52 protein-coding genes (1 of these 52 running past the window's edge) are annotated in these 57,671 nt (G+C 63.6%); 17 read left to right on the forward strand and 35 right to left on the reverse strand.

Annotation, left to right across the window (positions count from 1 at the left end):
* Positions 1–2: 2 nt before the first annotated feature.
* Genes asnB through RX330_RS13010 form a run of 6 tightly spaced genes read left to right on the forward strand, consistent with a single transcriptional unit; the run spans position 3 to position 6,545 of the window.
* Positions 3–1,841 carry an asparagine synthase (glutamine-hydrolyzing) gene (gene asnB, locus RX330_RS12985; RefSeq protein WP_317243237.1) on the forward strand — a complete coding sequence of 613 codons (1,839 nt, stop codon included), beginning with the start codon at positions 3–5 and terminating at the stop codon, positions 1,839–1,841.
* A gap of 3 nt (positions 1,842–1,844) precedes the next feature.
* A complete protein-coding gene (locus tag RX330_RS12990) occupies positions 1,845–2,933 on the forward strand; it encodes a glycosyltransferase (RefSeq protein ID WP_317243238.1) in 1,089 nt (362 codons plus the stop codon).
* 43 nt (positions 2,934–2,976) lie between these two features.
* Complete coding sequence (locus tag RX330_RS12995) at positions 2,977–3,582, forward strand: acyltransferase (RefSeq protein ID WP_317243239.1); 606 nt, start codon at positions 2,977–2,979, stop codon at positions 3,580–3,582.
* Positions 3,572–4,423: a class I SAM-dependent methyltransferase gene (locus RX330_RS13000; RefSeq protein ID WP_317243240.1), complete on the forward strand. Its 852-nt coding sequence runs from the start codon at positions 3,572–3,574 to the stop codon at positions 4,421–4,423. Before RX330_RS12995 ends, RX330_RS13000 begins: the two co-directional genes overlap by 11 nt.
* Before the next feature lie 3 nt (positions 4,424–4,426).
* Positions 4,427–5,359 carry an NAD-dependent epimerase/dehydratase family protein gene (locus RX330_RS13005; protein WP_317243241.1) on the forward strand — a complete coding sequence of 311 codons (933 nt, stop codon included), beginning with the start codon at positions 4,427–4,429 and terminating at the stop codon, positions 5,357–5,359.
* The gene (locus tag RX330_RS13010) at positions 5,352–6,545 is read left to right on the forward strand and encodes a glycosyltransferase family 4 protein (RefSeq protein WP_317243242.1); all 1,194 of its coding nucleotides are present in this window, start codon (positions 5,352–5,354) and stop codon (positions 6,543–6,545) included. The genes RX330_RS13005 and RX330_RS13010 overlap by 8 nt, the downstream gene beginning before the upstream one ends.
* A 13-nt stretch (positions 6,546–6,558) precedes the next feature.
* Here RX330_RS13010 and RX330_RS13015 read toward each other — a convergent pair whose 3' ends face one another.
* A complete protein-coding gene (locus RX330_RS13015) occupies positions 6,559–7,863 on the reverse strand; it encodes a hypothetical protein (protein ID WP_317243243.1) in 1,305 nt (434 codons plus the stop codon).
* A 39-nt stretch (positions 7,864–7,902) separates the two neighbouring features.
* The gene (locus RX330_RS13020; protein ID WP_212091161.1) at positions 7,903–8,865 is read right to left on the reverse strand and encodes a UDP-glucuronic acid decarboxylase family protein; all 963 of its coding nucleotides are present in this window, start codon (positions 8,863–8,865) and stop codon (positions 7,903–7,905) included.
* A 218-nt stretch (positions 8,866–9,083) separates the two neighbouring features.
* On the opposite strand from RX330_RS13020, the gene rfbF reads away from it, so the two are divergent.
* Together rfbF and rfbG are read left to right on the forward strand one after the other, a co-directional pair.
* Positions 9,084–9,854, forward strand: coding sequence for a glucose-1-phosphate cytidylyltransferase (rfbF, locus tag RX330_RS13025; protein WP_212091164.1), 771 nt, complete (start codon positions 9,084–9,086; stop codon positions 9,852–9,854).
* Positions 9,851–10,915, forward strand: a complete 1,065-nt coding sequence (gene rfbG / locus RX330_RS13030) for a CDP-glucose 4,6-dehydratase (protein WP_317243246.1) — start codon at positions 9,851–9,853, stop codon at positions 10,913–10,915. The genes rfbF and rfbG overlap by 4 nt, the downstream gene beginning before the upstream one ends.
* Here rfbG and RX330_RS13035 read toward each other — a convergent pair whose 3' ends face one another.
* Both RX330_RS13035 and RX330_RS13040 read right to left on the reverse strand, forming a co-directional pair.
* Positions 10,916–11,800 carry a phosphotransferase gene (locus tag RX330_RS13035; protein ID WP_317243247.1) on the reverse strand — a complete coding sequence of 295 codons (885 nt, stop codon included), beginning with the start codon at positions 11,798–11,800 and terminating at the stop codon, positions 10,916–10,918.
* Entirely contained in the window at positions 11,790–12,743 is a 954-nt protein-coding gene (locus tag RX330_RS13040) for a sulfotransferase family protein (RefSeq protein ID WP_317243248.1), read from the reverse strand. Before RX330_RS13040 ends, RX330_RS13035 begins: the two co-directional genes overlap by 11 nt.
* 167 nt (positions 12,744–12,910) lie before the next feature.
* Here RX330_RS13040 and RX330_RS13045 point away from each other — a divergent pair, with 167 nt between their 5' ends.
* Genes RX330_RS13045 through RX330_RS13055 form a run of 3 tightly spaced genes read left to right on the forward strand, consistent with a single transcriptional unit; the run spans position 12,911 to position 15,544 of the window.
* Positions 12,911–13,828: an NAD-dependent epimerase/dehydratase family protein gene (locus tag RX330_RS13045; RefSeq protein WP_317243249.1), complete on the forward strand. Its 918-nt coding sequence runs from the start codon at positions 12,911–12,913 to the stop codon at positions 13,826–13,828.
* Positions 13,806–14,624 carry a transketolase gene (locus RX330_RS13050; protein ID WP_317243250.1) on the forward strand — a complete coding sequence of 273 codons (819 nt, stop codon included), beginning with the start codon at positions 13,806–13,808 and terminating at the stop codon, positions 14,622–14,624. The genes RX330_RS13045 and RX330_RS13050 overlap by 23 nt, the downstream gene beginning before the upstream one ends.
* Positions 14,621–15,544, forward strand: coding sequence for a transketolase family protein (locus RX330_RS13055; protein ID WP_317243251.1), 924 nt, complete (start codon positions 14,621–14,623; stop codon positions 15,542–15,544). The genes RX330_RS13050 and RX330_RS13055 overlap by 4 nt, the downstream gene beginning before the upstream one ends.
* Positions 15,545–15,557: 13 nt before the next feature.
* Here the strand turns inward: RX330_RS13055 and RX330_RS13060 are convergent, their stop codons facing one another.
* The 12 genes from RX330_RS13060 to RX330_RS13115 form a co-directional block, all read right to left on the reverse strand.
* The gene (locus RX330_RS13060) at positions 15,558–16,520 is read right to left on the reverse strand and encodes a glycosyltransferase family 2 protein (protein ID WP_317243252.1); all 963 of its coding nucleotides are present in this window, start codon (positions 16,518–16,520) and stop codon (positions 15,558–15,560) included.
* Positions 16,521–16,548: 28 nt separating this feature from the next.
* Positions 16,549–18,027, reverse strand: coding sequence for a DUF6056 family protein (locus RX330_RS13065; protein WP_317243253.1), 1,479 nt, complete (start codon positions 18,025–18,027; stop codon positions 16,549–16,551).
* 106 nt (positions 18,028–18,133) lie between these two features.
* On the reverse strand, positions 18,134–18,883 hold the full coding sequence (locus tag RX330_RS13070; protein ID WP_317243254.1) for a glycosyltransferase family 2 protein: 750 nt from the start codon (positions 18,881–18,883) through the stop codon (positions 18,134–18,136).
* A gap of 11 nt (positions 18,884–18,894) precedes the next feature.
* The gene (locus RX330_RS13075) at positions 18,895–20,298 is read right to left on the reverse strand and encodes a capsule biosynthesis protein (protein ID WP_317243255.1); all 1,404 of its coding nucleotides are present in this window, start codon (positions 20,296–20,298) and stop codon (positions 18,895–18,897) included.
* A 4-nt stretch (positions 20,299–20,302) separates the two neighbouring features.
* On the reverse strand, positions 20,303–21,691 hold the full coding sequence (locus RX330_RS13080) for a surface carbohydrate biosynthesis protein (RefSeq protein WP_317243256.1): 1,389 nt from the start codon (positions 21,689–21,691) through the stop codon (positions 20,303–20,305).
* 25 nt (positions 21,692–21,716) lie between these two features.
* On the reverse strand, positions 21,717–22,649 hold the full coding sequence (locus RX330_RS13085; protein ID WP_317243257.1) for a hypothetical protein: 933 nt from the start codon (positions 22,647–22,649) through the stop codon (positions 21,717–21,719).
* Positions 22,646–23,536 (reverse strand): class I SAM-dependent methyltransferase, encoded by an 891-nt coding sequence (locus RX330_RS13090; protein WP_317243258.1) that lies wholly within the window; start codon positions 23,534–23,536, stop codon positions 22,646–22,648. The genes RX330_RS13085 and RX330_RS13090 overlap by 4 nt, the downstream gene beginning before the upstream one ends.
* Positions 23,537–25,060 carry a lipopolysaccharide biosynthesis protein gene (locus RX330_RS13095; protein WP_317243259.1) on the reverse strand — a complete coding sequence of 508 codons (1,524 nt, stop codon included), beginning with the start codon at positions 25,058–25,060 and terminating at the stop codon, positions 23,537–23,539.
* A gap of 10 nt (positions 25,061–25,070) precedes the next feature.
* Complete coding sequence (locus tag RX330_RS13100) at positions 25,071–25,892, reverse strand: SDR family oxidoreductase (protein WP_317243260.1); 822 nt, start codon at positions 25,890–25,892, stop codon at positions 25,071–25,073.
* Between the two features lie 13 nt (positions 25,893–25,905).
* Complete coding sequence (locus RX330_RS13105) at positions 25,906–26,607, reverse strand: acylneuraminate cytidylyltransferase family protein (RefSeq protein ID WP_317243261.1); 702 nt, start codon at positions 26,605–26,607, stop codon at positions 25,906–25,908.
* Positions 26,604–27,512 carry a Gfo/Idh/MocA family protein gene (locus RX330_RS13110; RefSeq protein WP_212091213.1) on the reverse strand — a complete coding sequence of 303 codons (909 nt, stop codon included), beginning with the start codon at positions 27,510–27,512 and terminating at the stop codon, positions 26,604–26,606. The genes RX330_RS13105 and RX330_RS13110 overlap by 4 nt, the downstream gene beginning before the upstream one ends.
* Positions 27,509–28,558: a nucleotidyltransferase family protein gene (locus tag RX330_RS13115; protein ID WP_212091216.1), complete on the reverse strand. Its 1,050-nt coding sequence runs from the start codon at positions 28,556–28,558 to the stop codon at positions 27,509–27,511. The genes RX330_RS13110 and RX330_RS13115 overlap by 4 nt, the downstream gene beginning before the upstream one ends.
* Before the next feature lie 196 nt (positions 28,559–28,754).
* Between RX330_RS13115 and RX330_RS13120 the strand changes: the two genes are divergently transcribed.
* Complete coding sequence (locus tag RX330_RS13120) at positions 28,755–29,366, forward strand: acetyltransferase (RefSeq protein ID WP_317243262.1); 612 nt, start codon at positions 28,755–28,757, stop codon at positions 29,364–29,366.
* On the opposite strand, the gene neuB is transcribed toward RX330_RS13120, so the two are convergent.
* From neuB to RX330_RS13155, 7 genes are all read right to left on the reverse strand, one after another.
* On the reverse strand, positions 29,363–30,433 hold the full coding sequence (neuB, locus tag RX330_RS13125; RefSeq protein ID WP_317243263.1) for an N-acetylneuraminate synthase: 1,071 nt from the start codon (positions 30,431–30,433) through the stop codon (positions 29,363–29,365). The genes RX330_RS13120 and neuB overlap by 4 nt on opposite strands.
* Entirely contained in the window at positions 30,430–31,608 is a 1,179-nt protein-coding gene (gene neuC / locus RX330_RS13130; protein WP_317243264.1) for a UDP-N-acetylglucosamine 2-epimerase, read from the reverse strand. Before neuC ends, neuB begins: the two co-directional genes overlap by 4 nt.
* The gene (locus RX330_RS13135) at positions 31,601–32,812 is read right to left on the reverse strand and encodes a LegC family aminotransferase (protein WP_317243265.1); all 1,212 of its coding nucleotides are present in this window, start codon (positions 32,810–32,812) and stop codon (positions 31,601–31,603) included. Before RX330_RS13135 ends, neuC begins: the two co-directional genes overlap by 8 nt.
* Positions 32,805–33,824, reverse strand: coding sequence for an NAD-dependent 4,6-dehydratase LegB (locus RX330_RS13140; RefSeq protein ID WP_317243266.1), 1,020 nt, complete (start codon positions 33,822–33,824; stop codon positions 32,805–32,807). The genes RX330_RS13135 and RX330_RS13140 overlap by 8 nt, the downstream gene beginning before the upstream one ends.
* A gap of 138 nt (positions 33,825–33,962) precedes the next feature.
* Entirely contained in the window at positions 33,963–35,165 is a 1,203-nt protein-coding gene (locus RX330_RS13145; RefSeq protein ID WP_317243267.1) for an HAD-IIIA family hydrolase, read from the reverse strand.
* A gap of 84 nt (positions 35,166–35,249) precedes the next feature.
* A complete protein-coding gene (locus tag RX330_RS13150) occupies positions 35,250–37,757 on the reverse strand; it encodes a hypothetical protein (RefSeq protein ID WP_317243268.1) in 2,508 nt (835 codons plus the stop codon).
* Between the two features lie 51 nt (positions 37,758–37,808).
* Positions 37,809–38,693 (reverse strand): class I SAM-dependent methyltransferase, encoded by an 885-nt coding sequence (locus RX330_RS13155; protein WP_317243269.1) that lies wholly within the window; start codon positions 38,691–38,693, stop codon positions 37,809–37,811.
* Between the two features lie 478 nt (positions 38,694–39,171).
* Here RX330_RS13155 and RX330_RS13160 point away from each other — a divergent pair, with 478 nt between their 5' ends.
* The 3 genes from RX330_RS13160 (at position 39,172) to RX330_RS13170 (ending at position 42,067) form a co-directional block, all read left to right on the forward strand.
* Complete coding sequence (locus RX330_RS13160; RefSeq protein WP_249153587.1) at positions 39,172–39,912, forward strand: hypothetical protein; 741 nt, start codon at positions 39,172–39,174, stop codon at positions 39,910–39,912.
* 58 nt (positions 39,913–39,970) lie between these two features.
* Positions 39,971–40,846 (forward strand): hypothetical protein, encoded by an 876-nt coding sequence (locus RX330_RS13165; RefSeq protein WP_317243270.1) that lies wholly within the window; start codon positions 39,971–39,973, stop codon positions 40,844–40,846.
* An 81-nt stretch (positions 40,847–40,927) separates the two neighbouring features.
* A complete protein-coding gene (locus tag RX330_RS13170; protein WP_317243271.1) occupies positions 40,928–42,067 on the forward strand; it encodes a hypothetical protein in 1,140 nt (379 codons plus the stop codon).
* Between the two features lie 77 nt (positions 42,068–42,144).
* Here RX330_RS13170 and RX330_RS13175 read toward each other — a convergent pair whose 3' ends face one another.
* Genes RX330_RS13175 through RX330_RS13205 form a run of 7 tightly spaced genes read right to left on the reverse strand, consistent with a single transcriptional unit; the run spans position 42,145 to position 49,364 of the window.
* Positions 42,145–42,984: an SDR family oxidoreductase gene (locus RX330_RS13175; protein ID WP_317243272.1), complete on the reverse strand. Its 840-nt coding sequence runs from the start codon at positions 42,982–42,984 to the stop codon at positions 42,145–42,147.
* 13 nt (positions 42,985–42,997) lie between these two features.
* Positions 42,998–43,759 carry an SDR family NAD(P)-dependent oxidoreductase gene (locus RX330_RS13180; RefSeq protein WP_317243273.1) on the reverse strand — a complete coding sequence of 254 codons (762 nt, stop codon included), beginning with the start codon at positions 43,757–43,759 and terminating at the stop codon, positions 42,998–43,000.
* A complete protein-coding gene (locus RX330_RS13185) occupies positions 43,756–44,604 on the reverse strand; it encodes a sugar phosphate isomerase/epimerase family protein (protein WP_317243274.1) in 849 nt (282 codons plus the stop codon). The genes RX330_RS13180 and RX330_RS13185 overlap by 4 nt, the downstream gene beginning before the upstream one ends.
* Positions 44,601–45,365 (reverse strand): SDR family oxidoreductase, encoded by a 765-nt coding sequence (locus RX330_RS13190; RefSeq protein ID WP_317243275.1) that lies wholly within the window; start codon positions 45,363–45,365, stop codon positions 44,601–44,603. The genes RX330_RS13185 and RX330_RS13190 overlap by 4 nt, the downstream gene beginning before the upstream one ends.
* A complete protein-coding gene (locus RX330_RS13195) occupies positions 45,358–46,047 on the reverse strand; it encodes an acylneuraminate cytidylyltransferase family protein (RefSeq protein WP_317243276.1) in 690 nt (229 codons plus the stop codon). Before RX330_RS13195 ends, RX330_RS13190 begins: the two co-directional genes overlap by 8 nt.
* Positions 46,047–47,966, reverse strand: coding sequence for an N-acetylneuraminate synthase family protein (locus tag RX330_RS13200; protein WP_317243277.1), 1,920 nt, complete (start codon positions 47,964–47,966; stop codon positions 46,047–46,049). The genes RX330_RS13195 and RX330_RS13200 overlap by 1 nt, the downstream gene beginning before the upstream one ends.
* 21 nt (positions 47,967–47,987) lie before the next feature.
* The gene (locus RX330_RS13205; protein ID WP_212091308.1) at positions 47,988–49,364 is read right to left on the reverse strand and encodes a CBS domain-containing protein; all 1,377 of its coding nucleotides are present in this window, start codon (positions 49,362–49,364) and stop codon (positions 47,988–47,990) included.
* Between the two features lie 275 nt (positions 49,365–49,639).
* Here RX330_RS13205 and RX330_RS13210 point away from each other — a divergent pair, with 275 nt between their 5' ends.
* A complete protein-coding gene (locus tag RX330_RS13210) occupies positions 49,640–51,199 on the forward strand; it encodes a carbamoyltransferase (protein WP_249153599.1) in 1,560 nt (519 codons plus the stop codon).
* A 2-nt stretch (positions 51,200–51,201) separates the two neighbouring features.
* Here RX330_RS13210 and RX330_RS13215 read toward each other — a convergent pair whose 3' ends face one another.
* Complete coding sequence (locus RX330_RS13215) at positions 51,202–52,425, reverse strand: phenylacetate--CoA ligase family protein (protein ID WP_212091315.1); 1,224 nt, start codon at positions 52,423–52,425, stop codon at positions 51,202–51,204.
* Between the two features lie 86 nt (positions 52,426–52,511).
* Between RX330_RS13215 and RX330_RS13220 the strand changes: the two genes are divergently transcribed.
* The gene (locus tag RX330_RS13220; RefSeq protein ID WP_212091317.1) at positions 52,512–53,666 is read left to right on the forward strand and encodes an AGE family epimerase/isomerase; all 1,155 of its coding nucleotides are present in this window, start codon (positions 52,512–52,514) and stop codon (positions 53,664–53,666) included.
* Here the strand turns inward: RX330_RS13220 and RX330_RS13225 are convergent.
* From RX330_RS13225 to RX330_RS13240, 4 genes are all read right to left on the reverse strand, one after another.
* Positions 53,663–54,502, reverse strand: a complete 840-nt coding sequence (locus RX330_RS13225) for an ABC transporter ATP-binding protein (RefSeq protein ID WP_212091320.1) — start codon at positions 54,500–54,502, stop codon at positions 53,663–53,665. The genes RX330_RS13220 and RX330_RS13225 overlap by 4 nt on opposite strands.
* 117 nt (positions 54,503–54,619) lie before the next feature.
* Positions 54,620–55,903 (reverse strand): ABC transporter substrate-binding protein, encoded by a 1,284-nt coding sequence (locus RX330_RS13230; RefSeq protein WP_317243278.1) that lies wholly within the window; start codon positions 55,901–55,903, stop codon positions 54,620–54,622.
* 44 nt (positions 55,904–55,947) lie between these two features.
* On the reverse strand, positions 55,948–57,021 hold the full coding sequence (locus RX330_RS13235; protein ID WP_212091326.1) for a branched-chain amino acid ABC transporter permease: 1,074 nt from the start codon (positions 57,019–57,021) through the stop codon (positions 55,948–55,950).
* Positions 57,022–57,024: 3 nt separating this feature from the next.
* Positions 57,025–57,671: the 3' portion of a branched-chain amino acid ABC transporter permease gene (locus tag RX330_RS13240; RefSeq protein WP_317243279.1), read on the reverse strand. The gene runs 247 nt beyond the window's last position; 647 of the gene's 894 nt are visible here — the last part of the coding sequence; its start codon lies off the right edge, out of view; the stop codon is at positions 57,025–57,027.

Below are 57,671 nucleotides of genomic sequence, written 5' to 3' on the forward strand. Positions count from 1 at the left end.
ACATGTGCGGAATCGCGGGCATCGTAAATCTGGGCGGCAATGCGGTGGAGCGGGCTGACATCTCGCGGCTGACGGGCCTGATCGCGCATCGTGGTCCGTTCGGCGAGGGGACCTGGTTCAGCGCAGACCGAAGCCTCGCATTCGGCCACCGCCGGCTGGCGATCATCGATCCCGGCGAGGGCGGATATCAGCCGATGCTGTCTGCGGACGGCCGCCATGTGATCGTGTTCAATGGCGAAATCTACAATTTTCTCGAGCTGCGCCGCGAACTCGAGGGGCAGGGCGCGGTGTTCCGCAGCCAGTCCGATACCGAAGTGATCTTGGCGGCCTGGCAGGCCTGGCGGGAAGACATGCTGTCCCGCTTCAACGGCATGTGGGCTCTGGCGATCTTCGACACGGGCACGCGCGAATTGTTTCTTGCGCGCGATCGCTTCGGCATCAAGCCGCTGCTCTACGCGGCGTCGCCGAAGCGATTCATCTTCGCGTCCGAGCAGCGGGCGCTGGTGCGGAGCGGGCTGATCGATGCATCCGTTGACACGGAAGTGGCGCGCCGGCTGCTGCTCGACCCCTTCGGGATCGAAGGAAGCGAGCGAACCCTGTTTCGCCAGGTTCGCCGCCTGCAGGGCGGCCATTGCATGTGGCTGCGCCAGGGCAAGGTCAGTGTCAGGCGCTGGTGGCGGACGGTGGATCATCTGCCGACCGTGCCTGCCACCGAAGCCGAACGCGCCGCGCGCTTTCGCGAGCTGTTCCAGGACGCCGTGGCACTGCGCATGCGCAGCGATGTGCCGATCGGGACCTGCCTGTCTGGAGGTTTCGATTCATCGGCGGTGATCTGCACCATGGCGGCGCACGAGAAGGCGGGCATGGGGCCGCGCGACAGCGCCGCATGGCGTCATGCCTTTGTCGCGACGTTTCCCGGCGCCTCGAACGACGAGCGGCCGATGGCAGAGGAGGCCGCCGCCTGGGCTGAAGTTGCGCCGACCTTCCTCGAAATCGGGCAGGCCGATGCACTTGCAGACCTGGATCGGATTCTCGACGATCTCGATGACGTCTATATCGGGCTGCCCAGCGCCGTGTGGTTGATCTATCGGCAGCTGAGGCGGCAGAACGTGACGGTGTCGCTGGACGGCCACGGCGCGGACGAGTTGATGGGCGCCTATTTGCAGCAAGGACAGGCGCGTGCATTCCGAATCCGGAACGCAGCCGAAGACCTCGCCTCGCGCTCGGCGCTGACCCGGCGCGGCGTGGATGTCCTGCGTGCGTTCGGCCTCAGGCGCCAGGGGGTGTACTTTCTGCGCGGCGGTCTGCGCGATCTTCCCGCTCAACTCCCGCTGACGGCGGAGGACGACGTGCTGCCGCGCGAATGGGGCGGCTTGAACAAGCGCCTCTACCGCATGTTTCACAGCACGGTGCTTCCCACCATCCTGCGCAACTTCGATCGTCTCTCGATGGCTCACGGCGTCGAAGTCCGCATGCCCTTCATGGACTGGCGCCTGGTGACGTACACGATGGCGCTTCCCGAAAGCAGCAAGTTCGCAGATGGCTACACCAAGGCGGTCGCCCGGCGGGCAATGGCCAATTTGATGCCGGAATCGATCCGGACCGCGCGCCGCAAGGTCGGCTTTAATTCACCGATGCCCGAATGGCTGAACGGACCTTTGGCCGGATGGACGGCGGACCTGCTCGACCGCGAGGTGCCGGCCTTTGCCGAAATGGTGGATGAAACGGCCTTGCGCAGAGCGGTGAGCCGCTTGACGGCGTCGAAAACTTGGGACTGGGAGACGGTCGGTCGGATCTGGCCGTATTTGAACATGAAATGGATGTTGGCGAGGTACGCCTGAGCGATGCGCCTGTTCCAGAATAGCGCCCTCTACCCGTCCTATCTGCTGCAGCTGAACCAGCTCGCGGCGAATACCCATAGCTTCGCGGAGCGGCGGGATGTGTTCTTGCATGACCGTTTCGGCGCGGCGCATTTCCTCAAGCCGGTGCTCGATGCATCGCCGGAAGCCTTCTTCACCAACGGAGACGACGAGATCCTGCAGCGCCGCTGGGCGCGCGAGCAGGGCATGTCGGGCGAGCCGACCCTCGAGGCCATCCTGCTTGCGCAGATCGAGCATCACGCCACCGAGGTGTTCTACAACCTCGATCCGGTGCGTTATCCGAGCGCCTTCGTCGCCAAGCTGCCGGGCTGTGTCAAGACGGCGTTGTGCTGGCGTGCGGCGCCGTCAGGAAATGCCGATTTCACGGCGTATGGCGCCGTGCTGGGAAACTTTCCGTCGATCCTCGACATTTGGCGCGGCAAGGGATGCCGGGCCGAATTGTTCTTTCCGGCACATGATCCCGTGATGGACGAATATGGCCACGGCGAACGCCCGATCGACGTCGTCTTCGTCGGCGGCTACTCGCGGCACCATCGGGCGCGCGCCCGGACGCTGGAGCAGGTCGCGCAGCTCGCGGCCAGTCGCAACATCGTGCTATGTCTCGATGCCTCGCGTCTGACCAGGCTCGCCGAGACCGCGCTCGGACGATTGCTCCCGCTGCGCGAGCACCGGCGCCCCGATGCCATCGCCGCCATTGCGAAGCCTCCCGTGTTTGGGAGGAGCCTCTACGAACTGATCGGGTCGTCGAAGATCGTGCTCAACGGCGCGATCGACATGGCTGGCACTGATCGCGGCAATATGCGTTGCTTCGAGGCGATGGGTTGCGGCGGGCTGCTCGTCTCCGACGCCGGAGGGTATCCGGACGGTATGGAGGAGGGGCGCACCATCGAGACCTACGATACCCCGGAGCAGGCCGTCGAGGTCATTTCTCGAAGCTTGCAGGACTGGCCGAGGTCGGCGGAGATCGCCGCCCTTGGCCGGGCCCGCGTCCGGGACGTCTACCGCAAGGACGTGCAATGGAAGCAGTTCGGCGATCTCGTCGGACGGATTTAGCCGTGCTAGAGCGTCCCGGGCGACGCGATTTTCAGTGGATTGCATGAACCTCAACTTCCTGATTCAGCGGTTCACCGGCCGCAATGTCGACTACATGGTCCAGCGGATGGTTGGACGTGCGACGTGCCGTCTCGGTGCCGGCGCTGTGCTCGGCGCCGACGCCAGGATGAGGAATATCTACGGCGACACCGACAAGATCGACATTGGCGCGCAGAGCCGAATTTTCGGCGAACTCATGACCTTCGCCCATGGTGGGCAGATCAGGATCGGCGAATGGTGTTATGTCGGCGAGGGGACGCGGATCTGGTCCGCCGCCTCCATCGAGATTGGAAACCGGGTTCTGATCTCCCATTCGGCGAATGTATTCGACAGTCTGACTCATCCGATCGGGGCGGCCGCGCGACACGAACAGGTCCGACAGATATTCACGAGCGGTCATCCGCGTGAGCTTTCGCTCGACGAAGCCCCGGTTCGGATCTGCGATGATGCCTGGGTTGGCGCGGGTGCGATGGTGCTACGCGGCGTAACGGTTGGCGAGGGGGCAGTGGTAGCGGCCGGCGCGGTCGTCACCAAGGACGTGCCGGCCTTCTCGATCGTGGCCGGAAACCCGGCGGTGCTGGTCAGGGAGCTCCGGCCCGATGAGCGGTAACGGGAAGTTCACGACTTGGGAGGAAGCCGTGGTCTGGCTGCGCAATCAGCCGGATCAGGGCCAGCTCGTGCGTGACGCCTTCTACGATGATCCGCTGGCCGCGGCTGCCGAGCGCTATTTTCGAAGCTCCGAGTGGCAGGCGATTGCGGCGCTGCTGTCCGGCCGCTCCGGCACGGCGCTCGACGTCGGTGCCGGTCGCGGCATTGCGAGCTACGCGCTGGCTCGCAGCGGATTTGAGGTAACTGCCCTCGAGCCCGATGGCAGCGCGATCGTCGGTGCGGCGGCGATCCGCGATCTGGCGGCCGAGACAAAGCTGCCGATCCACGTGGTCGAGGAATTCTCGGAGCGCCTGCCGTTCGCGGACGAAACATTCGATCTCGTATTTGCGCGCGCGGTGCTGCATCATATGCGCGACCTCGACGGCGCCTGCCGCGAGATGTTTCGTGTGCTTCGCCCCGGCGGGATGCTGATCGCCGCGCGGGAGCATGTGATCAGCAAGGAAAGCGATCTTCAGCAGTTCCTCGATCAGCACCCGCTGCATCGCCTTTACGGCGGCGAGCATGCCTACCTGCTCAACCGTTATACCGGCGCGCTGAAATCGGCCGGCTTTGCGGCTGTCGAGACGCTGGCTCCGCTGCAAAGTCCCATCAATCTGTTTCCCTACACAATGGAGACGCTGCGATCCGCGGTTGTCGAAAGGCTGACGTTGAAGATTCCAGCCGGTCCGCTGTGGCGCGCGGCCTTTGCTTCGCAGCGCGTCTTCGTATCGCTGCTTTCGCTGGCCAAGAGCTTTGACCGTCGGCCTGGCCGGCTCTATTCGTTCGTTTGTCACAAGGTTTAGATCATGTCCGCGTGGGTCACCGGTGCGAACGGGTTCATCGGCCGTCATCTCGTTCGCGAGCTGGCAGGCGCCGGGCGTGCAGTTCATGGCCTTGGTCACGGCGCGCTCGATGCAGCCGATGCGCGCGCCCTCGGCTTGCAGACGTGGATCAATGGCGAGGTTGACGCGGCCAACCTGAGCGCGCTCGCCGCTGCGCGCGGGTTGCCGTCGCAGGTCTTCCATCTAGCGGGTGGATCGTCGGTCGGGCCGTCGATCGCGCGCCCGTTCGAGGACTTTTCGCGGACGGTGACGAGCACGGCACGCCTGCTCGAATGGCTTCGAAGCTCTGCACCGGCGTGCCGTCTGGTGGTCGCGTCGAGCGCGGCGGTCTACGGTTCGGAGCATGCCGGTCCGATTCCCGAAAGCGCCGCACTCGCGCCGATGTCGCCCTATGGTCATCACAAGCTGATGATGGAGCAGCTGTGCCGGAGCTATGCGCAGAGTTTCGGCATTCGCTGCACCGTCGTGCGGTTGTTCTCGGTCTACGGTCCGAACCTTCGCAAGCAACTGCTCTGGGACATCTGCTCACGGCTGAGCAGCGATGAACGGTCTCTCGATCTGGGAGGGACCGGGGCCGAGATAAGGGACTGGACCGACGTCCGCGATGTCGTTCGCTTGCTGGCCCGCGTTGCGGAGGAGGTGCACCAGGATGAATTCCGGCCGATCAATGGCGGCTCGGGACGCGGCACGAGCGTCGCCGATATTGCCGAAGGCCTGATCCGGAATTGGGGAAGCAACACCGTCGTTCGTTATTCCGGCGTGGCGCGGCCGGGCGACCCGGTCAGCCTGCTGGCGGATGACGGGCGTTTGCGCGAGATGAATTTCGACTGGCGCCTGCCGCTGGAGCGCGGTCTCGCCGATTACGTCGAATGGTTCAGGGGCCCGGGCCGTGCCTAAGCGCGCACCGCTGCGGATTGCGTTCACCAACGTCCCGCGACGCCTATGGGCGGGCGGTTACAACTATCAACGCAATCTGTTCGAGGTGCTCAACCGGCATTCTCCGGGGATGGTGGTCCCTGTGCTGTTTGCCGGAGCGGCGGACGATCCCGATGAGATCGCGGCCTTGGCCAGCATTCCCGGCGTCGAGGTCGTGCGCTCGCCGGTGTTCGATCACGGCGCGACCGGACTTGCCCGCACGACGGATCTCGCTCGAGCGATCGTCTTTGGCTTGGACGCGCCTGCCGTTGCCGAATTCAAGGCCAACGGGATCGACATGGTGTTCGAATCCGCGCGCTTCTTTGGCTGGCGCCTGCCATTTCCGGCAGTCGCATGGTTCCCGGATTTTCAGCATCGCCTGCTTCCCCATCTTTTCTCCAGGGCCGCCTATTGGCGGCGTGATCTCGGCTTTCGGGCTCAGATCGCGTCTGGTCGGCACATCATGCTGAGCAGCGCCAGCGCGCTCGGCGATCTCAGGAAGTTCTATCCGGGCAGTTCGAACGGCGTCTCGGTCGTTCGATTTGCGAGCGAGCCCCCTGTCGGACTGCTCACCACGGATCCGTCTGACGTGATCGCCCGCTATGATCTTCCGCGACGCTATTTCTATCTGCCCAACCAGTTCTGGCGGCACAAGAATCACCAGCTCGTGGTCGATGCGCTCGATCTGCTGAAGTCTCGGGGGCGCGACGTCGTCGTCGCGGCCTCTGGAAATACGGAGGACTTCCGCGAGTCCGGCCTTTTCGACAAGACCATGAGCGAGGTCAGCTCGCGCGGGCTGGAGCCGAACTTCAAGCATCTCGGATTGATTCCCCTGGATCATGTCTATGCCCTCCTGCGTGCATCGATGGCGCTCATCAATCCTTCGGAATGCGAGGGGTGGAGCACGACTGTCGAGGAAGCGAAGTCGTTCGGTGTCCCGATGATTCTGTCCGACATCGATGTCCATCGCGAACAGACCGGGGGTAGCGCGCGATACTTCGGCATCCGAGACGCCGCGGCGCTGGCCGATCAAATGTTGCAGGTTGCGGAAACGGCCGAGGCTGCGACCGTCCGCAATCTGTTGCCGAACCTCGAGCAGCGCGTCGAGGCGTTCGTTGCGGATTTCATCCGGCTGACTCGGGACGTGATGGAGTCACGGGCCGGCTGAGCGCGCGGCCCGACTAGACCTTCGGTGCAAAGATACTCCGAGGCACCACATACCAGAGCAGGAACATAAGGGCCGTTCCGTGCGTGAGGAGCGCGACCGTAAGCGGCACGTTGAGCAGAACGTGGGGCAACGTTCCGGCGGAGATCAGTACGAGGCGGGGCGGCAGCCCCGCCGACGTCCGATTGCCAACCGCGAGCACCAGGCCGGATGCGAGCGCGGTCAGAGGCGCAAGATACGGTCCGACGGAGGCAATGCCCTCAGTCGCAAACAGCGATGCATTGACTTGCCCGAAACCGTAGGTGTTCTGCATCACCACCGCCAGCGGTTCGTCGTAGGGACAATGCACCAGCGGCTTGAGGACGGAGATCTGGCAGAACCAGGTCAGCGGGTGGTTCGCGAAGAAGTGGTTGTAGAGGTCGAGCGCGCCTGATGCCGTCGCCATCATCCGGATGTTGACGATGTCGAAATATCTGCCCGGAATGCTCCTCAGGCTCGCCTCTGTCAGCCAGATCACGAGTAGTCCTATCAGCATCGGGACGAAAATCGAGGCAATGACCGATGCTCTCGCTTCCAGAAGCCGTGACAGCACGACCAGCGTGATCAGCCAGGCCGGCGTGAAGAACGCGAATTTCGTCAACGTGACGGGATAGAACAACAGAAGCAGGACCAGGACCAGGACGGCGCGGACGCGATGGCCGAGCAGCCAGTAGCAGGCGAAGGCGAACGGCAGCAGCGTGCTGGAAACCCACCCTATGAGATATCGCAGCGCTCCCGGAAATTCGAGGGCGTCGCGATAGTCGTAAATGCGCGCGACCGAGACCATTCGGAAATTGTAGGTGGAAGCGACCGCGAGGGTAGCGATGGAGACCGCCAGAATGAGCGTCAGCAAATGCTCGAAGCGGGCGTTGGACAGGGGCACGAATTGCCGCAGCGGCGCCCCGATGAACAAAACGGGGATCAGGAAGAGCAGCAGCGCCAATGCCGCCGAAACTCCTGCAAGCAATCGCGGGTAGTTGTAGTCGGAGAAGACGTCGATCCACAGGAAGCCCAGGATCATCGTGTAAAAATAGAATCCGACGAAATAGCCGAAGCTGAAGCGGGCGGAGGCGAATAGCAGCGAGACGACGGAAAAGCCGGCCGCAACGAGAACCGCGATCCAGAGGCGTTTCGGATCGAAGTCGATGGAAAGCTGGAAGGTCGCGACCTCGATCAGCGACAGGCAGGTAACGGCGCTGTGCAGCAGGACCAGTTTCGTCAGCGCTGCTTTCGAGTCCAGGCGGGCGCGCAGATCGCTGATGATGCCGGGCGGTGCGCTCATGGCCTTAGCTCGCTGCGAACGACGGGAGTTGCGAGCAGATCAGGCGATGTCGAGCGAATGCTTGAAGTAGGCGATCGTCTCCTTCAGCCCGTCCTCGAGCGCGACCTTCGGCTGCCAGTTCAGCACCGCTTTCGCCTTGGCGAGGTCGGGCTGGCGCTGGCGCGGGTCGTCCTGCGGCAGCGGCTTGAACTCCAGCTTGGAGCGCGAGCCGGTGAGATTGATGACCTTCTCGGCGAGCTCGCGGATGGTGAACTCGGAATTGTTACCGAGGTTGATCGGGCCTGTGATGTCTTCCGCAGTCACCATCAACCGCATGATGGCTTCGACGAGGTCGTCGACATAACAGAACGAGCGGGTCTGCCCACCGTCGCCGAACACGGTGATCGGCTCGCCCTTGAGCGCCTGGACGATGAAGGACGACACCACGCGCCCGTCATTTGGCTGCATGCGCGGGCCGTAGGTGTTGAAGATGCGCGCGACCTTGATCGGCAGGTCGTGCTGACGCCAATAGTCGAAGAACAGCGTCTCGGCGCAACGCTTGCCCTCGTCGTAGCAGGAGCGGATGCCGATCGGGTTGACGTTGCCCCAGTAATCCTCGGTCTGCGGATGGATCAGCGGATCGCCGTAGACCTCGCTGGTCGAGGCCTGGAAGATGCGCGCCTTGAGCCGCTTGGCGAGCCCCAGCATGTTGATGGCGCCGTGCACCGAGGTCTTGGTGGTCTGCACGGGGTCACGCTGATAATGGATCGGCGAGGCGGGGCAGGCCAGGTTGAAGATCGCGTCGACCTCGATGTAGAGCGGGAAGGTGACGTCGTGCCGGACCGCTTCGAACAGCGGATTTGCGATCAGATGGGCAATGTTGCGCCGGCTGCCGGTGAAATAATTGTCCGCGGACACCACCTCGGCCCCGGCATCGAGCAGTCGCTCGCAGAGGTGCGATCCGATGAACCCGGCGCCCCCGGTCACGAGGATGCGGCTGTTCCTGTAGTTTTCAAACGGCATGGTCGGTTCCAGCTGGGTCGCGGGACGGTCTTGCCCCGGTGCGGCGGGCAGAGTGGTATCGGCTACGGGCGAAAACGCCAATAGCTTTGCAAGAGGGTAATTAAATACCTCTTGACATCGAAAGTTGCTTGAGAGCCGATGATTTTCCAGGTCTCGCCACTTCGTATAGAAGCCGTCGGGAATACGCGGGGAGCGGGCCTCCCGTTCGGAGCAAACGAATGAAAGTCGTAATTCTTGCAGGGGGCCTCGGCACGCGAATCGCGGAGGAGACCAGCACGCGACCAAAGCCGATGGTGGAGATCGGCGGGCGGCCCATCTTGTGGCACATCATGAAGATCTACAGCCATTACGGCTTCCATGATTTCGTGATCTGCCTTGGCTACAAGGGCTTCATGATCAAGGAGTACTTCGCGAACTATTTCCTGCACATGTCCGACGTGACCTTTCACATCGCCGAGAACCGGATGGAAGTGCATCGCGAAACCGCCGAGCCGTGGCGGGTCACGCTGGTGGACACCGGCGAGGACACCCAGACCGGCGGCCGGTTGAAGCGGGTGCTGTCCTACGTCGCGGACGAGCCCTTCTTCGCATTGACCTATGGCGACGGTGTCGCCGACATCGACCTTGCCGCCGAGATCGCTTTCCACAAGGCGCATGGGCGCCGCGCCACCGTTTCGGTGGTGCGGCCGGCCAAGCGCTTCGGCGCGATCGCGATCGAGGGTGACCGGGTCGTCAATTTCGAGGAAAAGCCCAATGACGATGGCGGCTGGATCAATGGCGGTTTCTTTCTATTGTCGCCATCGGTCGGCGAGCTGATCGCAGACGACAACACGATCTGGGAGCGCGAGCCGATGGAGCAACTGGTGCGCGGTGACGATCTGCGCGCCTATGTGCATCCCGGCTTCTGGCACCCGATGGACTCGCTGCGCGATCGCAACTTCCTCGAGGGCGAATGGGCCAGCAACCGCGCCAAATGGAGGATCTGGTGACGGATCCGGCATTCTGGCGCGGCAAGAAGGTCTTCCTCACCGGCCACACCGGCTTCAAGGGGGCGTGGGCCTCGCTGCTGCTGCGCCGTCTCGGGGCTGACGTCTACGGCTATGCGCTGCCGCCGACACACCAATCCGCGCTGTTCATCACGGCTCGCATCGCCGACGACATCAGGCACCGCGTGGCCGACATCCGCGATCTCCCGACCTTGCGCGCCGCAATGGCGGAGGCCGAGCCCGATATCGTCATCCATATGGCGGCGCAAGCGCTGGTTCGCCCCTCCTATGAAGAGCCTGTCGAGACCTTCGCGACCAACGTGATGGGCACGGTGCATGTGCTGGAGGCGGCGCGGCATCTGCGCTCGGTGCAGGTGATCCTGAACGTCACCAGCGACAAGTGCTACGAGAACAACGGTACAGGCGCCGCCTTCGGCGAGGGCGACCGGCTCGGCGGTGACGATCCCTACAGCAACAGCAAGGCCTGTGCCGAGCTCGTGACTCATTCCTACCGCCACAGCTTCTTCAACACGAGCGGCGCGGCGCGCGTCGCGACCGCGCGTGCCGGCAACGTGTTCGGCGGCGGTGACTGGGCGCGCGACCGCCTGGTGCCCGATGCGATGCAGGCCTTCCTGGCAGGCGAGGCGCTCCGCATCCGCAATCCCAATTCGGTGCGGCCCTGGCAGCACGCACTCGATCCGGTGCTCGGCTATCTCTCGCTGGTCGAGCGATTGGCGGCCGATGAACGTTTCGTCGGGGGCTGGAATTTCGGACCGGATACCGCAAGCGAGATGTCGGTCGGGACCGTGGTCGATCGCCTGATCGCGCTGTGGGGCGACGGCGCGCGGTGGACGGCCGATTCCGGCGCGCATCCGTACGAAGCTGCCTATCTCAGGCTTGATTGCGCGAAGGCGCGGAACGAACTCGGCTGGACGCCCCGGCTCGATCTGGCACAGGGCCTTCGCTTGACTGTCGATTGGTACAAGGCGCTACGCGAAGGCCGGGACCTGCGCAGCTTCTCGCTCGATCAGCTCGATCAGGTCGCTGGCGCCTTGCAAGCCTGATTAGCCCGGCAGATGGAGGATCTCGGCGATGCGGTCCTCTGCTGACACCGCGTGCTTCAGGTGCTCGCCCGACAAGACTGCCAGATAGGATTTGAGCAGGACGACGAGCACGAGGACGGCGCGCTCGACGTCGGGCGAAAGGCCGGTTCGGCCGAAAGCGGCCGTCTGCAGGAACGGCCGGTTCTCCATGAAAGTCAGCCAATAGAGGTAGTCGTAGCCGGCGATCCCGCGGAATGCGTCTTCCCAGTCGATGACGCGCGGTGCGGTTCCCTGGAGCATGATGTTCTTCGGTCCGAAATCGCCATGACAGAGCGCCTCGGGCAAATTCGCGTGACGATCCCCGAGCAGCGCGATCAGTCTGTGGACTTCGGCCGCGGTGGCCCGCTCCAGCAGACGGCGGCTCGCAAGGGTCTTCAGAGCCACTGCGGCAGCAGCCAGATAATATTCGAACGAGGCAAGCCCATTCGGCCGCCAGCCCTTGAGCCGCTCACTGCATGCCTCTGCCATTGCAGCGGCATCAGCGGGCTCTATCGGGCCGGCCAGCGGCGTGAGCGCGGGCATCGTGAGGCAGAGCCGCGCCGTCCCATCCGCGAGCGGGATCTCGAAACGGTCGAGCACGATCATGTCGCCGTAGAGTTGCTCGAGGATGTCGGCTTCCTTGGCGAGGTTGGCGCGCGCGCCCGGCAGATGCGTCTTCAAGAAACGCTTTTCGCCGGAGATGTCTACATCGTAGCAGGCACCGAGCGTGCCGCCAGGGGCCGCCATGACGGCGGCGTTGCGGTCGAAGGATTGCAGATGCTGCCGCAGCGCGGGCAGGAGTTGCGCGCGATCGGCAGCAATGTCGGGGCGGTCGCAGGTTTCGAAGAACGCGATCTTACTCAGCACGATAGAGCTGGCTCAGATAGTCGATCCGGTCGTAGCCGAAATGACGGGCGAGGGCTGCGGTGCCCTGCGCGATCTGCCTGCGCTCATCGTCTGAGAGTTCCTGGATCACGGCCTGGTTGTAGTCCCTTGTGCTCTTGAGCACGGTTCCCCAGGGTGCGATGGAGTCCTTGATCTCGACCCCGTTCCAGCTCGGATAGAGCATGCTGTCCGCGAAAGGCACGCCGATGAATCCGGCCGCCTCGGTCATGAACTTGCGCTTGTCGTCCACGAGGTCCTCGTAACGGAAGATGTGCACGTTCTCCGGGTACATCCTGGCAAACATCTCGACCGTCGAGTGATAGATGTTCCAGGTGATCAGGTATTTGGACAGCGGCTGCGGGAACGGGCGGCGCTTGGTGTCTCGGTAGGCCGAGAATGGATTGCGCACGATGTGCAGGATGCGGATGTTGGGAAAGTCGCGCACCATGCGATCGGCATCGATCCCAATGGCGGGGGAGTAGCCGACATGAACCATGTCCGGCCGCGGCTTGGTGTAGTAGTTCTCCCAAGCCGCGAAGGTCGCGCGGAAGAAGGCTTCGACCACCTGACGGCGGAAGATCGGCGGCTGGCCGACGATCCGGGCGAACTCGGCGATCCGCTTTTTCTCGTCCATGACGCAATCCGCATCGCGGAACTTGGAGCCATTGCGCTTGCGCAGGAAGGTCTTCAGCTCCTCGTCGATCATCTGCTCGTAGAGCTCGATCGCCGTCAGCCCCTCCGGGAATTCGGGATAGCGGTACTGGACGCGCTCGACCGAAGCCAGGAAGTCGTTGAAGTTCCGATTGCCGAGCTGCGATTCGAAGGGATAGACGAGCAGGTCGGGATGGCCGTCGAAGTGACGATGAGTGACGTTTCCGCCGTGCTCGAAGCCCGCGGAAATCATGGCCAGCCTGAAGTCGTTCATGCGTCTACCCCTGCGTCGTCGAACCTCGGTCCGGCCCTCCGTTTAGCCGCATGGGCCGGATAATCAAGTTCGGATCGCCGTTCAGCCGTGCCGGGAGGGGGACCGGGCAGGGGGAGTTGCGGAAGCGCGACATTGACGGGCCCGGGTAGCTGATCTACCCGGGGTTTATGCGTGTTTTTGCCACCGGTGCGAGCGGTTTCCTGGGCTCCTATCTCGTCGCGGACCTCTTGGCGCGCGGGCACGAGGTGGCCGTGCTGTTGCGGCCGGCAAGTTCCTATTGGCGCCTGGGGGAGCTTCGTAACCGGCTGCACGTGATCCCGGGCAGTCTGGAGCATCCGGACGGGCTGCGTGCAGCACTCGGGGCGTTCGCGCCCGAGGCGGTCGTGCACATGGCCTGGCGCGGCGTCGCAGGCAGCGATCGCAACAGTCCGGTTCAGGCCGTCAATGTGGCCGATACGGTGGACCTCGTCGAACTCGCCGCCCAGGCCGGCGCCAGGATCTTCGTCGGAGCCGGTTCGCAGGCGGAATACGGACCCTATGATCGCGCGATCCGGGAGGACGATGTGCCGCGGCCGACGACGTTGTACGGCATGGCCAAGCTGGCGGCCGGATCGATGTCGATGCGCCTGTGCGAGGAGCGCGGGCTGCGGGCAGCGTGGCTCCGGATCTTCTCGACATACGGCCCGAAGGATGCCGACCACTGGCTGATCCCGAGCATGATTCGGAACTTGCGCTCCGGGCATCCCATGGCGCTGACGGCTTGTGAGCAGCGCTGGGGATTTCTGCACGCGCGCGATGCTGCCAGCGCTTTCCGCCTGGCGATCACGCATGATGCGGCGAGCGGCATCTTCAATGTCGGCAGTGCGGACGCACCGCCGCTGCGCGAGACCGTGACGCGGCTGCGCGATCTGATTGACCCGCGCGCTGCTCTCGGCTTCGGCGAGTTGGCGTATCGGCCCGATCAGGTTATGGTCCTGGCTGCGGACGTTTCGCGCATGCTCGCCTTGGGCTGGAAGCCCGAAGTGCCGTTGGATGAGGGATTACGCGAGACGGTAGACTGGCATGACGCGACCAAATCTTCCTGAGCCGAAAGAATTCGCACGACGCATTCGTGCGCATGCGTTGCGTATGGTGCATGCCGCCAAGGCTTCGCATATCGGCGGCTGCCTCTCGATGGCGGACATCCTGGCGGTGCTCTACACGCGGATCCTGCGCGTCGATCCGGCCGATCCGCAAGCAGCAAGCCGCGATCGCTTCGTTCTCAGCAAGGGCCACGCCACGGCGATCATGTACGCCGCCCTCGCCGAAAGCGGTTTCTTTTCCCCGGCAGAGCTCGACACCTATTGCCGCGACGGATCGATCTTCACCGGACACGTCAGCCATGCCGTGCCCGGCGTCGAGGTCTCCACGGGCTCCCTCGGCCATGGTCTGCCGATTGCAATCGGCATGGCGCTCGCCGCGCGAACGGCGGGTGCTGGCAGCCGCGTGTTCTGCCTGCTCAGCGACGGCGAATGCGACGAGGGCTCGAACTGGGAGGGCATCCTGTTCGCGCCCCATCACAAGCTCGATAATCTCTGCGTCATCGTCGACTTCAACAAGATCCAGAGTTTTGGTTCGGTCGCCGAGGTGTTGAACCTCGATCCGTTTGCCGAGAAATGGAAGGCGTTCGGCTGGCAGGTCGAGGAGATCGACGGCCACGATCTCACTGCGCTCGAGCATGTGCTGGGAGGTGTGCCGACGGCGTCGGGCCGGCCGACGGTCGTGATCGCGCACACCGTGAAGGGCAAGGGCGTGAGCTTCATGGAGAACAAGCTCGAATGGCACTACCGCTCGCCTTCTGATGAGCTGCTCGCGCAGGCGTTGGCCGAGGTTGGCGCATGAGAACGACGTTCATCGAGAGCCTGTCGCAGGCCGCTAGCGAGAACCCCGACATCTGGCTGCTCTGCGGCGATCTCGGCTACTCCGTGCTGGAGCCGTTTGCAGCGAAGTTTCCCGATCGCTATCTCAATGTCGGCGTTGCCGAACAGAACATGGCCGGCATCGCCGCCGGCATAGCGCTGTCGGGCAAGACGGTCTTCATCTATTCAATCGGAAATTTCCCGACGTTGCGCTGCCTCGAGCAACTCCGCAACGACGTCTGCTACCATGGTGCCGACGTCAAGGTCGTGGCGGTGGGCGCCGGCTATGCCTATGGCAGCCAGGGCTACACCCATCATGCGCTGGAGGATGCGGGGATCATGTCGATGCTGCCGGGCATCGAGGTGTTCGTACCCTGCGATCCCTCTGAGGTGCGGGCTGCGACGCGTCTGATCGCAACGAGCGGCAAGCCATCCTACCTGCGGCTCAGCCGTCAGGGAGAGCCGAATCTCGGCGCCGACGTGACCGACCTTCGCAAGCCCAGGGTTTTGCGTGACGGACGGGATGTCGTCATCCTTGCGTCGGGGCCGATTGCATCGCGCGCGCTGGATGCCGCCGGCGAACTCGCCAGGCGGGGGTGCGGCGTCGGTGTCGTCAGCGTCTCCTGTCTGAAGCCGCTCGACGAGCTCGCGATCCGCGACGTCGTGCGTGATGCCTCCCTCATCGTGACGCTGGAAGAGCATATTCTGCGCGGCGGCCTGTTCAGCCTGGTGGCGGGCGCGTTTGCCGGCGACGCAGTCCGGCCGCCGATCACGGGCATGGGCATTCCAGAGCAGGGCGGCAAGACCTCGCAGGCGGGGTCGCGAGAGGCGCTGCTTGATGCCGCCGGCCTTTCAGCCGAGGCGATCGTCGCGCGGATCGAGCAGTCGCTGGCGAAGCTCTGACGCCGCCTGCGCATCATGCGCCAGACGGCGGCGAGGGATCGAAATTGACGCGCTCGCGCTCGAACACAACGGGCTTCTCGCGCACCTGTCCGTAAATCGCGAGGACGTACTCGCCGATCATGCCCATGAAAAAAAGCTGCACGCCGCCGAAGAAGAACATGGCGACGATCAGCGTGATGATGCCGGGCTCGGCGAGCTGCCGGTACAGGATCAGGCCGACCACGAAATTGACGATGGCGTAACCGACGCTCAGCGCCGAGATCAGAAAACCCGCGAGCAGCCCGAAGCGGACCGGTGCCGTGGTGAAGGACACCAGTCCGTTGAGGCCCTGGTCGATCAGCGCGCCGGCGCGGTTCTTGGACAATCCCTTCTTGCGCTGGCGCCAGGTGTAAGGGACGCCGACGGCGCGGCCGCCGCATTCGAACGTCATCATCCGCATGAACGGATATGTGTCGCGGACGTGCCGCATGGCCTCGACCACGCGGCGGTCGACGAGCTGGAAGTCGCCGACGCCGGGCGGAACGTTGACCTCGGAGAAGCGGGTCAGCAGTCGGTAATAGGCGTTGCGGATGCCGCGCATCAGCCGCCCTTCCTCGCGCACCGCGCGGATGCCGTAGACGATCTCGTATCCGGCTTCCCACAGCTTGACGAATTCGGGAAGCAATTCGGGTGGATCCTGTAGGTCGGCCGGCATGAACAGGAGGACAGCGTCGCCGCGCGAGGCCATCACGCCGTTGAAAGTGTTGCGCAGCGGGCCGAAGTTACGCGCGTTGACGATGATCTTCACCGCGGGGTCCTGTGCAGCGATCTCGCGCAGGATCTCGACGGTGCGATCGTCGGAAGCGTTGTCACAGAAGATGTGCTCGCGCCGATAGCCCTGGAGCTCGGCGTCGAAGATATTCCGGATCGCATCATAGCAATCCCTAACGTTGAGCTCTTCATTATAGCAGGGCGTGATGACGCTGATTGTTTTCACGTTCGCATCTCTCGAGAAGGACAATTGTTCATCGCGGCGTGTCGGCGGCGTAGACGGCGGACTTGTTGTAATATCTGGCGATGCAGTCGTTCGGCAACCGGTCAGCGTTGTCAGTCACATCGGCGGTCATCAGCAGGGACGGCGTCCCTTTGTGACGCGGAACCGCGACAACGGGCTCGCGGTTCGTCGTCAGGAGGGCATGCCGTTCGGCGCTCTCCCGCCAGTACGGGTACAGGCCCTGCCACTGCGCGCGCAGCTGAAATGCCGTGGAGCTCAGGCAGAGCGAAGCGATCGTGAGCAGTGCCAGGCCCGCAGGCATCCCGATGGGGCCGAGCAGGCCGCGAAACGCGCCCGCCGCAACCCGTTCGCGCAATTGCGGGCGGTAGGCACCGACGATCAGCTTGACTCCCAGCGTCGATCCGAACAGCAGCAGGATCAATGCTTGGTTCTGCGCCCGTTCAATGAGCCGCATGCCCGTCGCATAGCGATGAGCGAAATATTCGAAGTAGCAGCACGCCAGGCAGATCGCGATTGTGCCGAGAGCCAACAGCTTTCTCACTTGGGGCCCCTGGGGCGTCGGGTCAGGCTCGATCAATGCGATAAGGCCGACGGCGGCGAGCCAGGCGACGATGGCGGGCTCTCGAAGGAAACGACCGAGACCGACGAGCGAGTCGATGAGCGCTTGAAACACCGACCATGTCACATGCCCGCCGTTCGGGAGTTGTTCCATGCGCGCGCTGTTGCCGCTGGCCGAGACAACGATGATCCACCCGATCGCGATGGCGATCGCGATCAGCAAGTGATGCACGATCTGGCGCTGCTGGCCGAAGAGATGGCGCGCAGCCAGTGACGCCGAGACAATCAGCAGCAGCCACGGCCCGGTGAATTCGTTGCATAGCGCAGCCGCGAAACCGCCTAGAGCCATCGCAAGGCTGAGCGTCCAGGAGAAGCCGGCCTCCCCGTCAAGGGTCCGAATGCACTCTCCGAGGATCAGGATGGTGATCAAGGCAGGCGGGACATAGCAGGTCACGGCCGAGAGCCAATAGAGCAGATCGCGCACACTCGGGGCTGCGCTGACCACGGCGCTCGCGAATGCAAGTATGAGAAAAACCAATTGCGGAGCGGTGGTGCGAGGCCATGCACGGACTATGGCGAGCGCCGTGCCGGCCAGGAACAGCGCTGCGCTCGCGGCCATCGTCAGTGAATAGGCCGACAACAGGCTGACACCCGCCGCTGCGGAGATCGCCGGCGGAACCTGGGTCAGCCACAGAGCCAGAACTCGGCCCGATTGCGAGTGATAGAAGAGCGATACGGTATCGATGAAACCATGACGCGCGTATAAATCCGCGAAGCAGAAGTCGTCATGTTCGGGCGCGCTAAGTGACGTGAGCGCGAACAGAACCAGCAGAAAAATTGCAGGAAACAGGCTGCACAGCGTCCAGCCAATACAGGCTCGGCCATCGGCGTGGGGACGTGCTGCCAGTGGAATAACACCTTGATTGTCCACGCAAAGCCCCCTGCGATCTGGGCCAGACTAGAGACAACCGACCCGGGTCGCAATGTTCATTTCCGGCCGCTGCAGCGTGCGGCTTGCGCGGTGAGCGGCGCCGTCACTAGAACTCCCGTCGCTTCAGCCAGGCCCGCGCTCCCCAATGGGCAAAACACCAGGCTGATTTGACGAGGGAGAGCTGCTCGACGTTGCGGTAGATCTGCCAGACCCATTTGGCCGAGCGCATCGGGCGGCTCGAGACTGAGGAGCCCCTGACGCGGTAGCGTGCAAGATCCTCATTGAGGCCGTACGCGGTGTGGCCGCGCTCGAGGATCGAGAGCCACAGGCAGAAATCGTCGTAGCCCTCGTTCTTCATCACGATGGGGCCGGCGATCTCGCGATCCACCATCGCCGTCAGCGTCGCGATCGCCGTGTTCTTCAGGAGCTGATCATAAGTCAGCGAGGCCGGCACTTCGATCAGCCGTCCGGTGACGGTGTTAGCCTCGTTGATGCGGCGGAAGGCGGTGTAGCTGAGGGCGGCCTGCTTCTCCTGCGCGAAGGCAAGCTGCCGCTCCAGCTTCTCGGGCAGCCAAAGATCATCGCTGTCGAGGAAGGCGAGATAGCGGCCCTGAGCGGCGTCGACCGACGCCTGGCGCGCCAGCGCCGGGCCGCCATTTCTGGCTTGCCGGATCAGCTTGACGCGCGGATCGCGCTCGCCGATGTCCGCGATGATAGCCGGCGTCTTGTCAGTCGAGCAGTCGTCGGCGATCAAGAGCTCCCAATCGGCGAATGTCTGGTTCTGCACCGAGCGGATCGTCTCCTCGATCAGGCCTTCGACATTCCAGGACGGTGTAATGATCGAGATGAGCGGCATGATGGGTCCGTTCAGTTCACGCGGGCCGGCTCGGCGATTGCCGCGCGCAAGGAGGCCGCAAACGTGTCGAGCAGCTTGGGATCGCCGATATAAAGCTCGCCCGGGTAAGACCGGCGCCAGGCAGACTCGAAATAGGGCGCGCCTTTGGCCGGATCGAACGGACCCGCGGAGAGCGCCTCGCGCAATCGCGCGGGCACTTGGGCCAGACGATCGACCGCGTACACCAGCGGGCAGGAGCGGTAGAACGCATCACCCATCACCACGACGGGCTTGCCGAGCAGCAGCGCTTCCGCGCCAGACTTGCTGTTGACGGAGATGACCGCATCGGCGCGATTGAGGACGGTGTAATTATTGGTCTGCGGCGGCAGCAGTACGAAATTGTCGAAACGGCGGGCCAGTTCGAACAGGCGATCGGCCGAGATCGCACCGATCTGGGCAGGGTGCTCCTTCACGACCAGGACATGCGAATCCGGGATCGTGCGCAGCAGAAAGTCGACGGTCGCGACCTGGTCGAGATAGTCCGGCGAGCGCAGCGTCAGCGCCATGTCGGCGGGAACGTGGAACGGGTAGTAGACGAAGTGCGTTTCCGGAATCGGTTTGTAGAGCTTGCGCAGCCGTGTCGCGTTGAGTGCCATCGCGGCGTGGACACGGGCATGACGCAGATTGTGCCCGAACTCCTGGTGCTTGCCGAGCGCGAACTGGTCCCACAGCTTCTCGGTGAGGCGGCGGGCGTTGCGAAAGTTGAGGACCTTCTTGAAGGCCGCCGAATAATGGTGCTGATCCTTTTTGGGGATGACGATCGCGCGCTGCGTCAGCGTTTCGTCGAGATAGGCGCGCACCTCGGGCGACACAGCGTCCGCCGGCGTCGGCATTACGTCGGGTGCGCCGAGAGTGTCGGGCGTAAAGTACATGCGGCCGCGAAAGAACGAAGGCTCGATGAACCAGTTGCGGATGCCGCGGCGCTTTGCGGCGTAGAAGCTCGCTATCACGGAAAGAAAGCCGCCGAGTTCCTGCACCAGTTCGGGGCGCTTGCCTTGTCGCTCAAGCCGGTCGAGCACCGCCTCCATCGCGTTGGTATAGATCATGAAGCGCCGGCGCAGCGCGGCAGTATCGCGGATTCCGAAAGTGAATCGCTCGTGGCTAAACAGGAAATTGGTTCCGTCGAGCCCGTAAGATACGACGCGCGCGTCGAGCGCCTTGCGATCCTCGGGCGAGGGGCCGGCCTTGAGGCCTTCACGATACATGTTCGTGACCGGAACGCCTTCAGTGGCCGACATCTCCGCGCTGCGATCATCGAAGGCGAGCAGCTCGACATCGTGGCCTGCTGCGCGCAAGCGTTGCGCGACCGGAATCCAGAACCGCGTCTGGTATTCGGCAAGGGTGGTGATGAGAATGGTCTTTGCAGATGTTGCCATGGTTCTATCGGACGTGTTCGATCGCAATGCTCGCGAGCGGCAGGCCCGTCGTCGCACATTGCGCGCGTCTTGCCGTAAATTGAGACGGGTTCGCCTGGTCATAGGCGGCGATGCGGTGAAGCAGGGTCTGGACGAATGACGGCGCGATCCGTTTGTCGCGTCGAGCCGGGTTGAACTGGCTGCGTAGCCGTTCCGTGACGGCCGAGCCGAGCGCTGCGCTGGCGGCACCTTTGACGATCTGGCCTAGGCTCGGCTTTGCACGCGTGCCTTTCACGGTCGCAAGCAGCGAGAGGTAGGGTCGGCGCGAATGCGTTGCGCAGGCCAGGACGTCGGCGACGCGTTCGGCAGCTCCTCCGTCGTTGAGATGGAAGAAGGCTTCGATATCGGCGGCGTGAACGCGAGCGAAATCGAAGGTCTCGGTCTCGCGCTCGATGTGATCGACTGCGCCGAGCAGCTCTTCGAACGAGTCGACCTGCCGGCTCACGCGCGCGGGCAGCGCGGCATGGCCGGCGGTGATCGATGTGTTCAAATATTCGAGTTGGAGCGGCAATTTCCCCAGCAAGACCGATTCGACCGCCGTCCCGCAGTTGAGATGAATGACGGCGGCTGCATTGCGGATGCGGTCGAGCACGCTGCCGGTGCCGTCAATCAGGACGTTCGGGTGGCGCGAGAGGGCATTGCGATAGACCTCCTCGCTCTCGAAGGGATGCGGGCGCACTAGAATGTTGCGGTCGGGCCGCGCTGCGGCGAGCCGGTCGATCTCGGCGAGATAGTTGGTGAAGACCTGCTTCAGGTCCGCGATGAAGCGGTCGACATAGGCGCCATCCCAACCGGCTCGCACCATCGCTTCGCGTTCCCCGCCCGGCTTGCCGGTAAAGCGCGAATTGACCAGCGGGAAATTGGCGTTGACGAGCAAATAGCCGCGTGGCTCGCCGTCGAGCAGCGCCCGCCAGCGAGGGGCTGCGAAATCGAATCGGGGACATCCGGTGAGGTGAAGCTGGTCCGGCTTCATCGTTCCAGCTGCGAGGAAGGCGTCGTGCAGCCGGCGTCCCCAGAAGAAATAGCCGGACAGGATATCGGCGTAGCCGCTGCCCTTGATATGAGCGGCCATCGCCGGAGGCGAGTTGCCGCCCTTTTCCGCGAGCACGCCGCCTTCGGTATCGAGCACGTACAGCGCCAGCCCGGCTCCGGCAAAGCTCTGCATCAGGCCGAGATTGACGGGACGCGCATAGTTGACGACCAGCGCGTCCAGCCCAAGTCGCGGGACATCGATGGCCTGCTCGTACATCGGCACCAGCACGACGGAGACGCCGCGCCGCGCGAGTTGATAACCGAGCATGACTGCCCCCGGCAGGTCACGCTTGGGGTGATCGACCACCAGGCCTATGCGCAAGATGTGGGCTCCCGGCAGGTCCGTGTCAGAGCCGCATCACGGTGCGCTCAAGCTCCGTCAGGGCACCCGCCGCGCGGAAGCGCGCCGGCGGTTCGGGATAGATGCGCGGCTGCTGGATATAGGTTGCCGTGTAGAGGAGGCGGCTGTGATCCGACTGGATCCGGCTTCCCATGTGCAGGCAGCGGGCCGTGTTGACGATGAAGCACGACAGGCGGGGCGCGACCATCTCCTTGACCACGCCGGGACCGGTCTTGGCGAATACCTGCGCATCGCTCATGTGGCTCTTGAGCGTGTTGCGGAACGCCTTCGATGGTCCGGCTGGAATGAAGGTGAACGGACCGTCGGCGGTGTTCCGCACATCGGTCAGGTAGATGAAGAGCTTGCAGACACGCTTGTCGTCGTGGTCGAGATGCCATAGCTGGGAGAAGCTCAGCGCCTGGTTCGGAGTCGGCTGCGACAGCGTCAGCACCACGTCCGACAATTGCGGCAGGTCGTGCATGAAATCGCCGATGATGCGCAGCGCGGCTGGCTGCAGGGCGTTGCGCACGAACGGATGGTCGGTCGCAAAGGCGCCGTTGACGAGATCCTCGTCCAGCAGGCTGACCCAGAACGATTTGTGCCGTTCCTTCTGCTGGCCGACGAGCTCATTGAGGCGGCTCACCTTGCCGTCGGCGAACGTCGCGACGGCTTCCGCGAGGCTGCGATCGATGAGCGCGGACACGTCGACGTAACCGTCCTCGGCGAGTTTGCGGCTCGCCTCGGCCCATTCGGGCTTGGCTGGAAGCTGCTTGAGAAGCGCGACGCGCTTTGCGCGCGCAGGCAATTGCAGGGCGGTCAGAGCCGCCTTCAGCCCCCATCCGAGATCGGTGCGGTTGACGTGCCATAGGAGGCGGCGGAACTGGCTGATCTTCGCCTTTTTCGGGGCAGGCCGATCAGCCGTCGTGTCGACGGTTGTCATGTGGGCTCCCAGCAATACAAAAAACCATCATTGTGAATCGTCGGTGCGAACGGCATGCGTTCGCGAGCCAAGATGCGGACGCGGCCCTGTCGCTCGTAATCGTCGAGCGTCGAGAACAGCTGGGTCTGGTAGTCGACCGAGCGGATGTAGAGAAAGCTGACGAGATCTCGCGGACTCGAAAAATTCAGCAGCTCCGTCGTCGGCTCGATGTTGATGACGCGTTTCGGCCTCGCAGCGATGATGTTGTCCACCACCTTACGCACGTCGTAAGGAATTTGCTCGATGCAGAAATAGGTGAAAACGACCTGGTCCCTGATCGCCGCGTAGTTTGGGTCGTTGCCGTCGGTCAGGTCGATCCTGTCGAGCGTTATCCGGTCCGACAGGCCATAATGCGCTGCGATCTCGCGGCCCGCAGCGATGCCGTTCGGCGCGATGTCGAACCCGCGCAGCCTCCAGTCGGGATGATTGAGATGCAGCGACAGCAGATTGATGCCGCAGCCCGCACCGAGTTCGGCGATCTCAGTGGCGCCACCCGTGTGTCGCGCGAGTAGCTCGCCGAGGGCCCTGGCGCGATAGCGATAATAGTCGTCGGCTGCGACCCTGCAGATCTGATTGTCGACCTTACGAAGACCCCGCGCGGGATTCTTCGGGATCAGGAATTCGCCGATGCTTGCGGCCTTCGTCCAGGCCTTTTCCGACAGCGTTCGCTGCCAGTGCGATAGATTGTACTCGGAATCTACGACGTCGGCCGTGCGTTTGACGCGGCGCATCGCGAGGCGTCCGATGCTCCTCGCTGCATCCAGCGCATAAGTCGCCGCCTTGTCCGACAACGACGCCGGAGCGAAACCTGTGATGACGGCTTTCGTGTCTGTCGCGTGGATGTTCATTCAATTGCTTTTGGATGTCAGTCCCATCAGTTGTCCGACGGCTGGAAATACAGTCCGGTGCCGCTTTTCAAGCACGAGGAAGTACTGGAGTGTCCAGGTAACCAGACAGAAAACCATGGAACCGAGCGCGAGCTTTAGCACGCTGTCGAACCGAATGTAACCTGCAATTGTTGCTAGAAAAATGCTTGCCAGCACAAGGATTGCGAACTGGGTTCCGATACCCTTCGCGAAGCGATTGCGGTCGAGATCGAGTGCACCGCGCAACTCTCTCAGCTGCAAGGGCAGGATAACGATACTGCCGACGACTTGGCCGAGTATCAAAGCGCGTTCCGCGAACAGGTGCAATGTCGCGGCGGAGACCACCGCCCAGACCAGAAGCTGAACGGCGACCAGCCTGTTGAGCCTGGATTGCACGTCCGGCCGCGTCAGAAAGATCAGGCTGCCGATCGCCACGTATTGGGCACAGATCGGAACCAGGAAGCTCAAACCCATCCAGAACGCGTATGGCGCAAGAAGGGGACCGATCCAGATGTTCATGATCTCGGGCGAGAGGATCGCGGTCGCGGCAAGCGGCGGCACCACGAACATCGGCATCATGACGAGGCCGAGGTCACCGAGACGCTGGAACGCCGTCGCGCTGCCGCGCTCGTCGAGGCGGCTGGCAACGGGAAGCAAGGCGGATGTCAGGAGGCTGACGACGACTTTGGAAACCCGTGACAATCGCACCAGCGCGTCGTAGGTGCCGACGGCCTTGGGGCCGAACAGCAATCCGATCAGGAACGGCTGAAGCGGTCCGGAAACGCCGCCCATCAGTTTGCCCTGCAGGAGCAGCACGCAGCGGTGCAGAATATCCTGCCGGATGTCCGACGTCCACGGCAGCAATCGCACGTGCTTGTGCCGCAGGGCGACCAACGCAGCAATTCCAATGACGACGGCGCGGGCCAGAAGCGTGGCAAGATAGATGTAGGCGACCACTTCAAAGCCTGCCGCGGCCCACGCGGCTGCGAATGTCAGACCGACATACCCCGCCGTTGACGTGACTTCCGCAATGCGGAGCAGGTTGTAGCGCTCGAAGCCCTTGACGATACCTTCCCACACCAGCGCCGGAACGAAGATCAGATTCGCGAGGGCGGTGCAGTGCATGATCCGGGTGAACGTCTCCAGATGCGCGGCGTCAACCTTCATCACGATGACGAACAGCGGTGTCGCGAACCATATGGCTGCGCTGAGGATCACGGTGAGAGCGATGGAGACCACCCCCAGGAAAGCGATCTGACGGCTGGCCTGCGTCCAATTTCGATGCTCTCTCGCGCGCGCGACGACCTGCGTGGCGACCTCGGACAGGCCGAGGTCCAGCACCGCCATCATCCCGCTGGGAAGCAATAGCCGCGAGATGACAATGAGGCCGAACTCGGTCACCCCCCAGGTCCCGATGATCAGCGGAATGACCGCAAGGCCCAGCAAGGCGGCTACGCCGAAGGCAAGCGCCGAAATCACCGTGTTCTGGATCAGGCGCTTGATCATTGAGGTCGTGCTACCAGGCGCTCAGGCCGCCGTCGACGGCGATGTTCTGGCCAGTCACGTAGGACGCGGCGTCCGATACCAGGAACAGCATTGTGCCGACCATCTCGTCCGCGCGAGCCATGCGGCCGATGGGGATACGGGCTCCATAGCGCGCCTTGAAGGTCTCATTCTGCCCACTCTCGACCCCGCCGGGGGTGAGGGTATTGACGCGGACGCCCTTCGCCGCCCAATAGGTCGCCAGGTGCTTGGTCAGGCCGATCACGCCGGCCTTGGATGCCGTGTAGACGGCGGGCGTGTTGATGGCCCGGCCGAGATATTCGGAGCCTTCGTAGATGCGCTGGTCGGGCGCCAGCAGGCCGTAGATCGAGGCTGTCTGCACGATAGCGCCGTAGCCGCGCTCGGCCATTCGGCCGCCGAACACCTGCGCAACGTTGAACATGCCGTCGAGATTGACTGCCATGATCTCCCGCCAGGTGTCCTGCGAGAACTTTTCCACCGGGGCAAAAAAGGCGTCGACGTCGCGGGTCTTGCTGGCGGCGTTGTTGAGCAGGATCGAGACCGGTCCGAGGTCGGCCTCGATCGCATCGGCTGTGTTGCGGACCGCTTCAGGATTGGTGATGTCGCAACCGTAGCCTCTGGCGCGGACGACATGGCGGGAGGCGACGTCGGCTGCTGCAGCCCCGGTTGCGGCCTGATCCAGATCGACAATCGCAACGTTGGCGCCGAACTCGGCAAGGCCCTCGGCAAAGCGGCCCCCGAGGATGCCACAGCCTCCGGTGACGACGGCGGTTCGGCCGGTCAGATCGAACAAAGCCTTGAAGCTCGTGGTCATCGCTTGAGGCTCCTCAGGCCGGCAGTCGTTGGCGCAGCAGCAATTCAACCAGGGTAAAATCGAGATCGGAATCGATGTCGATCGAGCGTTCTTCCGGCATTTCGAACAGGCGCGTGTCCGGATAGAACACCGCAGGCTGCTCCAGGAATGACGCGACGCGCCAGACATAGATCGATGCGTTCATGTCGAAGCAGCGCGGCGCATCCTGCCGGCGCGTGATCGGAGGGTCGGCCGGTTTGGAGAGACCGACGCTGCCGTCGGCGCGCTCCTCGACCAGGTTGAAATAGGGCGAGCGTCGTGCCGGCGCCCCGGTGATGACGTTGCGCGCCCCGCTTGCGCGCAGCAGTGCCACGGCACCAGTAATGTCGGAGGCCAGGCGGAGCGGCGAGGTGACGTCGAGATCGACGAAGATCTCCGGCGTCTTGCCCGTTTGCGCGATGGCCTGCTCGAGACAGTGGCGGATCGCCGGCAGCTTCGGTGCAGTATCGGTCGCCATCTCGTCCGGACGTCGGATTGCGATGTCGGCGCCAGCCTTAAGTGCCGCATCGAGCAGTGCATCCGAATCGCTGCTGAAGGCGATCGCGTCGAACAGGCCGGTCTCGCGCGCCTGCGCGATGCTCCATGCGAGCACGGGCTTGCCCAGCAGGTCGCGCGCATTCTTGCCGACGACTCCTTTCGAGCCACCCCGCGCGCAGATCGTGCAGAGAAGACTCATGGCGAAATCCAGGTCTTGGTGCGTAGAGCACGCTCGCTGGCGTCGATCAGGTGGACGACGCCGAGCGCCTCGGGCAGCGAACAAGCCGGGCTGGCACCACGCAGCGCCGCGGCATGCATGTCGCGATAGCTTTGGTCGCGCTCGCTGGGGATCTCCATGGCCTTGCCGTTGACGGCAAGACGGCTGCCAACGAGATCTGCCTCGATGGTGTCGTCGTCGACATTGACGCGAATGCGGCGGATGCCCTGTCGGTCGAGATAGTCCATGTGGACGTGGACCGACGGCGCCCGCTGCATATCGAGCAGCAGGTCGAGGTGGTCATCGACGTCGATGTCGCGCGCGCCCGACGCGCCGCCGAGCGCGGCGACGCGATGCCACGGGCCGAACAGCCACAGGAGATAATCCAGCTCATGGCTGAGATCGCGCAGCACGCCGCCGCCGGCGTCGGCCGTGGCGGATGCGGTCGCGCGGTGATCGCGGCCGGGCCGCCAGTCCCTGATGTCCTGGCCGACATAGGCGGCGACCGTGATCACGTCGCGCCCGCGCAGTCTTTCGGCCAGAGACGTCATCACGGGGTGAAAGCGCAGATTGTATCCGACGCTGACATGGGAAAACGGATATCTCGGGGGCGGTGCCGGTGTTGCGAACAGCGGCTTTTCGACAAGAACGCTGCCGTGGAAGCCTGCCTGCGCGAGCTCTTGCAGATCGTCAGCGTGGCGCGCGGTCTCGGTGGCAATCACTACATAGTCCGGATGCGCCGTCGCGACGGCCTGCGTGATCGATCCGTAATCGCCGCCTTCGCGGCGACTGACGGTCGCGACCTCCAGGCCAAGCTCGCGCAGGATGCGCGCATGCCTTGTGCCGATCGAGCCGAGGCCAACCACGACGGCTTTTGTCGAGGTCACGGGAAGACCTCGTGAAACTCCGCATGAGCCTGCTCGAAATCCTCCAGGCGGCCGATGTCGAGCCAGTATTCGCGAATGGGATAGACCGCAACCCGCCCTTTGCCGGCGATCACGCGTTCCAGCACGGTCGGCATGTCGATACTGGCGCCGGGCGTGACGTGGCGAAAGACGGACTGGCCGATCACGTAGATGCCGGCACTGACGAACCAGCTCTCGGTCGGCTTCTCGCGGATGGCGTCGAGAAAACCGTCTGACGTGGACACGACGCCATAGGGTACGTGCACCTTGTGCTCGCGCACGGCCATCGTCGCTTCAGCCGGCGTCGCGTTGTGGAAATCGAGGAGAGCCCCGTAGTTGATCGTGGTGAGAATGTCGCCGTTGGTGACGATCATGGGCAGAGCCGGCGGCGCCCTGAAGAGTCCGAGGGCGCCTGCAGTCCCCAGGCGTTCCGTTTCGTGGACGTACTGGATATTGGCGCCGAAGGCGGCACCATCGCCAAAGTAGTCCTTGATCGTCTGGGCCTTGTAGTTGACCGAGATGAAGATGTTGCCAAAACCCTGCTGCACGACGTTGCGGACGATCGTCTCGAGCAGCGGTCGGCCGCCGACATTGAGCATCGGCTTCGGCACGTCGCGCGTCAGCGCGCCCAGGCGCTCGCCAAGGCCGCCCGCCATGATCAGGACAGGGTTCGGATAGTGAGCCGGTTCGAGCAGTTCATCGAGCGTCTCGACCACGACCAGATGGCCGCCCTCGTCGAGCAGCGGGAGCTGCTTGATCGACTTCTGCCGCATCAGCTGCAGGCGATCCTCGCGCGGCAGCGTCGCAGAAGCCGACACCGGGCCGCGGTTCATGATGTCAGTTGCAAGTCCGGTGAGCGGTACACCCCGCAGCAGGCCACGCCTCACGTCACCATCGGTGACCACGCCGAGCAGGCGATTCTGGTCGTCGAGCACGAGCGCAATCTGAATGCTTCCGCTCTCGATGGCAGCAATGGCCTCGCCCACGGTCGCCTGCGTTCCAACGACGGCCTTACGCCAGGATTTCATGGCAATCTGCCTCGTATACGCCAGATATCGGGGGCGGCCCACGGCTGAGCTTGCTATATCGCGGGTGCGAGAGGCGGCGTCAACCCCAACGGTACCCCCCTGAACAGCTCCGTTAACCCCAGCGTTTCGTGGCCCGAATCGACGGTTTGAAGACCCGCGATCCCCCGTTAAGATCGCCGGGCGCAGGGGAATCGCGATGGATGATCTCATCATCATAGGTGGCGGCGAGCATGCCTTCATGGTCTACGAAGCGGCGCTGTTGTCCGGCCAGTTCAAGGTCGTCGGCTTCCTCGATCGGCAGCCCGGAACGCTGGGCGACGTCAGTTATCTCGGAACCGACGAGGCCGCGCCAGAGTATCCGGATGCCGCCTTCGTGGTGGGAGTCGGATCGATGCAGGCGGGGCCCGCACGCCGGCAGATGATCGGCCGCATGCCGGTCAAGCGCTGGGCGTCCGTGATTCATCCGCGCGCGATCGTCTCGCCGTCAGCCACGATCGGCGCAGGCACCGTCATCATGCCGGGCGCGATCGTCAATGGACGAAGCCGCATCGGCGATCACTGCATCATCAATTCCGCTGTCGTCGTCGAGCACGACGTGCGAATCGGCGATTGCACGCACCTGTCGCCGGGAACCGTGGTCGGCGGGGGCACGACGATCGGCGAGAACTGCTTCATCGGCCTCGGCAGCCGGGTCAGGGACCACATCGCGATCGGCAACGACACGCTGGTCGCGATGGGATCGGTCGTCACGGCGCCATGCCCGCCAGGATCGGTCCTTCGCGGTGTGCCGGCCAAGCCGCAAGGCTAAAGCGGATCGTCCGGTTCGAGCGCGCGGGGCGCGGCCGTTCCGACCAGCGACCAGTAGTCGATCGGCGGCCGGCCCGCACCGGGTCGCTTGGCGGTGATGTCGGCGGGGCCGATGGTCTCGCCAGCCTTCAGCGCGCGCGCCGCAACGATGCTCTTGCGCGCCACAGGGACGTTCCTGATCTCGGAGCCCTTTGGCGTCTTCACGCCGTCACCGAGCGCACGCTCGACGTTGCGGATGGCGATGACCATGCGTTTGAAGTCGTCGGGCTCGAGCGAAGCCGCGTGATCGGGGCCTTGCGCCCCGCGGTCGAGCGTCAGGTGCTTTTCGATGATTGTCGCGCCGAGCGCGACGGAGGCCACCGAGATCTCGAAACCGTCGGTGTGATCGGAATAGCCGACCGGAAGCTGGAACGCGGACCGCATCGTGCCCATCGCCGCGAGGTTCACGTCGCCGACGGGGCAGGGATATTCGGTCGTGCAATGCAGCAGGCTCACTTGCTGTGCGAGCGTCGTGCGCGCTGCTGGATCGCGCCATGCGGCGCGGAAAGCGGCGATGCCTGGTGGGGCATCGGATTGGCTGTAGCCATGCGCGAGCACGCCCAGCGCCTCCTCGATCTCGCCGAGCGTTGCCATGCCTGTCGACAGGATCAATTTCGCGCCGGCCTTGGCGGCCGCATGCAGCAGCGGTGCATTGGTGAGATCGCCTGATCCGATCTTGATGCGCGGCAGCTTCAGCAACAGCAGGAAGGCGAGCGAAGCGTCGTCGAACGGCGTCGACAGGAATTCGATGCCGCGCCCCCTCGCACGTTCGATCAGCGTGTGATGCGCGGCCTGCGGCAACTCGAGCCGTTCCAGCATGGCAAGCTGGCTTTCGTCGGCATCCGTCGTGCGCTGCTGATAATCGGCCTTCCTTGCTGCGCTGCCAGCCAGTGCTTTCGCATTGAAGGTCTGAAATTTGACGATGTCGGCGCCGGCATCCGCGGCGGCCTCGACCAGCGCCAGCGCCTTCTCCAGGCTTCCGTCATGATTGACGCCGGCTTCTGCGATGATGAGCGTGTGCGTGGTCATGCCTGCGCCCCTCTTGGCGGAAGCTCGTAAAAGCCTTTGACCAGAAGCGGTCTGAAATCGGGGATGCCAGCGATAGTTTCAGCAAATCGGCGGCTGGATTCGCCGTCGCCGTAAGGGTTGACGGTGGCTTGACGGCCGCGCTGCAGCCCCGCGGCGATGGCGGCGGCAATGGCGCCGCGCTCGGGCGCTGCGTGAAATACAGACGTCGCGCGCTCGCGTCCCTTCTGGCGGTCGCCAATATCGACCGTGGGAACTCCGAAGGAGGGCGCTTCGAGCACGCCGCTCGAGGAATTGCCGATCACGACGTCCACCTGGTTCATCAGGCTGAGATAGCGAAGCTGCCCGAGCGAGGCGACCGCGATCGTGTTCGGCCGGCTGGCCGCGAAAGCCTCGATCCGGGCGTTCAAGGCGCGGCCCTCGGCATCGGCGTTGGCGAGCGTGAACACGAAACGAAAGGCGGGATCGAGCGTCGAGAGCGCTGCGAACAATTCGTCCAGCTCGGCCACCGAGCGTCCGGCCTCGACCGTGACGGGGTGGAATGTGATGAGCGCATTGCGTTCGCCGAGTGGCATCCCGATCGCGCCGCCTATGTCGTCGCGGTCCATCAGATCGACATGCTTGATGGCGTCAATGCCGACCGAGCCGATAGTGTGGATACGGGAGGGGTGCTCGCCGAGCTGTATCAATCGTCGCGTCGAGCCCTGATTGCTGGTGAAATGCAGGTGCGACATCTTGCTGATGGCATGGCGCGTGGATTCGTCGACCGCGCCCTCGGTAACGTCTCCACCGAACAGATGCGCCATCGGCAGCCGCATGAACATCGCGGCCTGCGCGGCTGCGAACATCTCGAAACGGTCGCCCAGCACGACGACGAGATCCGGCTGTAGCCGTGTGAAGGTATCGGCAAAGCCGATGACGCCGAGCCCGACCGATTTCGCGACGCCGGCGCCGGTGTCGCTGCTCAGCAACGTCTCGACGCGCGCGTCGACCTCGAACCCCTCGTCGCGGATTGCGTTGAACGTGTAGCCGAACTCCGGCGCGAAGTGCATGCCGGTGGCGACGAGCTGAAGTGTCAGGCCGGGTGTTCCCCGGATGGCGCGCATCGGCCAGATCAGCAGCCCGAAATCGGCACGGCTGCCGGTGACGAAACAGATCTTTCGCGCGCCACTATTCATCGCGGGTCCTAATACTGGCGCTGCTGGGCAGGTTGATCAGCCTGCGTTCGATGGATTCGGCGGTGGAAAGGTCGCCGCGGGGGCTTTGCGCGAACATCGGCAGCTTGTGCATCAAGGTCCAGGCCGGACGCGCGCCAAAGCCGGCATCGTTGAGCGCGGCAAGGACGTCGTCGCGGCGGTCGGCATTTGCTTCGTCGAGCAGGATCGCGTTCAGCCAGTAATTGCTCGTAGTGTCCTTTGGCTCGCGCGCGAAGTGGACGCCGGGAACATCCGCAAAGGCGCGCTGATAGGCTGAAGCCAACTTGCGCTTGCTCGCCAGGAAGCCGTCGAGCTGCTCGAGCTGGGCACAACCGAGTGCCGCGTTCAAGTTCGGCAGGCGGTAGTTGAAGCCGATTTCGTCGTGGATGAAGGCCCATTTGTGCGGCAGCTTCGCCGTCGTCGTCAGGTGCTTGGCGCGGCGGCCGAGCTCCTCGTCATTGGTCAGGATGGCGCCGCCGCCGCCGGTGGTGACGATCTTGTTGCCGTTGAAGCTGAGTGCCGCGAGGCGCGCCCGCGATCCGACCGCGTGGCCCTTGTAGGTCGACCCCAGCGATTCCGCGGCGTCTTCCACGAGTGCGATGTTCCATTCGTCCGCAAGGGCGGCGATCGCGTCCAGATCGACGGGGTGGCCGAAGGTGTGCATCGGCGCGATAGCCGCGATGCGGCGGCCGGTCTCCCGATTGATGGTGCCGGTCGCGGTCTTCTGCGCAATCGCATCGAGTCGCACCGCGAGCGCGCGCGCGTCCATGCCCAATGTGTCGAGCGAGCTGTCGACGAAATGCGGCGCTGCACCGCAATAGGCGATTGAATTTGTCGTCGCGATGAAGGTCAGCGCCGGCGAGATGACCTCGTCGCCGGGCTCGACGCCGGCGAGCTTGAAGCAGGCATGCAGCGCGGCCGTGCCATTGACGACGGCGACCGCGCGTCTGGCGCCGGTGACCTCCTCGAGCATGCGTTCGAACCGATCGACGAAGGGACCGACCGAGGAGACGAAGGTGCTCTTGATGCACTCTTCGAGATAAGCGATCTCGTTGCCGGCGAACACCGGCTCATGCAGGCCGAGGATGCCGTTCGGCGTTCCCACCGCGCGTCGCACGGCATCGACGATCGTCTTTTGATCGAAGCCTGACTTCGTCACGGGACCGCCCACCATCGCCTCAGACATTGTATACGTCAGCCTTGTAGCGGCCGAGGTTGATAGGATTGGTGAACCAGTTCACCGTCTCGACCATGCCGCGTCGCATGCCCTCGATGCCGCCGAATTCCGGGCTCCAGCCGAGCCGCTGGCGTGCCTTGGAATTGTCGGCCCAGAGCCGCTCGACCTCGCTATTGGCGGGACGCAGTCGCATTTCATCGGTCTCGATTTCGATCGTCGTCCCCATGACGTCGGCGATCATCTGCGCGGTAGCGCCGACCGAAATCTCGAAGCCGCTGCCGAGATTGATGGTCTGGCCCACGACTTGCTCCGCAGGCGCCGTGAGGCCCGCGATCAGCCCGCGCGCGGTGTCGGTGACGAACGAGAAATCTCGGGTCGGGCTGACGGCGCCGAGGCGGATCCTCCGGTTGCCTGTCGCGATCTGGCTGATGATCGTCGGGATCACTGCCCGCGCCGATTGCCGCGGACCAAATGTGTTGAACGGCCGGATCACCACGACGGGCATGTCGAACGAAGCCTGGAACGACAGCGCCATTTGGTCGGAGGCGATCTTTGAGGCCGAGTAGGGCGACTGCCCGACCAGTGGATGGCTCTCCTTGATCGGAACCGTCTGCGCCGTGCCGTAAACCTCGCTGGTCGAGGTCTGAACGAAGCGCCGCACGCCGGCCATGCGCGCGGCCTGGAGCACGTTCACGGTGCCGCGCACATTGGTCTCGACATAGGAATCGGGCGCCACGTAGGAAAATGGGATGGCGATCAGCGCCGCCAGGTGCAGCACATCGGTGCAGCCGCTCGCGGCCGCGATCATGAAATGCGGGTCGCGGATGTCGCCAGCCACTACCTCCACCGACGTCATCACGTCGGCCGGTACCGCGTCGAGCCAGCCCCAGGAGTTGAAGGAGTTGTAGTAGACGATCGCCTTGACGCGGGCGCCAGCTCTCACGAGCTCCTCGACGACATGCGAGCCGATGAAGCCGTCGCTGCCGGTGACGAGGACGCGGGCGCCCTTCAGATCTTCCATGCCGGACCCCAAACGCGATTAATCCAGTCTTCGCAATAGGATGGCGCTATAGCACACTGGCGGTTGCGTGCAACAGACGAGTCCTCCTCCCCACCGGATGACCATTTCCGCAGGCAATTTGAGCGCAGTCCGACCGGATTAGACCCCACGTGCCGGGCCGAGGTGCTGCTTGACGAAGGATTCCAGATTGCCCCCCGAGAACAGATGTCCCGCTACGCCGGCCGCCTGCGCCGCTTCCATGTCGCTTTCCTTGTCCCCGATCACCATGCTGCCCGTCATGTCGACAGGGAAGCGTTTGGCGAGATCGGTGATCATGCCGGGCGCCGGCTTGCGTCGGTCGCTCATTCGACAATAGCGCGCAACGGTCCCGTCGGGGTGGTCAGGGCAATATTCGAACGCATCGATATGCGCGCCGATCAGCGCCATCTCGTCCGCCATCCAGCGGTGCAGCGTGAGGACGTGGTGCTCTTCGTAGTAGCCGCGTGCGACGCCTGATTGATTGGTGATGACGAAGGCAAAATAGCCGGCGTCGTTGACGGCTTTCACGGCCTCGCGTGCCCCTTCGATCCATTCGAGCTTGTGCGTCTCGAAAGTGTATCCTGAATCGTGGTTGAGCACGCCGTCGCGATCGAAGAACACGGCCGGCCGCCGTAGCTGCTCCCGCAACTCGCGATCGGCACGCGCGAAATCGTCGGGAATTCCGATGTCGATGAAGTACCCGCGATAGGCCGTACCGCGCAGTGTGCCGGACGCGGAAAGGCCGGGGAAGACATCCTGCTCGAGCGATGCGGGAAGTTCTACGATGTCGGCAAGGATGGATTTGTCGACGACATAGATCCCGGCATTGACCGGTCCCGTGGCGCCCGCGCCGGGAGCGATGAAATCACGGACGACGTCGCCATCGAGCACCACGCGCCCGTAGCGGTCCCCGACGACGCCGTCGCGAAGCGCCATGTGGACGCGGCCGCCATGCGCGCGCGAGATCAGATCGAGCAAGTTGAAGTCAAACAGCGAATCGCCATTGAGCAGCAGGAACCGGTCGTGCAGCAGGTCGCGCGCATGCACCAGCGCGCCGCCGGTGCCGAGCGGCTCGATCTCGCGCGATACGAGGATCTTTGCCCGGCGCTTGCTCTTCTCGGCATAATGGCTCTCGACGATCTCAGCCTTGTGTCCGGCAAGCAGGAGAATCTCGTCGAACACGTCATAGCGCACGAGTTCGTCGATCAGCGTGTCGAGAAACGGCCGCCCGCCAATCTCGAGCATTGGCTTAGGAACCAGCTTGGTGCGCTCACCTAGCCGTGTGCCGAGCCCTCCGACGAGGATAACGGCCTGTCTCAGCATGATGTGCTCTTTTGATGGTGTGGACGGTGGTGCCCAACGCAATCTGCGACAATGCGAGGAACAATTTCAATCCCATTTCCACGATCAGCGTGAACAGGGAATGCGAACGACGATCGCCTGCCTGTTGGCAAACAGCACCGGAAACGGGCTTGCGCGAAGCGCATCGGCGATAGCGGGCTCCATCGGCTCAACGGGAGGAAAATAGCTGAGACGCTGGTCGGCCGAGAGATGTGTCCACGCGATCGTGCGGGGCGTGATGATCGCGACGAGGTTCCAGGCGTTCTCACCCGTCGCCAGGATGTTCGTGATCGTGGACTTGGCTTGCTCGGCGGGCATCTCCGGGCTTCCGGACGCGATGAGGTCGGAAGACGGCGGGGCCGCCTTCCGGACCGCTGCGGGCACGGTGCGGACAGATTTCATGATTCCGCCAAGCGCGTCGACCCTTCGCATCTGGAAGAAGGCCTCCGAATTGATCGCCCCCACCAGGGGAGCGATCAAGCTGCAGGTGCTTTCAAGCCGCTGATGTCCTTCGGTCGGCTGCAGGATCGTGCGCACCACCGATTTTGTCCGCTTCGCGACCGCTTCGTTCACGGTGTCCAGATTGGAGAACAGATAGGCGGCCGGCGCGCCCGTGATAGCCTGGACCATGCCCAATGTATACGGATCCGAGAGAAGGATGCCCTTTCGCAGGTTGCCGCGGGCCCAGCGTGCGACTTCAAGATCGTCGGCGTTGTAATGGGAAATGACCTCAGTGCGGTCCGGAAGCGCACCGTAACTGTAGCTTCTAACAATGCCTGACAGGCCGATCTTGTCGATCGCCATGCCCAACCCCACGACCCCGGCGAGACCGTAAATGTAAACCCGTCTCGACCGGGCCAGGGTCAATAGTGCGAGCGCCGCGAGCAGTACGATGCCTGCGATTTCCGTCGGTCGCAGGAATGACTGGTAGCCGGCAAAAGGCAGGTCGGTCCGCCACGCAAACGCGTAGATCAAGACCACAAGGGCGGTCGCAAGCACCGTGACCGCCGCCGCAACCAGTGCCCGTCGGGATCGGGGAGGGCTGGAATCGATCAGTAACTGACAGAAAGTCTCGGTGGCGGCGATCGTCAGCAACGACAATATGATTGTGCTGATGCGATACAGGAAAGGGAAGCCCGAGAGAGCGGCCAGTATCAGGCCGCAGCCGGCAATCCAGGACCACACGAGTGTCAGGAAGCTTTCGGTTTGAGGTTCGATCGCGCCCGAGGGACTACGGAGGACCGGTCGGGTCATCCACCACCATGCGACGCCCAGCGTGATGCAAATAGTGAAAAGCGGGCCCATCGCCCTGCCAAGCTCGATCATCGCGACCTGCGGCCCGGAGCCCAGGAACAGCTCTTCGCCGCCCTCGATCCGTCTGCCCAGAATTAGGCCAGTGATCGGGGAGAACGTGTCATTGGCGCTCATCGGCGGAATGTAGCCGAAGCGCATTCCTGCAACGCAGACGACAATTCCGGCAATAATCAGGGGCAGCGCGAAGCAAAGAAATCGCAGGACCGAGATGGTGGCGGATGGCCATACGGAAATCACCCGCACGATGGCAAGATAGAGAAGCCAGCAGACCAGGACTGTTGGAACGAACAGAAAGGAACCGCGATGTGCAAGCAGCAGCGTTGCTGGCCAGATGCAACCAAGAAAGAGAAGCCCTGCATATCTTCGCGTGTTACCCAGGATCCTCACCACGAGTAGCCCGGCCATGAGTAACGCAAGTACAAGCGTGTTGTTGTTGAATGCGAACGCGAGCAGAAGCGTTGCACCGGCGATAGCCGTCAGCAGCAAAATAGATCGTGTCGACAGATCGTTTGCGTGCCGCTCGGCATTGTTCATCAGCACGCCGAGAAACACGACACTGCTGGCGACAGCCAGGCTACCGTTTGTCATCAGGACAATAGCGTTGCCGGTCGCGGCAAAGAAGAAGGAGATCCACTTTCGCGGGGACGTGGAATAGATGCCTTGCACGAAGGCGTAGGACGCCAACAGGAAGAACAGGATTGAGAAGAAGCGATATGTCCAGTTGAATCTCAGAAGATCCAGGCCGAGCGTTCCAGCGAGGGAGCCTGCGAGTGCCGAGCGAAGATCGACATAGGATTGGGCCGCGTAGGGATTGATGACGCCACCGTCGGCGTACTCCTGCGCGGTCTTCATCCAGTGAACATCCGCGCCGATGTCCCCGTAAGGAAAGCTCGAAAATGCGCCGAAGGACCACCACCACGTCAGGAGCGCGATCGGCACCGCCAGGATGCACCAAGTGGCCGCGGCGCGTGTCTCTCCGGGGCCGAGGCGCCAGTTGGGCCATGACCATACGAGGCCGAAGCCGGAGACGGCAAGCATTGCAGCGAGGTGAAGCCGCATATCGCTTACGAATAGCGAGAGTAGTCCGAGCAGGATGCCCGTTGTCGATGCGCCAACCGTAAATCCGAGAACGACGAGCTGAGCCCTCGTGAATCGGCACACCTCGACGAATTTCGTTGAGGCAATGGCCAGAATCGAAAACCCGGTGCCGAGCTGTATCAGGAAGAACAGGAACGTCAGGACAAATGTGGTCGTCCACATCGGGAGATCTCTACAATGGGCTTCTGCCAAGCAACCGGGAGATGGCGATCTTCAGTTTCCTTTCGATAGCTCGGCCGGGCGGCCAACGATCAGCGAGCCGAGCGTAAAAAGGTCCTCTTCGGAGAAGTCTCTGAAATATGGTGCCAGTCGTTCCAGGATATGCTGTTCCGGCGGCCGGCGGTCGGGCTGGTCGCTCAGCAGTTGAAACCCTGCCTCCCTGAACAGCTGCAGATATTCGCTGTGGCGCAAACGATTGACGTATTGGAAGCGCGACTGAAAAGGCGCCCAATCCTCCTCGGAATAGGTCAGGAAGTTGAACGAACTGATGGACGGATCGAAGCCCTTGAAATGATCGCCATAGTCGATCTGCATGAGGATCAGTCCGTCAGGACGCATGATGCGTCGCAGCTCCTTCAAGATTGCCGCGATGTCGCGCTTGGGAATGTGCTCGAGCGTTTCGACGGAGACCGCGCAGTCGATCGAGGCGGCGGGCAGGCCGGTCGTCCGGGCATCGGACGGTGCGCGATAGTCGATCCTCCACGAAGGCTCGAGATCCTCCAGGGAATTTATCTCGGGGTGGTCAGTGCCGCTCAGTCGAGAAACGATGGCGGCGTTGGAGCGGATCAGTTCCAGCTTGGCCAAGCGCTCGATGTCGACGGTGATGAAGCGCCGTGCGCCGTGGGCGCTGAAAGCCAGCGGAACGATCAGATCGCGTCCCGCGCCGAACTCGAAGCAGGTCGAATCCCGCAGCGGCCGCAAGCTGTACGTCTCGTGGACTGCCAGTAGCCGCTGGGCAAGGGTGTAGATGGATCTGACCTGCTTCTCGGGTCGTGGCAGTCGTCGTGTGACGTAGCGCTGCAGGGCATAGTGCAAGTCTTCGCCCCAGGGGATATTCGACAGCACCGAGAACGCTCGCGCCTTTGTCTGCCAGCGCACGTCAGCGGTTCCTCGGCGGAATGGACGCCGTGATTGGAGTGATGCGCACGAGCAGTCGCTGAAGCACGGTTTTGATCCAGGATAGGCCGATGTTCCGGCCTGTTTTCAAGCGGGTACCAGGTCCCGTAGCCGGATTCGGTCATACGGGAGCCGCAGGGGCATTGCAAGGATTCCAGGGCAGGGAAGTCGTGGGCGCCTGTACAGCATCATCTTGTCCGGCTGCCGCGCGTTTTCCGGCTGCCACGCGGCTGAAGAAAACCGGCTGCTCGTGAGCATGACGACGGTGCTCGTGCCGTGGCTTTCGAGCTGCGCGATGCGACGCCGTTCCCGGTTGATTCTCCTGTCGGCTCAGCGTAAACAAGCCTGAAATCGCGTCGACGTTTTAGCATGCGGGCAAGAACATCGCGTATGATTTGTCCAGAGCCGCCGGCCGGTTCGGTCCATGCCGATCCCTTGCTCTCCCGCCGAGTCCTGTCGCATGCCCGGTGAATTGCTGATTGGCGAGGCCGTCGCAAGGGGCTATCCGCCCGCCGTGCTATACCTGCGCAACGACGAGATCGTCACGACGGAAATCTGCGCCTTCAACTACTTCTCGGTTTTCATGAAGGATCATCCGGAGGTGGATGCTCATGTCTGGCTCTTCGACGGGGCGGGCAAGCCGGCCGGATATTTCCACAGGGAACTCGGCGTCAACGGACAATTGCAATTGCAGACGTCGGAGCTGTGTTCACGCGTTTCGGGAACGGTCGCGATGACGCTGGTCCCGAAGCACGAGACCAAGCTTCGTCCCGGACGGAAGGTGACGACCGGCTATTACGCACAATATTTCTCGCAGCACGGCGCGATAACGCTGTCGCACGAGCGCGAACCGGTCGCCGCAGCGCCGTTCCCGACCTCCGCCTGGATGCAATCCTATCTTACGCGGTTCTTGAAGGAGTCCGGCGTGGTGCTCGTGAACTCCTGCATCGCATCCGAGGGCGTCTCGGTCGGGACGGCCAGGCTCGTGGCCCTGGACGGCACCGAATTGGGTCAGCGTGCGCTGCCTGAGATCGCACCGATGGGCGCCGTTCGCATCGGCACGCTGGACCTTTTCCCCGAGGCTGAAGGGCTGATCGGCGCGGCCGAAGGTTTCGCCCTGGAGTTCAAGGGAACCAACATCGCCAGTCCGTTCAGTTATTATGAATTTGCCAACGGCAAGTTCAGCCTGCATCATTTTTAGGGGCGCATTCGTGACACGTTTCTCGTCCAGTCCCTGGAAGCCCTACGAGCCCCGATTCATGTTTCCGACTTTCGCGGGTGTCGAGTCGCGCATGGGTTTCTCGATCCCTGCCTGGTACCGTCCGGTCGACGTCAGGTATCTTCGTAGCCTCGTCGCCGGCAGCCTGCGCAAGAATCTTCGTGAAACGGTCAAGGATCTCGTGCCCGAGCTCGCCAGTCTGGTCGCCTCGGGCTTCAGCAAGAAGCTCCGGTTCAGGCTACACATCCTGTCGCGCGATGGCGAGTACCGGGCGACCTACGCGTTTCCGGAAAGCTACGCGCCTGGCGCCTCCGTCGAGATCGAGCTGTCGCGCCTTTTCGCCTCGCTCGAGCTGCCGCAGGACGATTATCTGGTCATTGCCGTGATGTCGCGCGGTCGCATGGACGGCTTCCGATCCTCGCCTGCCAGCTATTCGATGACCTATGTCGATCGGGACAACGTCGCGATCTACCGCACCGGCGCGTTTGCCCGCCCCTTGAACGAGGGCAGGCTCAAGGCGCATGTCGGGTTCACCGGAATTAATCCGAAGATCATTGCGACCAGTGACATTGTCAGCAGCGTGATGCTGATCAATCACTCCTCTGATCCCGAATATGCTCATTCGGCGCGGCCGACCTCGAAGCTGATCCGCGAGGATGGCGAGCAGATCGAGGGCGATTTCGGCGAAATTCCGCCGCTCGGTGCGCGCGAGATGTCGGTCGTCGACATGTTCGGCAGTCGCGTGTTCGATTTTCTCAAGCCGTTCGGCGGTCGCGGGACCACGGTTACCACTTGCGTCGGAATGACACTCGCCAGCCTGCACTTGCAGCGCACGAACGATAATCGGCGGACGTTGCTGGGCATCGAGCACTCGCGTCCGGCGCACATGAATCTCGCCGGTATTCTGCAGCATTAGCTGGACGGGCCAATTTTCGGGGCGAGGGTGATGCTGTCATCAAGTGGCGCACTTGGACGATTTTGGACTTCTGAGGCGGTCGTGAAGACACCATCTCTCGGCCTGGTACTCGGGTTCTGGATTGTCTCGAACATTCTGGTCATTGCCTGGTATTGGGTAAATATATCCGACAGGTATCTCCCGGGTCTGCTGCGGTATGCCGGAATAGCCTTCTACGTGGCCGTCGCACTCGTTCCGCTGCTGCTCCTGTTCAAGGTGAGAAGAAGCTTCTTCAATCCGGTCACGCTGGGACTGCTCGTCAGTTGCTGCCTTGCGCTGTCCATCACTGCACACGAAGCCAACTTGCTTCGCGAGCAACTGCAGTTCAGTCTCGATCGCGAGCGCGAGTTTGCCCATACTGACGCTGTCGAGGGCGTCATGCGGCCGTTGTTCGCCAAGATTACCGAGGCCTACGTCCAGATACTCGGCGACGATCGCACCCACGGGGGCTCGACCTTCTACACCCACATCGTCGCCAACTATCTGTTCGATTCCCTGTCGTTCCTCGCCGTATTTGCGTTGGCGACGCTGCTTCTCTCGCCGACTGCGACATGGCTCTGCCTACTCACCTTTGCGTTCTACACGCAGATCGCGATCTATCCGGGGCGCATGGGTCCCGTGTTCATCGCGGGCGGGTTGTTGTGGCAGCTCTTTCTGCTGACGTCGCGGCGATATCCCGCCGCGATCATTTCAGGACTGATCATCAGCTTCGGGCGGACCGACGTCGTGTTCGCTTCAGCGTTCTCGCTTCTGAGCCTTGCAGCTTTCGAGCGGCGATGGCCGACCCTGAAGGAATGGGCTGTGTTCGGGCTGCTGATCGGTATCTCACTGGCCGTGCCGAAGGCGCTGATCTGGATGCATCCCGGAACGGACTACAAATCGTTCCTGGTCACGAATGGCGACTTCAGCAAGCTGGTTGGAAATCTGCAGACCATGAAACTCGTGGTCGCGATCGCAAGTCCCGTACTCGCGATCGCGATCGTGAGGACGCTTGCGCTGACCCGAACGATCGCCGTGGTCGGTTCGGCGTGTCTCGTTCATGTCGGGCTCGTCTTTTTCATCGCGGATTTCTCCGAGACGCGGCTCATCATCCCTGGACTGGCGGGGCTCGTGTTCGTGGCGAGTGAAGGACTTGGGAAATTGCTGGAAGGCAAGAATGACGGGAAAGCCGACAGCGGCTGAGGCTGGGGCTGCTTGAGGATCAGCGCGAGGAGGTGGCGCGCGCGGCCTCGCCGTCCGCATGCGAGCTCTGCGTGCTGCTACCAGACGCTCCGCCCACCATCCATGACCAGATTCTGTCCCGTCATGTAGCTCGATGCGTCCGAGCAGAGGAACTGCACAGCCGCGCGGTATTCGTCGACATCGGCCATGCGGCCCATGGGGATCAGGCGCGTCAGTCGTTCGACGAAGGCCGGATCCTGGTTGTTGAAGACGCCACCCGGCGAGATCGCGTTGACGCGCACGCCATGATCGGCCCAATAGGTCGCCAGATATTTCGTCAGGCCGATCAGGCCGTGCTTGATCACCGAATAAGTCACCGGCTTCACCGGCTGTTCTTCTTCGCGCGTCACCTGCGGCTGACGGTACAGCCGCTGGTCCGGTGCAATCACGCCGAGATCGGAGGCGATGTTGAGGATCGCGCCGCGACGGCGTTTGGCCATCTCGCCGCCGAACACCTGCGCACACAGCATCGCACCGGTCAGGCCAACGGCGATTTCGGTCTGCCATTGCGGCACCGGGAACGCCTCGAAGCGCGAGGAGTGCATGATTCCCGGGCTCGACGTCACCTTCGGGTCGATCGCGGCGTTGTTGACGAGGATGTCGACGTTGATGCCACGGCCGGCAAGCTGATCGTTTGCGGCGCGCACCGATTCGAGCGAGGTGACGTCGATCTCGAGCGCGATCAGATCGGCTGAAGGCGCAGACTGCTTCAGCGCCGCGACTGCAGCTTCGGCCTGCGCCAGTTTGACGTCGGTGACGACCACGCGCGCGCCGGCTTCGCTGAGCGCTGCGACGTGCTGCCTGCCCAACAGGCCGCCGGCGCCGGTCACGAGCGCGGTCCGTCCGGTCAGGTCGTAGCGGGAGGAGGGGTTTGCCATCGAAGGCTCCTGTTCAGCTTCTGAGCTGGCCGCCATCGGCTACCATCACGCTGCCGGTGATGAAGGCGGCGCGGGGCGAAGCAAGGAAGGCGACGATATCGGCGATCTCCTCGGGCGTGCCGAGCCGGCGCAGCGCCACCTCGCGCTGGAGCATGTCATCGACCGCCTGCTTGTTTTCGGCGATCTTGCGCGCCCAGGTGCCGTCCGCAGCCAGGATATTTCCGGGGGCGACCGCATTGATGCGGATGCCATCGAGCGCGAGCGGCCGCGCCAGGCCGCGCACGGTCGCATTGAGCGCGGCTTTGGCGGCATAGTAGGTGACGGGTGCACCAAGCGCCGCCATCCCTGCGATCGAGGAGATGCAGACGATGGCCCGGTCACCGCTGCCTTGGGCCATCAGCGGCCGCGCCGCTTCGATCATGTTGGTCGCAGCGAACAGATTCAGGTCGATGATCCGCGACCATTCCGCCGCAGTTTCCATGCCCGGCGGGACGGAGGCGCCGCTGCCGACATTGCAGACCAGGATATCGAGCCGACCCCATTGCTTGTCGACGCTTTCGACCAGTGCTTTCGCCGCGGCCGGATCGGTGACGTCTGCGATGTGGGCAGACGCGTTGATGCCGATCGTTGCGCGCGCAGCGTTCACCGCGTCGGCGCCACGCGCCGCGAGCGCGACATTGGCACCTTCCGCCGCGAGCGTCCTCGCGATCGCAAGTCCGATGCCGCGGCTGGCGCCGGTGACGAGCGCAACGCGATCGTTCAGCTCGAGCCTCATCGCGCTGCGTCCTCGATCCAGCCGACCGTCATGTCGCGATATCGTGCCAGCGCGCCGGCATGGTCGCCGTCGGTTGCCCGGGCCGTCTGCAGGATGTATTGGCCCTTGTAGCCGGAGCGCTCGATCAGCCGGATCGTCTTGGCAAGGTCCGCATTGCCGGTGCCGAGCGGCACGGTGGTGCCGCCGCGGATGCGGTCCTTCACGTGTACATTGAGAATGCGGCGTGCATAGGCGGCGATCTCCTCGTCGCTGTCGTAGCCGAGCGAGGCGCTGTTGCCACTGTCGTAATTGATGCCGAAGGTCTCGGCCGGAAATGCCTCCATGAACCGGGCAAGCTCGTCCGGCGGCAGATCGGATTCGAAGACGATTTTGACGTTTCGTCTCGTCAGCAGCTCGGAGCGGGCAAGCAGCACGCGCTTCAGCGTATCGCTCTCGCTCTTGCGCTCGATCTTGCCGTTGTCGACCAGCGGGATCACGACGAACTCGATGCCAACGCGGCTACAGGCGGCGATCAGGAGATCGAGGTCGGCGACGAGCGCGTCGCGCACGACGGCATCGACCTTCCAGAACGGCGCCTGCATGAAGCAGTCGCCGGTCAGGCTCGGGATGCGCACGCCGTTCTCGCGCGACAAGGCCAGAATCTCCTGCTGCCCCGGCTCGGTCGCCAGCGGGTTCTCGCGCAACCGTTCCTGATCGATGGTCCATTCCATCCGCGTCAGGCCGAGCGCCTTCGCGCGAGCGAATTCCTCCCGCCACTCGTCCCAGGGGAATGCCTGGATCTTGCCGTCGACCAGAGCCGAGAGCCGTCCCTGCATGAAGCCGATGCGTTGCAGCGTTGCGGTCACGATTTGGTATCCGAGCTGATGGCGAGACCTTTGGCGATCCAGCCGCCGTCGACGAAGATCTCCTGGCCGGTCACATAGGCGGAGGCGTCCGATGCCAGGAAGATCGCCGCTCCCACCATGTCGGCGGGCTGTCCCCACCGGCCGAGCATGGTGTGGCGTCGCCTGTCTTCGTGCATGACCGGATCGGCAAAACTCTTCGCGGTCATCTCTGTCGCGACGTAGCCCGGCGCAAGCGCGTTGACGCGGATGCCGTCGGGCGCGTAGTCGGCGGCGAGCGCGCGCGTCAGCCCCGCAAGACCCGCCTTCGCCGCCACGTAGCCGGGGTTGCCGGGAAAGCCCCGGATCGAATTGATGCTGGTGACGTTAACGATCGCAGCCGAGCCCGCCTTCTTCAAGAGCGGATACGCGGCGAGGATGGTGGCGTAGACGCCGGTGAGATCGGTCGCGACCGTGTCGCGAAAGCGCGCAAGCTCGCTTTCATCGCCTTGTGCGGGGAGGCTGATGCCGGCGGCGTTGACCAGCGTGTCGATATGCCTGCCTTGCGCCGCGATCATGCCGAATGCGTTTTCGATCGCCTTGTCGTCGGAGAGGTCGCAGGCAATCGGGGTCACGTCCTGCGGCGCGGTCCCGGAGCGGCTGAGGCCGAACACCATGGCGCCCGCGTCTTGCAGGCCGGTCGCAATGGCCGCGCCAATCCCCCGCGAGGCGCCGGTGACTACCGCGATCTTGCCTTTGAGCGAGAAGGCGCTGAGGTCAGGCATAGCCGTAACTTCGCATGATGGCGGCGCAAAGCTTGACGTCCTCGGGGCGGTCGATCTGGAACATCTTGTGACGCTCCATCATATGGAAGCCGATCTTGCCGCCGAGACGATTGTTCTGCTCGCGCAGGAGGGATGGGATCAGGACGTAGAACGAGCCGTTCTCCAAATAGCGCTTCTCGATTTGCTGCCGCATGCGGCGATTGCGAAAATCGTAGTTGATCGGCTCCGGTCCGTTTTGGCCGATCCGCCAGTTGAAATAATCCTCGACCTCGCAGACCGAGAGCAGGCTGTCGAGATGGTCGCGATCGAAGGCCGCAAGCGCGCTCTCGATGTCGCCGGGTTCGCGGATCGGCGAGGTGGCCTGGAGTGCGACGATCCGCTCGAACCGTCCCATCCGCTCGTCGATCGCATCGAGCGCATGTAGCCAAGCGGATTCGGAGGAGGCGAGGTCGCCCGAAATGTCGTCCGGACGCCGCACGCCGACGGCGCCGGCGGCCTCGGCCGCGGCGAGAATCTGATCGCTGTCCGAAGACACGGCCACCACATCGACGCCGCGGGCGGCGCGCGCCTGCTCGACCGTCCACGCGATCAGCGGTTTGCCACAGAGATCGAGCAGGTTCTTGTGCGGGATGCCCTTGGAGCCGCCGCGCGCGGCGATCACGGCCAGCGTCTTGCGCGCCATCAGATGTGCCCCTCGAGACGCTCGAGCGCGGTCCAGAAGCCTTCGCCCATGTTCTTGTGGCCCTGCCAAATCTCGGGAATGAACGACGCCGTCGGCGCATGCCGGCGGAGCACCTGTCCGATCTCGTTGAAATCGATCTCGCCTTCGCCGATCTGAAGTCCTTCGCCGTCGAGTCCCTTGGCGTCGCCGAAATGCAGATGCGCGGTGTGCGGGCCGAGCTGGGCGAGCCCTTGCGCGAGATCGAAGCCGAAATGATTGGCAGCTAGCTTCGTGTGGGAGATATCGACGCACATCCGCAAATCGTGCTTGGCGCAGAACGCGGCCGATTCCTCCGGGAAGATGAAGATGTTCTGGTGGCGCTGACCGCCGAAATGCCAGGGGAACGGCGCCATGGTCTGCGGCGTCAGCTCGACGCCGTCCATGTCGAGCTCGGTCAAGCTCTGCGCGAAGATGCGGTAGCGCTCGGCTTTCTCCTCCGGCGGCAGCGGCTCGTCCATGGTGAAGCCGCCGATATTGGCGACGATGGGCGGGCGCTTGGTCTTGGGAAAGTACTTCTTCAGGCCGCGGGTAATGTCGATCACGGCCTGTGTCTGCTCCAGCGAATAGCGCCGCAGGGCCTCGTCCGGCGTTGCGAGGTCCATCAGCTTGGAGCCGGCAAACAGCTCCGGCGCATGCACGACGAAGCCGAGATCGTAGGTGCCGGACAGATACGCTGCGGGATCGCGCTCCATGTCGCTGTAGCTGAGATGGAACTCGATGATGTCGGGCTCGCAGATCTCCAGGAAGCGCTCGGTGTCGTGATAGCGGACCGGCACACCCCAGGGGCGGTCGAAGCGGTATCGCCGTGCTTTCGCGGTGCCTTCATCGAGATCGCTCTGGAAGAAATAGTCGTCGGCCCCCATGCTCCGCGCCAGCTTGCGGCCGAGCAGCGCCGGCATCTTCAGCGGCGAGAGCCCCTGTCCCGGGCTCTTCACCGCGATGTCGGCTTCGGAGATCACGGTGCCGGCCGAAAGATCGCGCGCGGCCACCAGGCTCTTGGCGAGGTTCTCGCGGTTGATCAACTCGCCCTGGCTCAGCGCGCGCTCGGCCAGTTTCTCGCCGCGCGCCGCCTCCACCTCGCGGATGCCGGAGACCAGCGATCTGAATTCCTCCGGCTCCAGGCTCGCGGCATGGTCCGGGCCTTCCATCTCCCGGTCGAGGGTGATGTGGCGTTCGATGACGACGGCGCCGAGCGCGACGGCGGCCGTTGAAACGGCAATGCCGCGCTCGTGGCCCGAATAGCCGACGACCGGATGGATCTCGCGCAACGTTTCCATGAAGCGGAGATGGATGTTGTGGAGCGCGGCCGGATAGGTGCTTTGGCAATGCAGGAGCACGTAGCTAGCGTTGCGGTCGTCGAGGAACTTCGCCGCGGCCTTGATCTCGTCCGTCGTGCTCATGCCGGTCGAGACGATCAGCGTCTTGCCGGTGGCGGCGAGGCGCGCGAGCAGCGGCAGGTTGGTAAGGTCGGCGGAGGCTACCTTGTAGGCTTGCACGCCGAAGCCTTCGAGCACGGCGACGCTGCTCGCGTCCCAGGGCGTGCAGAGATACTGGATGCCCTTCGCCGCGCAGTACTCGGCGATTTTCTTTTGCTGCGCGGTCGGAAGCTCGAAACGGCGCAACAGGTCGAGCGTATACTCGACTGCGAGGTCGTCGTCCTTGCCCGAGAGGCTCGACGCACGGTAGACCTCGTCCAGCTTCCGCATCTGGAACTTGGCGCAATCGGCCCCGGCCGTGACCGCGGCATCGACCAGGGCAATGGCGCGATCGAAGTCGCCATTGTGGTTGTTGCCGATCTCGGCAATGACGTAGCAGGGTTCGCCGTTGCCCAGAAGATGGTTGCCGATGCGGACCTGAGAGGGCTGTTTGGGCGATGTCATCAACATTCTCGTCTCATATCGTCAGGCCAATCGCGCGGGAAAGCGCGACTTCCACGTTCGCAGCCCGTTCTCTTCGAACATGATGCGCGAGCAGCCATGCCCCTGTTGTTCCAGCGCAGCGATGAGCTGGTAGCGTTCGAACGGCCGTACGAAGAACATGAAATAGCCGCCCCCGCCGGCGCCCAGCAGCTTGCCGCCGACCGCGCCATGCTGCTTGGCGAAATCGTAGATCGCATCGATCGCGTCCGAAGAGATCTTCGAGCTCAGCTTCCGCTTGGCGTGCCAGGCCTCGTCGATCAGTCGGCCGCATTCAAGGAGCTGGCCGCGCAGGAGATGCCGCCGGATGTCGCGCGTCACTTCCTTCTGCTTGGCAGCGGCGGCGACCGCGTCGCGGGTCTCGTGCTGAGCCTTCTGGTCGCGGTGGATGGCGCCGGAATCGCGGCCGGAGCCCGTGTAGCAGAGCACCAGGCTCTCCTCGAGCTCGGCGATGATATTGGGGTCGAGACGCAGCGGCACGATGGTATTCTGGTCGGAGAAGAACTCCATGTGATTGAAGCCGCCGAACACGGTGGCGTATTGATCCTGCCAGCCGCCGGGGATGTTGAGCATCAGCCGCTCGGCCTGGAACGCCATCTCCGCGATCTCGTGGCGGTCCCACTGGTCGCCGCGGAATTCGTTGAAGCAGCCGATGATGGCAGAGGTGACCACCGCAGAGCCGCCGAGGCCGGAGCCGACCGGGAAGTCGGCGGAGACCTCGAGCTCGAATCCATAGGTCGGCTTGATCAGGCGCACGACGGACTTGATCAGCGCAAGGTCTCCGTCCGTTCCGAGTTCTGCGAGATTGTTGGCCTCGATCGTACGACGAAAATCGTGTGAATAGATCCGGATGCTTGAATCGTTCCGGCGCCGCAACGTGGCGTGAGCGTACATCTTGATCGTGGCATTGATGACCGCGCCGCCATCGTTCTCCACGAAATAGTGTGTCAGGTCGGTGCCGCCGCCGGAGAAGCTGATCCGCACCGGCGAGCGCGCGCGCGCGAACACCTCGCTCTCTTCGGACAGATTGAACAGCTCGCGGCTGAACACGTCGACGAGTCGTCCCTCGCCATCCAGGATCGGCACCACGTGCACGCGTTGGTCGAGCAATTTGAGGATCTGTTCGCGCGGACCGCCGGTACGTGCCCAGACGAAGTTGCGATTGATGCAGGTCGCAACCCGGTCCTGGATCGTTGTGCCGGCCAGCATGCGCCTGCGGATGTCGCCGTCCGTCACCGCGCCGACAATTCGTCCGCTCGCGTCCTGCGCGAACAGGATGCCGAGCATATTTGCATTGAGGCGCCGGAAAGCTTCCTCAATTGTCTCGGTCTCGGAGATGGTGACGAGGGTTCGTTCAAGCACGTTTTGGGGTCCAGGAAGGGCCAATTCCAGGCCATATCGCAGCCGAGTTCGTAATACGGGAGCGGCAGGGACGATGCAAGGTTCCTGGCCCCGGGGCATCGCGCCCAAATGGCGGCCATCGAGCGCTCCGGCCACGGGGTGGCCGATTTACTTTGGCGGAGGTTTCTATAGAAGGCTCCGCAAGGGGGCTCGGCGACATGTATGTGATCGGAATCAGCTCTGGGATCAAGCACGGGCACCATGATGGTGCGGCGGTGTTATTGCGCGACGGAGAGTTGATCGCTGCCGCGGAGGAGGAGCGTTTCACGCTGGCGAAGCATGCACGTGGCGAACTGCCGCGTGGCGCGATCGGCTTCTGCCTGAAGCAGGCCGGCATTACCATGCGTGAGGTCGATTGGATCTGCTCGCCGCTGAAGACCTACACCAACTACACCCAGCGTCTCACCGAATATTTCAACTATCAGTTCGGCCACAGCCCTAAGATCGAACTCTACGACCATCACCTCTGTCATGCCGCGAGCTCGTTCTACGGCTCCGGTTTCTCGGAGGCGACCGTTGCCTGCTTCGACTTCTCGGGCGATTCCAGCTCGGGCCTCGTCGCCCATGCGCGCGGCAACGACTTCCGCGTGCTGACGCGGTTCGCCCGCAACAACAGCCTCGGGCTCTATTACGGGATGCTGACGCAGTATCTCGGCTATCAGATGACCAACGACGAGTACAAGGTGATGGGCCTGTCTTCCTATGGCAGCCCTGAATACCTCGACAAGTTTGCCAAGCTCCTGCGGCCGAACGGCATCAACTACGAGCTCGATCCCGATCTCGACAAGCGCAGGCGCGACGCCGAGATTTTCACCAGCGATTTCTCGACCCGGCAGGAGCGCATCTTCACCGAGAAGATGGAGGAGATTTTGGGGCCGCGACGACTGCGCGGCCAGCCGCTCGATCCGCGGCTGACCAACATCGCCGCAAGCGGCCAGAAGCAGCTCGAGATCGTCACCACCGAAGTGATCCGTTCCGCGATCGCCGAGACCGGCTGCGGCGACGTCTGCATCGCCGGCGGTGTCGGCCTGAATTGCAAGATGAACATGGAGATTGCGGCCGAGCCGTCCGTGAAGCGTCTCTACGTTCCGCCTGTGCCGCACGATGCGGGCGTGGCGCTCGGCGCCGCGATGATGAAATGCGCGGAGGCGGGCCACGCGATCGCGCCGCTGACCCACGCTTATTGGGGACCGGATTATTCCAACGACACGATCCGGGAGACGCTCGACAAGATCGGGGCGCGGTTCGAGCTGCTCGACGATCCCGTGTCGCGCTGCGTCACCGATTTGACCGAGCAGAAGACGGTGGGCTGGTTCCAGGGCCGGATGGAGTACGGTCCCCGCGCGCTCGGCAACCGCTCGATCCTGGCCGATCCCAGGCATGCGGGCATGAAGGACCGCATCAACCTCACCATCAAATACCGCGAGGAATTCCGCCCGTTCTGCCCGTCGGTGCTGTACGAGCGCCAGGCCGAATATTTCGAGGACACTTTCGACGCGCCCTTCATGGTGGTGACGTTCCCGGTCAATGAGAAGGTCGCCGAGACCATGCCCGCGGTGGTCCATGTCGACAACACCGCGCGCATCCAGAGCGTCCATGCGGACAGCAACCCGCTCTACAGCCGACTGATCGGCGAATTCGCGAAGGCGACCTCGTTGCCGGTTCTGATCAACACCAGCCTCAACATCAACGAGCAGCCGACCGTGAACGCCCCGCTGGAGGCGCTCCACACCTATTTCTGCTCGGGCCTGGACGTGCTGTATCTCGGCAATTACCGACTGTCGAAATCGAATTGAGCCTACCGCTCGTCCGCGATCACCTTGCCGTCGTTCGGCAGCGCGCCGGGACCGACCAGATCGACGCTTCCACCGAGTTTCGTCACGGCGCGCAAGCTGGCTGTGACCTCTTCGCGCAGGGCGTCGTTGGCGGTCGCAGTTTCCGCCTTCAGCGTCATCGCGTCGGTTTCTCCCTGTCGTGTAACGACGAGACGTAGTCTTCCGAGCGCGGAATGACGCTTGCCGATCTCGGCGATCTGTTCGGGGCGGATGAACATGCCCTTGACCTTGGTGGTCTGGTCGGCGCGGCCCATCCAACCCTTGATGCGCATGTTGGTGCGGCCGCAAGCACTTACGCCTGGCAGCGCCGCGGTAAGGTCGCCGAGAGCAAGCCGGATCCAGGGATGATGCGGGTCGAGCGAGGTCACCACGATCTCCCCGACGTCGCCGGGCGCCACGGGATCGCCGGTGCCGGGCTTGACGATCTCCAGGATCAGGTCCTCGTTCAGGATCATGCCTTCACGAGCCTCGGTCTCGAACGCGATGAGGCCGAGATCGGCGGTGCCGAAGGCCTGGTAGGCGTCGATGCCGCGCGCCTTGATCTCGGCCTGGAGCGAGGGCGGGAACGCGGCGCCCGAAACCAGCGCGCGCTTGATCGAGGAGACGTCGCGGCCGGCGCTTGCCGCGGCATCGAGCAATATCTTCAGGAAATCCGGCGTGCCGCTGTAGCCAACCGGGCGGTAAGCCTCGATCAGCTCGAACTGTTGCTCGGTATTTCCGGGCCCTGCCGGGATCACCGCGCAGCCAAGCGCACGCGCCGACGCATCGAAGATGAAGCCGCCAGGGGTGAGATGATAGCTGAAGGTGTTGAGGACGACGTCATCGGGGCGGAACCCGGCCGCGAACAGCGCCCTTGCGCCGCGCCAGGGATCGGCCTGCCGTCCCTCCGGCTCGAAGATCGGGCCGGGCGAGGTGAAGAGACGGGCAAACGAGCCGGGCGCGGCCGCCACGAAGCCTCCGAAGGGCGCAGAGGCCTTGTGCAGAGCGGGCAGTTCCGACTTGCGCAAGACCGGCAGGCCTGCCAGTGCCGCTCTGGAGGTCACGGCGGCGGGATCGACACCCCTGAGCCGGTCGGCATAGGCCGGGGCGGCTATCGCGGCTCGCAGCACCTCCGGCAGGCGGGAGAACAGATCGACCTCGCGCGCTGCTGGCTCACGCGTCTCGCGGGCGTCGTAATGGGCGGTCATGGCTGTTCTTTCCGTGTTGGCATCCGTTGCGCACCGCCACCGGCATGGGTATCAGACCGCCATTGGCGAGGCCTAGAGGGGACCCGATGGCGGACGTAGGAAACATTGCGGTGGATGAGGCTGCGGACGTGGTCGCGCGCCTGAAGCGCCGCATGATCAACGAGGCGCTGCCGCTGTGGTCGACGGTCGGCTGGGATCATTCCGCGGGCGGCTTCATCGACCGGCTGCATCGCGACGGTACTGCGGATACGGCCGCGCCGCGGCGCGTGTTCGTGCAGGCACGCCAGATCTGGTGCTACGCCAAGGCCGCGCAGATGGGCTGGTATCCCGAGGGGCGCGAAACCGCGCTGAAGGGGCTGGAGCATTTGCTGGCCAAGGCCAAAGCGCCTGACGGCAGGCCGGGTTATGTGCACAGGCTGACGCCGGACGGCGCGGTGCTCGACGGCCGGCGCGATGCCTACGACCATGCCTTCATCCTGTTCGCGCTCGCGACCGTCTACGGGCTCGACCAGGACGCGCAGGTTCGTGCGGAGATCGACGCGCTGCTGGCTTTTCTCGATGGCCGCCTCCGCTCGCCGCATGGGGGCGTGCACGAAGGCCTTCCGATGTCGCTGCCGCGCCGGCAGAACCCGCACATGCATCTGTTCGAGGCGATGATTGCCTGCTTCGACGCGACACACGATCTTTCGTTCCAGAACCGTGCCGGCGAATTCTTCGCGCTGTTCCTGGCCAATCTCTACGACAAGCAGAAGCGCATCCTGACGGAGTATTTCGAGGAGGACTGGTCGAAAATCGAACCGGTCAGCGTCGAGCCGGGGCACCAGGCGGAATGGGTCTGGCTGCTGAAGGGTTTCGAACGCATCACGGGATGTCCGACCGGGCAGCGGCGTGCCGAACTCCTGGCGACCGCGCTGCGCTATCGCGACGAGGCCACCGGCTGCCTGATCGACGAGGGGGACGACATCGGCAACATTCGCCGCAGCACGCGCCGGCTTTGGCCGCAGACCGAAATCGCGAAGGCGTGGATTGCACAGGCCGAATCCGGCGAGGCGGGCGCGGCTGACGAGGCGCGCGCGGCGCTGGTGCGGCTCGAACGACATTATCTCAGCCATCCCGTGAGGGGTGGCTGGTACGACCAGTTCGATCGCGACGGCAAGTCGCTGATCGACACCATTCCCGCGTCGTCGTTCTATCATGTTCTCTGCGCAGTCACGGAAGCGGAGCAGGTGCTTGAAAGTTAAAGCCAGCGCTTGCGCCGCTTGAAGCTCTTGAGGTTCTTGAAGCTCTTGCGCTGGTCGCCCGCACCTCCGAGGTAAAATTCCTTGACGTCCTCGTTGTCGCGCAGCTCATCGGCGGTGCCGTCGAGCACGACCTTGCCTTGCTCCATGATGTATCCGTGGCTCGCCACCGACAGCGCGGCGCGCGCATTCTGTTCGACCAGGAGAATAGTGACGCCGAGGTCGCGGTTGATCTTCTGGATGATCGAGAACACCTCTTTCACCAGCAGTGGCGACAGGCCCATGGAGGGCTCGTCCATCAGGATCATCTTCGGGCGCGCCATCAGCGCACGGCCGATCGCGAGCATCTGCTGCTCGCCGCCGGAGAGGTAGCCGGCAAGCCCGGTGCGCTCCTTCAGGCGCGGGAAATAATTGAAGACCATGTCGAGGTCGGCGTCGACCCCGCGGTCCCTGCGGGTGAAGGCGCCCAGCTTGAGGTTTTCCAGTGACGTCATGTCGGCGACGATGCGCCGCCCCTCCATCACCTGGAAGATGCCGCGGCGGACGATCTTGTCGGGGTCGATGCCGTCGATCCGCTCGTTGTCGAACACGATTTCGCCGCGCGTGACCTCGCCGTCCTCGGTCTTGAGCAGCCCGGAGATCGCCTTCAGCGTCGTCGACTTGCCGGCGCCGTTGGCGCCCAGCAGCGCCACGATCGCGCCCTTGGGCACGTCGAGGCTGAGGCCGCGCAGCACCAGGATGACGTCGTCATAGACGACCTCGATGTTGCGCACGGCGAGGAGGGGGGCCGACGCCAGGGCGGTTGTCTTGGTGCGAGATGCTTCGAGGGTGTCAGTCATTGGGGAGCCTTGCTACGCTCGTCATGCCCGGGCTTGTCCCGGGCATCCACGTACTTAGTGCCGTGAGGTCAGACGTGGATGGCCGGGACAAGCCCGGCCATGACGTCTGAGTTTGCGTTACCAGCCCAGCAATTCCGGCTTACGCGGCAGCTCGACGGTCTTGACCTTCTCGAGCTTGATCGTGCCCTTGGTCATGAGATCGTTGAGGTCGCCGTCGGTCGCGCCCGAGATCTTGGTGCGATAGAGATCGACCTTCATCGTGCCGCGATGGTCCTTGTCGGTCCAGGTCGAGGGATTGCAGACGCCTTCCATTCCGGCCGGCACCCAATCCTTCTTCTGGTAAAAGCCCTTGGCGACGTTCTCACCGGTGGCACCGCCATTCTTGGCGGCCCAGTCGATCGCCTCCTTCATGTAGAGCGCCGAGCAGACGGCCGCGACGTAGTGCACGGGGCGATAGACCTTGCCGCTGGCGTCGGACATCTTCGAGATTTCCATCAACGTCTTCATGCCGGGCGCATCGCCCCCCCAGCTCACCGCGGTGCGCAAGGGGAAGATCACGCCGTTGGCGGCATCACCTGCGGTCTTGGCGGCGTTCTCGTCCATGCCCCAGACATTGCCCATGAACTGGATTTCGACGCCGGCGGTCTTGCAGGCCTTCAGAACCGAGATGTTGGAGGCGGCGGTGTTGCCGAGATAGGCGTAGTTGGCTCCCGAAGATTTCAGGCTCAGGCACTGGGCGCTGTAGTCGCCCGGCGCGAGCGCGAACACCAGCGGCGGCAGCACCTCGAAGCCGAGCTCCTGCGCCATCGCTTCACCGGCAGCCTTCGGCGCGTTCGGATAGGGATGGTTGGCGCCCATATGCACGAATTTCGGCTTGCCGGACTTGCCCTTGGCCTTCCAGTCCTCGGCGGCCCACATCAGCATCGCGCGCAATGCGTCCGAATAGCTCGGGCCATAGAAGAAATTGTAGGGCGCGGGCTTGGCCTTGCCGCTGATGCCTCCGGGATCGGTGAGGGCGGCGGCGTAGGAGCCGGACATGTCGGGGATCTTGTCCTGGGCGAGGAAGCCGGTCAGCGCCTCGGTGTCGGCGGTCCCCCAGCCCATGATCGCGGCGACCTTGCTGTCCGGCGCCGACCACTTCTTGTAGAGCGCGATCGCGCGGGGCACCTGATAGCCGTAGTCGTTGGTGTCGAGGTTGAGCTGCTTGCCGCCGACGCCGCCTTTCTTGTTGACCCAGGCGAAGGTGTCGGCGACGGCCTGGCCAAAGGGCGTGCCGACATCGGAGGTGCCGCCAGAATAGTCGGCGAGGTGCCCGATCGCGATCTGCGCCTGCGCGCCCGCCGAAAATGCGGCGATCGCGATGGCGAGCGATGCGGTGCTCAAAAGGGACTTCATCGTCATGGGTCGGTTCCTCCTGTTTATTGTTTAAGTGAAGTTGCCCGCGCTCAATGCGAGAACGGGTAGAGTTTCCAGTATGCCTTGATCTGCCGCCAGCGATGCGCGAGCCCGTCAGGCTCGAACATCAGGAATGCGATGATGATCACCCCGATCGCGATCTCGCGCAGGAAGGTGATGTTGGTGTTGAGCGACAGCGCCTTGTCGATCACGCCGCCCTTCAAATAGTGGCTGATGAACTCCATCCCCTCGGGCAGGAGCACCACGAAAGCGGTGCCCATCAGCGTGCCCATGATCGAGCCGGTGCCGCCGATGATGATCATGGCGAGGAACAGGATCGAGCGCTCGATGCCGAATCCTTCCTGGGAGACCACGAGCTGGTAGTGCGCATAGAGCGCGCCCGCGATGCCGGCGAAGAAGGCGGCGAGGCCGAACGACAGCGTGCGGTACTTGGTGAGGTTGATGCCCATGATCTCCGCGGAGAGATAATGGTCGCGGATCGCCACCAACGCGCGGCCGTCGCGGGTGCGCATCAGATTGGTGACCAGGATATAGCTCGCCAGCACATAGGCCAGCACGACGTAGAAGTACTGTTTGTCGCCGCGCAGCGTGTAGCCGAAGATCGAGAACGGGTTTGCGCTTGCCGGCACCGAGCCGCCCGAAAACCATTCGGCACGGGAGAAAAAGTCGAGCAGGATGTATTGCGCCGCGAGCGTCGCAATGACGAGGTACAGTCCCTTCAGCCGCGCGGCCGGGATGCCGAAGACCAGGCCGACCAGCGCGGTGACGACGCCGGCGAGCGGGATTGCGAAGAATACGGGGATCGGCGCGTTGTTGGAGATGTAGGCCGAGGTGAAGGCGCCGAGCAGGAAGAAGGCCGCGTGCCCGATCGAGATCTGGCCGGTAAAGCCGACGAGGATATTCAGACCGAGTGCCGCGATCGAGAAGATGCCGATCTGGATCAGGATGCTGAGCCAGTAGCCGCTGAAGAACTGCGGCGCTAGGCACAGCAGAAGCACGCCCGCGATAGCGAAGTTGCGGCTGGTGGTGGTCGGGAAGATCGTGGTGTCCGCCGCGTAGGAGGTACGGAAGTCACCAGCAGGAATGAGGGCAGGGCCGGCCATGGGTCAGATCCGCTCGATGTCGTGGGTGCCGAACAGGCCGTAGGGCTTGATCATCAGCACGATGATGAGGACGTAGAACGGCGCGATCTCGTACAGATTGCCCCAGTGCAGGTACTCGCTGTCGACATATTGCGCGACATTCTCGAGCAAGCCGATGATGATGCCGCCGAGCACGGCGCCGCCGACGGAGTCGAGCCCGCCGAGGATCGCCGCGGGAAACACCTTGATGCCGTAGCCGGCAAGGCCCGAGGACACGCCGTTCACGACCGCGACGACGACGCCTGCCACCGCGGACACCGTCGCCGAGATCGCCCAAGCCATCGCGAACACGCTCTTCACGGAAATGCCGAGCGACTGCGCGACCTGCTGGTTGAACGCGGTAGCGCGCATTGCGAGGCCATATTTCGATGCGCGGAAGAACCAGGCCATTCCGATCATCATGGCGACGGAGACCACGAGGCTCATGACATAGACGGTCTGGATCTGGAGGCCGAGCAGGCTGACGGACTGGCTCTCGAACACGCGCGGGAACGGCTGCGGATTGACGCCGAACATCCATTTCAGCGTCGCCTGGAGCACGGTCGACAGGCCGATCGTCACCATGATCACGGAAATGATGGGCTCGCCGATCATCGGACGCAAGATCAGGA

It is taken from the genome of Bradyrhizobium sp. NDS-1 (assembly GCF_032918005.1).
Taxonomy (GTDB): Bacteria; Pseudomonadota; Alphaproteobacteria; order Rhizobiales; family Xanthobacteraceae; genus Bradyrhizobium; species Bradyrhizobium tunisiense.

Bases quoted from the DNA above. Each gene is read 5' to 3' on its own strand.
- RX330_RS13095 (WP_317243259.1), bottom strand. From the start codon at position 25,060: ATGATCAAGCGCCTGATCCAGAACACGGTGATTTCGGCGCTTGCCTTC.
- neuB (WP_317243263.1), bottom strand. From the start codon at position 30,433: ATGACCACGCACACGCTCATCATCGCAGAAGCCGGCGTCAATCATGAC.
- RX330_RS13165 (WP_317243270.1), top strand. From the start codon at position 39,971: ATGTTTCCGACTTTCGCGGGTGTCGAGTCGCGCATGGGTTTCTCGATC.
- rfbF (WP_212091164.1), top strand. From the start codon at position 9,084: ATGAAAGTCGTAATTCTTGCAGGGGGCCTCGGCACGCGAATCGCGGAG.
- RX330_RS13005 (WP_317243241.1), top strand. From the start codon at position 4,427: ATGTCCGCGTGGGTCACCGGTGCGAACGGGTTCATCGGCCGTCATCTC.
- RX330_RS13085 (WP_317243257.1), bottom strand. From the start codon at position 22,649: ATGACAACCGTCGACACGACGGCTGATCGGCCTGCCCCGAAAAAGGCG.
- RX330_RS13175 (WP_317243272.1), bottom strand. From the start codon at position 42,984: ATGGCAAACCCCTCCTCCCGCTACGACCTGACCGGACGGACCGCGCTC.
- RX330_RS13215 (WP_212091315.1), bottom strand. From the start codon at position 52,425: ATGACCGCCCATTACGACGCCCGCGAGACGCGTGAGCCAGCAGCGCGC.
- RX330_RS13100 (WP_317243260.1), bottom strand. From the start codon at position 25,892: ATGACCACGAGCTTCAAGGCTTTGTTCGATCTGACCGGCCGAACCGCC.
- RX330_RS13225 (WP_212091320.1), bottom strand. From the start codon at position 54,502: ATGACTGACACCCTCGAAGCATCTCGCACCAAGACAACCGCCCTGGCG.
- RX330_RS13015 (WP_317243243.1), bottom strand. From the start codon at position 7,863: ATGAGCGCACCGCCCGGCATCATCAGCGATCTGCGCGCCCGCCTGGAC.
- RX330_RS13200 (WP_317243277.1), bottom strand. From the start codon at position 47,966: ATGACATCGCCCAAACAGCCCTCTCAGGTCCGCATCGGCAACCATCTT.
- RX330_RS13135 (WP_317243265.1), bottom strand. From the start codon at position 32,812: ATGTCTGAGGCGATGGTGGGCGGTCCCGTGACGAAGTCAGGCTTCGAT.
- RX330_RS13040 (WP_317243248.1), bottom strand. From the start codon at position 12,743: ATGAACGACTTCAGGCTGGCCATGATTTCCGCGGGCTTCGAGCACGGC.
- RX330_RS13120 (WP_317243262.1), top strand. From the start codon at position 28,755: ATGGATGATCTCATCATCATAGGTGGCGGCGAGCATGCCTTCATGGTC.
- RX330_RS13150 (WP_317243268.1), bottom strand. From the start codon at position 37,757: ATGTGGACGACCACATTTGTCCTGACGTTCCTGTTCTTCCTGATACAG.
- RX330_RS13140 (WP_317243266.1), bottom strand. From the start codon at position 33,824: ATGGAAGATCTGAAGGGCGCCCGCGTCCTCGTCACCGGCAGCGACGGC.
- RX330_RS12990 (WP_317243238.1), top strand. From the start codon at position 1,845: ATGCGCCTGTTCCAGAATAGCGCCCTCTACCCGTCCTATCTGCTGCAG.
- RX330_RS13195 (WP_317243276.1), bottom strand. From the start codon at position 46,047: ATGGCGCGCAAGACGCTGGCCGTGATCGCCGCGCGCGGCGGCTCCAAG.
- RX330_RS13020 (WP_212091161.1), bottom strand. From the start codon at position 8,865: ATGCCGTTTGAAAACTACAGGAACAGCCGCATCCTCGTGACCGGGGGC.
- RX330_RS13220 (WP_212091317.1), top strand. From the start codon at position 52,512: ATGGCGGACGTAGGAAACATTGCGGTGGATGAGGCTGCGGACGTGGTC.
- RX330_RS13045 (WP_317243249.1), top strand. From the start codon at position 12,911: ATGCGTGTTTTTGCCACCGGTGCGAGCGGTTTCCTGGGCTCCTATCTC.
- RX330_RS13190 (WP_317243275.1), bottom strand. From the start codon at position 45,365: ATGCCTGACCTCAGCGCCTTCTCGCTCAAAGGCAAGATCGCGGTAGTC.
- RX330_RS12995 (WP_317243239.1), top strand. From the start codon at position 2,977: ATGAACCTCAACTTCCTGATTCAGCGGTTCACCGGCCGCAATGTCGAC.
- RX330_RS13160 (WP_249153587.1), top strand. From the start codon at position 39,172: ATGCCCGGTGAATTGCTGATTGGCGAGGCCGTCGCAAGGGGCTATCCG.
- RX330_RS13055 (WP_317243251.1), top strand. From the start codon at position 14,621: ATGAGAACGACGTTCATCGAGAGCCTGTCGCAGGCCGCTAGCGAGAAC.
- RX330_RS13115 (WP_212091216.1), bottom strand. From the start codon at position 28,558: ATGAAATCCTGGCGTAAGGCCGTCGTTGGAACGCAGGCGACCGTGGGC.
- neuC (WP_317243264.1), bottom strand. From the start codon at position 31,608: ATGAATAGTGGCGCGCGAAAGATCTGTTTCGTCACCGGCAGCCGTGCC.
- RX330_RS13105 (WP_317243261.1), bottom strand. From the start codon at position 26,607: ATGAGTCTTCTCTGCACGATCTGCGCGCGGGGTGGCTCGAAAGGAGTC.
- RX330_RS13050 (WP_317243250.1), top strand. From the start codon at position 13,806: ATGACGCGACCAAATCTTCCTGAGCCGAAAGAATTCGCACGACGCATT.
- RX330_RS13180 (WP_317243273.1), bottom strand. From the start codon at position 43,759: ATGAGGCTCGAGCTGAACGATCGCGTTGCGCTCGTCACCGGCGCCAGC.
- RX330_RS13145 (WP_317243267.1), bottom strand. From the start codon at position 35,165: ATGCTGAGACAGGCCGTTATCCTCGTCGGAGGGCTCGGCACACGGCTA.
- RX330_RS13000 (WP_317243240.1), top strand. From the start codon at position 3,572: ATGAGCGGTAACGGGAAGTTCACGACTTGGGAGGAAGCCGTGGTCTGG.
- RX330_RS13090 (WP_317243258.1), bottom strand. From the start codon at position 23,536: ATGAACATCCACGCGACAGACACGAAAGCCGTCATCACAGGTTTCGCT.
- asnB (WP_317243237.1), top strand. From the start codon at position 3: ATGTGCGGAATCGCGGGCATCGTAAATCTGGGCGGCAATGCGGTGGAG.
- RX330_RS13070 (WP_317243254.1), bottom strand. From the start codon at position 18,883: ATGCCGCTCATCTCGATCATTACACCGTCCTGGAATGTCGAAGGCCTG.
- RX330_RS13235 (WP_212091326.1), bottom strand. From the start codon at position 57,021: ATGGCCGGCCCTGCCCTCATTCCTGCTGGTGACTTCCGTACCTCCTAC.
- RX330_RS13230 (WP_317243278.1), bottom strand. From the start codon at position 55,903: ATGACGATGAAGTCCCTTTTGAGCACCGCATCGCTCGCCATCGCGATC.
- RX330_RS13075 (WP_317243255.1), bottom strand. From the start codon at position 20,298: ATGGCAACATCTGCAAAGACCATTCTCATCACCACCCTTGCCGAATAC.